Consider the following 57,671-nt stretch of genomic DNA (forward strand, 5'->3'; position numbering starts at 1 on the left):
ATGCCATGTTCGAGCAACAAACCGCGCATCTGGTTACCCATTGCGGTGTGCCGCCTCACGTACCCTTGCCGGGCTCGATGCAGGGCCTGCATAGCCAATTGCGCTGTGCTTTTGATCGGCACTGCCGCAATGTTTTGATCTCGGCCTGCGCGCAAGATCGCCAGTACATCGTTGCGATCATTCTTGGCGCCGCTGCGGTGGTCGGCCACGTGTTGCGCCGGCAGAATTCTCGCCAGCTTGCCTTGTGTCTGGAGCAATCGCGCCCAGGCCTGCGCACCAGGGCCTGTTTCCATCAGCACCGTCACGCCGGTCGGCAGCTTGTGGAGAAGCAGCAGAAAGGCTTCGCGTGACTTGATTCGGGCTTCGTAAATGACTTGGCCAAGGGCATCTTCCCCGGCCACCTGGAACACATTCTTGGCAAGATCTACCGCCACAGTCGAACACACAGACACATCGACTGGAGACGGATGAGTTTTGGTCGTATGCTTTTTCATGGGCTCGCCCTCGCTGTCGTTGGCTTCTTAAGAATGCCACCGTGGCGCTACAGACGCCTCGGCTTGGGCGAGTCCATCCAATTACAATGTTTCACTGATCAGCATGTCGCATAGACATGGAATAACCCCTCAATCAGCTAATTTTTGCCCCATGCCATCCGTTTTCTGAGGACTGGTCGAGCCCGTGGCTCCCACTCTTCTTTGGACGGATGCCTGCTGATGAATGCACAAGATTCCCTGAAACTCGCCCGCCGCTTCATCGAGTTGCCGTTGCAGAAACGTCAGCTGTTTCTCGATGGTTTGCGCCGCGAAGGGATCGATTTTTCGGTGTTTCCGATCCCTCGGGGAGTGGCGGCCGAAGACCGCGATGCGTTGTCTTACGCCCAGCAGCGCATGTGGTTTCTCTGGCAACTGGACCCGCAGGGCGCGGCGTATAACTTGCCGGGCGCGGTGCGGCTGACCGGTCCGCTGGATGAATCTGCCTGTGAGCAGGCGTTCGCCAGTTTGATCCAGCGTCACGAAACCCTGCGCACGGTGTTTGAACGCTACGCTGATGACAGTCTGCACCAGGTGCCGTGCGCCGCATCGCTGGTTATCGAACGTGAGGATTTCAGTGCACTGCCCGCTGCCGAGCGCGAAGCCAGCGTGCTGGAGCTGGCGCAGCAGCAAGCGACCAAACCCTTCGATCTGGCGCGCGGGCCTTTGCTGCGGGTCAAGCTGCTCAAGCTCGGCGCTCGGGAACATGTGCTGCTGTTGACCCTGCATCACATCGTCTCCGACGGCTGGTCGATGAACGTGTTGATCGACGAGTTCACCCATTTCTACGACGCCCATCAGCAGGTTCGCGCAGCGCAGATGGCCGAGTTGCCGATTCAGTACAGCGACTACGCCTTGTGGCAGCGGCGTTGGCTGGAAGCGGGCGAGCAAGCGCGGCAGCTGGACTATTGGCAGGCGCAACTGGGCGACGAACACCCGCTGCTGGAATTGCCCACCGATCATTCCCGACCTGCGGTTGCCAGCTATCGCGGTGTGCGTCACGAGTTTGCCGTGGACGGGCAACTGGTCGAACAGCTGCGCAGCCTGGCCCAGCAGCACAACGTCACGTTGTTCATGCTGTTGCTCGGTTCGTTCAATGTGCTGCTGCATCGCTACAGCGGCCAGCGCGATATTCGCGTCGGCGTGCCGATTGCCAACCGCAATCGCAGCGAAATCGAAGGCTTGATCGGCTTTTTCGTCAACACTCAGGTCCTGCGCTGCCAACTGGACGGCCAGACTCGGGTCAGCGATTTGCTGCAAGGCATCAAGGAAACCGCACTCAGCGCCCAGGCGCATCAGGACTTGCCGTTCGAGCGTCTGGTCGAAGCGCTCAAGCTGGAACGCAGCCTCAGCCACACGCCTTTATTTCAGGTGATGTACAACCATCAGCCGCACGTCGCCGACATCAGTTCGATCACCACGGTTTGCGGTCTGACCCTCGGGCTGGTGGAAAATCAGGGTCGCACCACTCAATTCGACCTGACCCTCGATACCTGGGAAAAGGCTGGCAAGCTGCAAGCGGCGCTGACCTATGCCAGCGATCTGTTCGAGCCCGCGACCATCGCGCGGATGGCTCGTCATTGGACCAACCTGTTGCGGGCCATCGTCAGCGATCCTCGGCAATGCGTCGGCGAGTTGTCGATGCTCGACCCGGCTGAATATCAAACCCTGATCCATGCCTGGAATCCCAAGGCTGATTTTCAACAACCGGACCGCTGCATCCACCAGTTGATCGCTGAGCAGGTCGCGGCGATGCCGGACAGCGTGGCGCTGATCCATGGCGAGCAGCGCCTGACGTATCGGCAACTCGACACTCGCGCCAACCAGCTGGCGCACAAACTGATCGAGCTTGGCGTTAGCCCGGAAGTGCGGGTTGGCGTGGCCATGGCGCGCAGTGATGGCTTGATCGTCGCCTTGCTGGCGGTGCTCAAAGCGGGTGGCACTTATGTGCCGCTGGACCCGGAATACCCCGCCGAGCGCGTCGCCTACATGTTGCACGACAGCCAGGCGCAGGTGCTGCTGACTGAAAGCGCGGTCATGGCGGGTTTGCCGCAGACGCAGGCGGCGGTGGTGTTGCTCGATCATGCCGGATGGCTGGCGGATTACCCCCAAGTCGCGCCGCAATCTCAGGTGTCGGCGCAGAATCTGGCCTATGTGATTTACACCTCGGGCTCGACCGGTAAACCCAAAGGCGTGGCGATTGCCCATGGCAACGTCGCGGCGCTGATCCACTGGTCGCAGCAGGCTTACGGTCGGGAGGATTTGCAGGGCGTACTGGCCTCGACGTCGGTGTGTTTCGATCTTTCGGTCTGGGAGATTTTCGTCACCCTGGCCAGCGGTGGTTTCATCGTGCTGGCGCGTAATGCGCTGGAATTGCCGCAACTGCCAGCGCGTAATCAGGTGCGATTGATCAACAGCGTGCCGTCGGCGGTCGCGGCGTTGCAACGCAACGGCGAGATTCCCGACAGCGTGCGCATCATCAATCTGGCTGGCGAGCCGCTCAAGCAATCGCTGGTCGAGGCGCTGTATCAACAGCAGACCATCGAGCACGTTTACGATCTGTACGGCCCGTCGGAAGACACCACGTATTCCACCTGGACCCGCCGCGAAGTCGGTGGCAGCGCCAATATCGGCCGACCGCTGAGCGGCACTCGCAGCTATATGCTCGACGTGGATCTGCAACCGGCACCCATAGGCGTTGCCGCCGAGCTGTACCTGGCGGGCGCCGGGATTACCCGAGGCTATCTTGGGCGTCCGGGGCTTACGGCAGAGCGTTTTGTGCCTGATCCATTCGCGGCGAACGGCGAGCGTCTGTATCGCACCGGCGACCTGACCCGCTATCGCCCGGATGGCGTGATCGAGTACGTCGGGCGCATCGATCATCAGGTGAAGCTGCGTGGTTTTCGTATCGAACTCGGCGAGATCGAAGCGCGCTTGCTCAGCCATGCGCGGATCAAGGACGCGGTGGTGCTGGTTCACGACGGCAAGACCTTGCTGGCGTACGTGGTGCCGGATGGCGTGCCCGAAGACCCGGCGGCGCTCAATCAACAGCTCAAGGATCACGTGCTGCTGACGCTGCCGGAATACATGGTGCCGAATCTGTTCGTGCAGCTCGACCAGTTGCCGACCACGCCCAATGGCAAGCTGGATCGTAAAGCGCTGCCACAACCGGATGCGGTTCAGGCGCAGCGCTTCACCGCGCCCGGCACCGGCAGGGAGCAGGCCTTGGCGGAAATCTGGCAGCAAGTGCTGGGCGTGAATCAGGTTGGGCTGGACGACAATTTCTTTGAGCTGGGCGGTGATTCCATCGTTTCGATTCAGGTGGTCAGTCGTGCGCGGCAGGCCGGTCTGACGCTGACGCCACGGGATCTGTTCCAGTATCAGACCTTGCGCAGCCTTGCCGAAGTCGCCCGGGAGGAAATGCCGCTGTTGCTCAATCAGCAACCGGTAATCGGTTCGGCATTGCTGACGCCGATTCAGCAGTGGTTTTTCGAACAGCCCATCCCGGAACGTCAGCACTGGAATCAGGCGGTTTTACTGACGCCCAAACAAGCGGTGGACAGCTCGGCATTGCAGCGCGCGCTGGACTGGCTCACTCAGCAGCACGATGTGCTGCGCCTGCGCTTCGCCCTCAACGCTGCACAGGACTGGCAGCAATGGCACGCCGAAGCGCAGCCCGTGGAACTCTGGCAGCGCACCGCAACGGGTGCCGAGTGTCTGCGTGAACTCTGCAACGACGCACAGGCCAGCCTGAACCTGAGCCAAGGCCCGTTATTGCGCGCGCTGTTGGTGGACATGGCCGATGGCAGCCAGCGCTTGCTGCTGGTGATCCACCATCTGGTGGTGGATGGGGTTTCCTGGCGCGTCTTGCTTGAGGATCTGCAACAGGCTTATGCCCAGGCGCAAGCCGGGCAGGAGTTACCTGCGGCGTACAAAACCAGCGCCTATCAACAGTGGGCGGCGCGGCTTGCTGAATACGCCTCAAGCCCGGCGCTTGAGGCGGAGCTGCCGTATTGGCAGGCACAGCTGCAACAGGCCGCGCCGGACCTGCCTTGCGACAATCCGCACGGCGGCCAAACCAATGCCGTGGCGCGGCGCATCAGCCTGCGTCTGGACCAGCAGCGCACCCGGCAATTGCTGCAACAGGCTCCTGCGGCGTATCGCACCCAGGTCAATGACTTGCTGTTGACCGTTTTGAGCCGGGTGATCTGTAACTGGACCGGTCACGCCTCGACCCTGATTCAACTGGAAGGCCATGGCCGGGAGCAACTGTTCGACGACATCGACCTGACCCGCAGCGTCGGTTGGTTCACCAGCCTGTATCCACTGCGTCTGTTGCCTGCGGTCGATCTCGGCGATTCGATCAAGGCCATCAAAGAGCAACTGCGTGGCGTGCCGAATAAGGGCGTCGGTTATGGCGTGCTGCGTTATCTGGCCCGTAATCAGTCTCTGGCAGATACGCCGCAACCGCGCATTACCTTCAACTATCTGGGCCAGTTCGATCAGCAGTTCGACGAGGGCGCGTCGTTCATGCCTGCCAGGGAAGGCAGCGGCTCCGGGCAAAGCGAACAAGCGCCGCTGGCCAATTGGCTCAGCATCGAAGGTCAAGTGTCCAGCGGGGAATTGCAGCTCGACTGGAATTTCAGTCACGAAATGTTCCATGACTCAACCATTCAGCGCCTGGTGGATGACTACACCCGGGAGCTGAAGACGCTGATTGAACACTGCACGGCCAGCGTCAATCAGGGGATGACGCCTTCGGATTTCCCGTTGGCGCGCCTGAGCCAAAAACAGCTGGATGGCCTGACACTGACGGTCAGTGGTGTTGAGGATATTTATCCACTGGCGCCCATGCAGCAGGGTATGTTGTTTCACAGCCTGCTGGAGCAGAGCGGCGGCGATTACATCAATCAGATTCAGCTATCGATTGGCGGGCTGGATACCCAGCGCTTCCGCGCGGCATGGCAGGCTGCGGTGGATTGTCACGATGTCCTGCGCAGCGGTTTCATTGTCGAAGCTCCCGGACAAGCCCGGATTTGTGCAAAACCCGGTAGGAGGGGACTTGTCCCCGAAGGCGTAAGTCCGGACAACCTTGAACTGGAGCAGCCGCTTCAGGTGGTCTTCAGGAATATCGAGGTGCCATTCAGCGTGCTGGACTGGCGTGATCAGGCCGAGCAACGCGCCGCCTTGCAAACCCTGGCCCAGGACGAGCGCGACCGGGGCTTCGATCTCACCCAAGCGCCTTTGCTGCGCCTGTTGCTGGTGCGCACCGCCGATGATCGCCACGAGCTGATTTACACCAGCCACCACATTCTCATGGACGGCTGGAGTAACTCGCAGCTGTTGGGCGAGGTCTTGCAGCGCTATCAAGGGCACGCACCGCAGCGGCAGGTCGGGCGTTATCGGGATTACATCGCCTGGCTGCAACGTCAGGATGCCGGGCTCAGCCAGGGATTCTGGACCGAGCAGCTTGCCGTGTTGCAGGCACCTACTTTGCTGGCGCCGGCCATAACCACTTCCACTGCTTTACAAATCAGGGGCTACGGCGACCTTTATCAGCGCTTCGACGTCGGCCAGAGCCAACGCTTGAGCGAGTTCGCCCGCCAGCAGAAAGTCACCGTCAACACGTTGATTCAGGCAGCGTGGCTACTGCTGTTGCAGCGTTATACCGGCCAGGACTGCGTTACTTTCGGCGCCACGGTGGCCGGACGTCCAGCGGACATCGACGGCATCGAGCAGCACATCGGTCTGTTCATCAACACCTTGCCGGTGATCGCCAGCCCGCGCAGCGAGCAGCCGGTCAGCCAATGGCTGCAAGCGGTGCAGGCGCAGAATCTGGCGTTGCGCGAGCACGAACATACGCCGTTGTTCGATATCCAGCGTTGGGCCGGGCAGGGCGGCGCGGCGTTGTTCGACACGATCATGGTCTTCGAAAACTATCCGGTCTCTGAAGTGCTGAAAAGCAGCGCGCCACAGGGTTTGCAGTTCGGCGAGCTGCTCAATCATGAACAAACCCATTACCCGTTGACCCTGGCTGTAGGTCTGGGCGAAACCCTGGATGTGCATTTCAGCTATGACCTGCGGCACTTCGCCCAGGCCAGCGTCGAACAGTTGAGTCGGCATTTGTCGGCGCTGTTGCTGGGCATGCTCGAGCAGCCACAACTGGCTGTCGGTGAACTGGCGATGCTGGCTGCGGACGAAGTGCGGACCATTCTCGCGCTCAATCCGCCATTCACCGATGTTGCGCGCACGCCGGTGCCGCAATTGATCGAGCAACAGGCGCAGCGCGCGCCCGACACTGTGGCGCTGGTGTTCGGCGCCCAGCAACTGAGTTATCAACAGCTCAACGCCCATGCCAATCAGCTGGCGCATACCTTGATTGCACGCGGTGTCGGGCCGGATGCGCGGGTGGGCATCGCGGTGGAGCGTGGTCTGGAAATGATCGTCGGGCTGTTGGCGATCCTCAAGGCGGGCGCGGCTTATGTGCCGTTGGACCCGGCTTATCCAGAGGATCGGCTGGCGTACATGGTGCAGGACAGTGGCTTGAAATTGCTGCTGACCCAGCGTCATTTGCTGGCGCAGCTGCCGATCCCGGTTGATGTGGAAACGCTGATCGTCGAATTGGCTGATAACCCACCCAATGCCGTCAATCCGCCGCAACGCTGCGCCCCGGACAACCTGGCTTACGCCATCTACACCTCGGGCTCCACCGGCAAGCCCAAGGGCGTAATGGTGCCCCACGGGGCGCTGAGCAATTTCCTGTGGAGCATGGCGAAAAAACCCGGCCTGACAGCCGAGGATCGCATGCTGTCCCTGACGACATTTTCCTTCGACATTTTCGGCCTGGAGATTTACCTGCCGCTGATCGTCGGTGCCCGCGTGGTGCTGGTGGATAAAGACACAACCATGGACGCGGAGCGCATCCTCGACCTCGTTGCCGATCAGAACGTCACTGCGCTGCAAGCCACGCCGTCGACGTGGCGCATGGTCCTGGACAGCCCGCAGGCCAGCACGTTGCGCGGCTGCAAATTGCTGTGTGGCGGCGAGGCCCTGGCCGATGAGCTGGCCTTGCGCATGGCCGGGTTGGGCGAGGTGTGGAATCTCTACGGGCCGACCGAAACCACCATCTGGTCGGCGCAACATCCGCTGCTCGGCGAAGATCCGCAACCCTGGCTGGGCACCGCCATCGACAACACCGCGTTGTATATCCTCGCTGCCAACGGCGAGCTGGCGCCGGTCGGTGTGGCGGGCGAGCTGTTGATTGCGGGCAGCGGGCTGGCGCGGGGGTATTTCCAGCGTCCGGGTTTGACTGCCGAGCGCTTTCTGCCTGATCCATTCGGCAAGGCGGGCGAGCGCTTGTATCGCACTGGCGACCTGGCACGTTATCGCCCGGACGGGGTGATCGAGTACCTGGGACGCATCGATCATCAGGTCAAGATTCGCGGTTTCCGTATTGAGCTGGGCGAAATCGAAGCGCAGCTCATGCAGCAGACCGGCGTGCGCGATGTGGCGGTGCTGGCGCGGGAGATCGCCGGCAGCCAGCAATTGGTGGCTTACGTGAGCGGAGTAAATGATCGCGAAGCGCTTAAAGCCAGTCTCAAGCAGACGCTGCCGGATTACATGGTGCCGACCCATTGGCTGTTCCTTGAGCGCTTACCGCTCACGCCCAACGGCAAACTGGACCGCAAGGCCTTGCCGATGCCCGACGCCAATGAAGCGGCGCAGCGTTTTGTCGCGCCGCAGACCGCGCTGGAAAAACACATCGCTTCGGTTTGGCAGGACGTATTGAAGCTGGAACGGGTCGGTTTGAGCGACAACTTCTTCGAGCTCGGCGGTCACTCGTTGCTGGCAACTCAGGTGGTCGCGCGACTCAAGCAGCAGCTGGCGTTGCCGGTTGGCCTGCGGGATCTGTTCGCCGAACCGCAGTTGCAGGCATTTGCCGCTCGGCTGGCCGGGCAAGCCGATGTCGATCCCGGCAACACGCTGGCGCTGGTCGCCGCAGGGGAGCAAGCCACTGCGCCGTTGTCGTTGGCGCAACGCCGTTTGTGGGTGGCCGAGCAGTTCGGCTCCGGCAGCGGCGCTTACGGCATGCCATTGGCGCTGCGTCTGCGCGGTGCGCTGAATATCGAATCGTTGCGCGCCAGTCTGGCAGCGGTGATCCAGCGCCACGAAATACTGCGCACGGCGTATCTGGCCGATGACGAAGGCGACCCGATTGCCTTGGTGTCGGCGCAGATCGCCCTGGATGTGCCGCTGTTGGACATTAGTCATCTGTCGCCCGTGGAGCAGCAAGCCCAAGTGGTGCTGGCGACTGCGAACAACACGCGCCAGCCCATCAGCCTGGAGCAGGCGCCGTTACTGCGTGCGCAAGTGTTGCGCGTGTCGGCAACCGAACATGTGCTGCTGTATTCGATGCACCACATCATCTCCGACGGCTGGTCCATGGCGGTGCTGGTCAATGAGCTGGTGCAGAACTACGCGGCGCTGGAGCAGGGTGCGGACTCAGCGTTGCAACCGTTGCCGGTGCAATATTCCGACTATGCGCGTTGGCAACTGGCGCTGGAGCGCAGCGGTGCTCTGCGCGAGCAGGCCGGTTACTGGCAGCAAGCGCTGGCGGGCAGTTCCGGTTTGTTGCCGTTGCACATGGATTTCCCGCGTCCAGCCAGTGCGTCGTATGCCGGTGCGAACCTGCAATTCAGCCTGCCGTCGGCGTTGAGCGATGCACTGAACCGGGTGGCGCAACGCGCCGGAGTGACGCTGTACAGCACGCTGCTCGCGGCATTTCAGGTCTTGCTGCATCAATGCACTGACGCCGACGACCTGCTGATCGGCGCGGATGTGGCCGGACGTCAGCAACCCGAGCTGGAAGGCTTGATCGGCTTCTTCGTCAACATCCTGCCATTGCGCTCGCGCTTCGCTGCCGATCAGCCATTTTCAGCCTTCCTCGCGACCACTCAGGAAACCGCGTTGAGTGCCTTCGAACATCAGGATCTGCCGCTGGACATGATCGTCGAAGCGGCGGGAACGTCGCGCCACAAAGGCGTCAATCCGCTGGTTCAGGTGTTGTTCGTGATGAACAACCTGCCGCTGCACAGCGCCGGCATCGAAGGCATCGCCGTGGAGGTGTTGCCTGATCCGGGCGGTTATTCGAAGTTCGACATGGCGCTGTTCATCGACCAGAGCGCCAGCCAGTTGCAAGGCACCTGGCAGTTTGCGAGCGACCTGTTCAAGCCCGAGCGTATCCAGCATTTGCTCGACAGCTGGCTGGAGATTCTCCAACTCATCGTGCGTGACCCAGACATCAGATTGAGGGATATCAACGTGCCCACCCACATTGCAGCCAAACCTGTTGCAACAGATGCAGTTTCACCGGCCCGATCCAAGGCTGACAAGCTGGGTTCTTTCCTGAAAAAGCCGAACAAGACCGCCAGCGCCGCGCCGTTGTTTCGCGAGTCGCTGGTCGTGCCCGGCCAGCCGTTTCCGTTGCTGGTGGAGCCCACCGACCCAGGACTGGACCTGATCGAGTGGGTCAAGGCCAATCGGCCGTTGATCGAACAGAAACTCGCCCATCACGCGGGCATTCTGTTTCGGGGTTTCCAGCTGCGCGACATTCAGGATTTCGAAGCCTTTGCCGAAGCGGTGCAGCCGGGTTTGTACGGGCAATACGGCGACTTGCCCAAGAAAGAAGGCGGCAAGAACACCTATCGCTCCACGCCGTACCCGGAAAAGAAAATGATCCTGTTCCACAACGAAAGCGCCCATCAGGATCGCTGGCCGCGCAAACAATTGTTTTTCTGCGAGCAACCGTCGCCGGTGGGCGGTGCCACGCCCGTGGTGGATTGCCGGTTGATGTATCGCTCGCTGCCCGTTGCGCTGCGCGAGAAGTTCGAAAGCAAGGGCTTGCTGTATGTGCGCACCTTCGCCGACAAACTCGATGTGTCGTGGCAGCACTTCTTCAAGACCGACAGCCACGCCGAGGTCGAGGCCCGGTGCCAGTTGGCGGGCATTCAATGGGAATGGCTGGACCACGACGAATTGCAGATTCGCACACCGTGCCCGGCGATCATCGAACACCCAATCACCGGCGAGAAAAGCTTCTTCAATCAGGTGCAGTTGCACCACATCTATTGCCTGGACCCGGACGTGCGCGACGATTTGCTGGGCCTGTTCGGCGCCCAGCGCATGCCGCGCCATGTCTATTACGGCGATGGCTCACCTATCGAAGACGACGTGATGCGTCAGTTGGGTGAGCTGTACGAGCAATGCGCGGTGCGCTTCGACTGGCGCAAGGGCGATGTAATCCTGCTCGACAACATGCTCGCCGCCCACGCCCGCGACCCGTTCGAAGGGCCGCGCAAGATCGTGGTGGCCATGGGCGAGATGGTCGAGCGCAGCGCACTGCAACACACGCCAAAACCGGTCATGGAAGCACAAGGGACTGACGCATGAATACGCACGACGAAGTGATCACCGACCTGGGCCTTGCCTTGCTGGCGCAACAGCTGACCGAGCTTGAGCCCGTGCAAAACGGCGCCAACTGGGGCGAGTCCGCGTATTTTCTGCGCATCGACATCGAGGGCCAACTGGACCCACAGCACGTGCAACGTGCGCTGGACGAATGTGTGAAGCGTCAGCCAGTGTTGGCCACGCAATTGCGATCGGTGCCGGGTTACCACGGCCTGCGCCAGTTCCCCGGCGCGGGTCGGCTGGATTTTGCCTTGATGGTGGATGAGCAGGCCCAGTCGGCGCAGGACCTCGAGCAACGCCTGGCGCAGTGGTATGCGCGGCCGTTGCAACTGGCGACAGGCCGGTTCGCCGAAGCCCTGTTGCTGCGCCGGGATGCGCAGGCCTGGCAACTGGTGCTGGGCGTAGGCAAGTTTCTCGTGGATCAGGAAAGCCTGAAGATCCTGTTCCGGGATTTGCTGGCGGCCTACAGCAATCAGGTTGCCGGTGAAGAAGAGCAGGCGCAGTTCGCGCAGTATCTGGAATGGCGCAGCGAAGTGGTGCTCGACGAAGACGCCGGGACTGCCAAAAGCTATTGGCAGGCGCAGCTGAATTCGCAGCAAACCACTGCCCCGGATCTGCCGGAGCGCCGCCGAGGAGCGGTAGCTCGTGCGACGATCCAGAGTCTTGAGGCTGCAATCGATCCTCAGTTATTGACCCGTCTCGATACCTTGGCCGCAACGCAGGCGCGTCCGCTGGAAACGATGTTGCAGGCCGCGTGGTGGCTGCTGTTGAGACGGATCAGCGGCCGCGAAGTGTTCGTCGGCACCTGGCGTCACGATGCGCGCCGGGATTATGAATTCTTCACTGACAGCATCGGCCTGTTCGAGAAGAACCTGCCGCTGACGTTCTCCCCTGACATGAATCAGCCGTTCAGCGTCTGGCTTGCCGGCATTGGCGCGCAGCTGGAAGATCACAGCACCTGGCAGGAATACCTGCCGGCTTCAGTGGTCTCGTCGGCCTATGGCTTTGCAGTGCGCGGATCGGCTCGAACGCAAACTGCTGCGGGCTTGAGCTGGACGCCCGGCGAGTTGCCGGAAACTGCGCCGCAGTTCGAGCTGGTGTTGAACGCGCTGCTTGATCAAAACCAGAAAGCCAGCCGCTTACGCCTGGACTTTCTGCCGGAGCGGCACGCGGAAAACACCGTGCAGCGTTTGCTGGGTCAGTATCAGGTGCTGTTGCAAAGCATTGCCGAGCCGCAAAACGCGGCGACGCCAATGGCCCAGCTCAATGTGTCGAGCGAGCAGGAACGGGAGGCATTGCTGGCGCTCAACCCTGCGCCGCTGAACCTGCCCGATCAGGGTTTGTTGCCCGCGATCATTGCCCGTTGGGCGCAGCAAACTCCGGACGCCGTCGCGCTTGAAGCCGATGGGCAACGCCTTACTTACGCCGAGCTTGAGGTTCAGGTTCGTCAGGTCGCCGCAGGTTTTGTCGCCCAAGGCATCACCCGCGGATCAATCGTTGCCCTGGCGCTGCCACGTTGCATGAATCAGGTGCTGGCGATTCTGGCTGCGTGGCGCGCAGGGGCTGCTTATCTGCCGCTTGATCCGGCCTGGCCGCTGGCGCGTCGCCAGTCGATTGTTGAGCAGGCGGGCGCGAGTCTGGTGATTGAAGATGCCGCTGACCTTATGACGGTTGAGTCGCCGGAGTTGACCGAACTTGAGCTGAGTGGCGCTGACGCGGCCTACGTGTTGTTCACCTCAGGCTCGACCGGAACGCCCAAGGGCGTGGTAATCGAGCATCGCCAATTGCTCAATTACACGGCTGGGGTAACGCGCCAGTTGGGTCTTGATGGCTGTAAGCATTTCGCCTTGGGCTCGACCGTGGCAGCTGATCTGGGTAATACCACCCTATACGGTGCGCTGTTCAACGGTGCCACCCTGCATATTTGCAGTGATCAGGTGATGCAGGATGCGCAGGGCTTTGCCGATTTCGTTCAGGCGCAGCGGATCGATTGCCTGAAAATCGTGCCATCGCATCTGAGCGCCTTGCTGGATGTCGAGCGACCCAGCCTGCCGGGGACGCTGGTGCTGGGCGGCGAGGCGATTGCGAGCAGTCTGGTCGAGCGGATTTTGCAGATTCGTCCCGATTGTCGGTTGTTCAATCATTACGGCCCGACCGAAACCACGGTCGGTGTCATGGTCCATCCAATCACCCGCGCCGATGCGCAGCAGCCCGGCATCCCGCTCAGCCAGGTGCTGCCCAATAATCAGGTGTACATCCTGGATGCCCGGCAACAGCTGGTGGCGGGCGGCGAACTGGGTGAGTTGTATATCGGTGGCCGGCAACTGGCGCGGGGCTATCTGAATACTGCTGCTGACGATCAGGCGTTTATCCCCAATCCGTTTGCGACGGGCGAGCGGCTGTACCGCAGCGGCGATCTGGCCCGCTATCGCGTCGATGGCAGCATCGAGCTTTATGGGCGCAAGGATCAGCAAGTGAAAGTGCGCGGCTTCCGTATCGAACTGGCGGAAATCGAAGCACAGCTGCTGCAACTCCCGGAAGTCAGCGAAGCCGTGGTGTTGCTGGACCCGTCATCCGCAGAGCCGGTGGCCTTTGTCGTGGCGGGGCGGGGCGTATCGGGCGAAGCGCTCAAGGCCGAACTGGCGCTGCGTTTACCCGCCGTAATGGTGCCGGGGCGTATGCAACTGCTGGAACGCATGCCGCGTCTGGGCAATGGCAAGGTGGATCGACAGGCGCTGTCGCGATGTGAAGCCAGCGAGCCAGCGCACGCGTATCTGGCACCGCGCGATGCCTTGGAACAGCTGCTGGCTTCGCGCATGGCGCAGTTGTTGGGGCAGGAAACCTTGAGCGTTGATCAGGACTTTTTCGCTGCCGGCGGCCATTCGTTGCTGGTGATCAAGCTGGTGGCCGGTATTCGCAAACTGCTGCAATGCGAAGTGCAGCCGGGCATCGTCTTCGACAATCCAACCCCGGCGGCGCTGGCCCTGGCGTTGCGCGAACGGGAGGCGAGTCCTGGCCAGCTGGAGAAAATTGCTCAGGCGCGCCTGACACTGGATGCCATGACCCCCGAAGAGAAAGCGCAGATGCTGGCGAGGGCGCGGCAAGGGGCTTGATTAGGCGCTCGGCTGTAGGACCGGCTTTAGCCGGGAGGGCAATTGACGCTTTCGCGACTAAAGTCGCTCCTACGGCTGATTCGCGGGCAAGTCGGAACGCCGCCCGCTCGCTCCAACGGGTTTGAGATACGTCCGGTTTTTGCCAACAACGGGAAATATTCGCAAATGGAGAAATTTTCCCCATTTCACTAAATTTTCACTTTCCCGTTCGTTCATTCAAAGCTCGATACCGTTTTCGCTGCCCGCTTTATTCCTGGGCGCGTGTCTTTGTGCAGTAAACACGGCGCCTTGACGCTAACGACGAGCAACTCATTCTTTACTGGCCAGCCATCCTCAGAGACGGCGGCCCGCCAACTTAACAATTCAATCGGGGTGATTCATCGCATGAAATCCAGGAACCAGACATTTGCCAGGCGTTTGTTGAAATCGCCGATGCCTTCATGGAGAACTTCTGCATCCGTAGTGGTATTGGGGTTGGCGCTGGGAACGTGCGAGGGCGTATTCGCCGAAGTCCGTCACGTGAATATTCCGGCCCAGCCGCTGGATACCGCGCTGAATGCGCTGGGCGCGCAAACCGGGCTGCAAGTGTTATATCGGCCGGAAATGGTCAGCGGCAAGAAATCCGTGGCGGTCAATGGCGACCTTGAGCCGGGTGCTGCGCTGGACAAGTTGCTCAATGGCGCCGGCCTGACGTATCGCATCGAAAACAACACGATTTTCCTTAGCGAAGAGTCGGTTGCGGGCGGCGCGATGGAACTGGGCGCGACGACGATTCAGGGCCAGGGCATGGGCCAGGCGACTGAGAACTCCAAGTCCTACACCACCGGTTTGACCAGCGTGGGCTCTAAAACCCCCACCAGCCTGCGCCAGACGCCGCAGTCGATTTCCATCATCAGCCAACAAATGATGGCTGATCAGCAGTTGACCGATATCAACGATGCACTGCGCATGACGCCGGGCATCACCGTGCAGAACAGCACCTATCGGACCTTCGACATTCTGTCCCGTGGTTTCAAGATCGAAAACTTCCAGCTCGATGGTGCCGCGCCGATGGCGTTGGGCAGCTCGCTGGGCAGCTTCTATTCGTCCAACGTCTACGATCTGGCCGAGTTCGACCACATTGAAGTGCTGCGTGGTTCGGCGGCATTGTTCGGCGGCACCGGTGATCCGGGCGGCATCGTCAACATGGTGCGCAAGCGCCCGATGGACACCTATCAGCTGAAACTCACCGCGTCGGCGGGCAGCTGGGACAACTATCGCCAGGAAGTGGACCTCACTGGCCCGATCGCCTTCGACGGCAAACTGCGCGGGCGTATGGTGGTTGCCAACACCGATCGGCAGTATTTCATCGATAACCGCAGCACGGAAAAACCGTTCGTCTATGGCGTCCTCGAAGCTGACGTCACCGATGACACCATGCTTACCGCCGGTATCCGCTATAACAAAGCCCATGAAAATGGCACGCAAAACTCTGTACCGCGCTACCTCGACGGTTCCGATATCGGTCTGCCGCGTCACACCAGCCTCGGTCAAAACTGGGGTTATACCGACACCACGGGGCGCGAGATTTTCGCCAAGATCGACCACAAGCTTTCCGATGACTGGAAACTCAACGTTTCCTATACCGATCTTTGGGATGTCGGTTACTTCAAGACCACTACCGTCAGCGGTGTAGGCGTCGATAAGGCGACCGGAGCCGGATTGTCCTGGAGCAGCACGACTGCCAAACAGGAAAACCAGCAGCGCATGTGGGACACCAACCTGTCGGGTACTTTCGATATGTTTGGCCTGAAACATGATCTGGTCGTCGGCGCTGACTATCAGGACGTGACCAGTCGCTGGCTCGGGGTTGCCCGAGTGGTCGGTGGCGCAATCAACCCTTACGACCCGGACAGCACGCCGTTCGCCGAGCCGGCAAACAACACCAACTACACACGTGATTACAGTCCCAACGACCAGAAGCAGTACGGTCTGTATGGCAGCTTGCGCATGCAGTTGGCCGAGCCGCTGCACTTGATCCTTGGCGCCCGTGTACAACGCTACAAATTCGATCAGACCTACAAGACGCTTACTGCGGGCACCTGGAAGACTTCATCGGAAATTTCCATGCGCGAACCGACCAAAGTCACGCCGTATGGCGGACTGGTCTATGACCTGAATGACGAGTGGTCGGTGTACGGCAGCTATTCGGAGATCTACAAGCCGCAGGTCAGTTTGCTGACCGGTTCGGGCTCCTCGCTCGAAGCCATGGAAGGCAAGACCTATGAAACCGGTCTTAAAGGCGAGTTGTTCGGCGGCAGCGTCAACACCAACTTCGCGCTGTATTACACCAAGCGTGACAATCAGGGCGTGCGCGATCCGGCTTATCCTGCCAACGACTATGACTTCTCCGGCAGCTGCTGCTGGATTGGTAGCGGCGAAGTGGTGAGCAAGGGCGTCGACATGGAAGTGTCGGGTGAAATCATGCCTGACTGGATGTTGATGGCCGGTTATACCTACAACCAGAACCATAACAAGAGCTCCAAGACGCTGCTGAGCACCCAGACGCCCAAGCACTTGTTCAAGCTGTTTTCCACCTATCAGCTGCCCGGCGTGTTGTCGGACTTTAAAGTGGGTGGCGGCGTGAACCTGCAAAGCTCCAACTACTACAGCGGCACGGTGACCAACAACGGCGCCACCAACACCTATGACTTCGAACAGGCGGGCTATGCGGTCTGGAATGCGTTGGCCGAATACAAGGTCGACGAACACTGGACCGTCACCTATAACGCCAACAACATTTTCGACAAGACGTATTACTCCACAGTGGGATCGACATCCGCCACCAACTGGTATGGCGAACCGCGCAACCACATGCTGACCTTGCGCGGCACCTTCTGGTAACAGAACGCGCTTGAATGAAAAGGGGGAGCCAGATCACTGGCTCCCCCTTTTTTTGTTGTCGATGTTGCGGTCCTGCAATCAGTCGACGACGGTAACAGGCGCCTTCGCCGGCTCATCGTCTTCTTTCATCTTGCGGAAGTACGTCGAAAGCAGTGCGCCGGAAATGTTGTGCCAGACACTGAACAACGCGCTGGGCACCGCCGCCAATGGCGAGAAGTGCGCGCTGGCCAGTGCCGCGCCAAGCCCGGAGTTCTGCATGCCGACTTCCAGCGCCAGGGATTTGCGTTGCGCCAATGGCAGCTTGAAGACCTTGCCGGTGAAGTAACCCAGCAGGAAACCGAAGCTGTTATGCAGGATCACCACGAGCATGATCAGCAGGCCGGATTCGGCGATCTTCGCCTGACTGGCGGCAACCACGGCGCAAACAATCATCACGATGCTCACCACCGAAACCAATGGCAACACGTCCACGGCATAGCTGACCCGCTTGCCGAGCAAGCGCTGCGCAAGTACGCCGAGCACGATGGGCAGCATGACCAGTTGCAGGATCGACCAGAACATATCCATGAAGGACACCGGCAACCAGGCCGAGGCCAGGAACCAGATCAGGGTCGGCGTCAGCAGCGGGGCGAGCAGGGTGGTGACCGCTGCGATGGCCACTGCCAGGGCCAGATCGCCCTTGGCCAGCCAGGCCATGACATTGGAAGACGTGCCGCTCGGGCAGCAACCCACCAGAATCACCCCGACGGCGATTTCCGGCGGCAGATGAAACACCTGGCAGAGCAACCACGCCACGCCGGGCATGATCACAAAATGCGCGACCACACCCAGGGCCACGCGCCACGGATGGCGGGCAACTTCGGAAAAGTCATCGAGCTTGAGGGTCAGGCCCATCCCGAACATCACCAGCCCCAGCAGCGGGACGATCAGTGTTTTCAGACCGATGAACCATTGTGGGAACAGGAACGCCAATACGGCGAACAGCAGCACCCAGTACGCAAAGGTATTACCGACAAAACGACTCAAGGCTGCCAATGCACGCATGGCGGGCTCCTTTTTTATTGGGTTCATATTCCGTGGGAGCGAGGCTTGCCCGCGAAAGAACGATAACGCGGTGGGTCTGACGCCATCGCGTTGCCTCATTCGCGGGCAAGTCGGAACGCCGCCCGCTCGCTCCAACAGGTTTTGCTTTAAATCCCCTGCGGCAACTCTTCACCGCCCAGGGCTTCGACCAGCTCCGGGAGGAACTCGCCGAAGGTCAGCATCATCAGGGTAAAGCTGGCATCGAGCTGGCCCAGGGCTTCGTCGCCGCCGTCCTGTTCCGCCTGATCCTGCAGCAGGTCTTCGAACTTAAGGCGCTTGACCACCATCTTGTCGTCCAGCACGAAGGACAGCTTGTCCTGCCACGCCAGGGACAGTTGGGTAACGACTTTGCCGGTGCTCAAGTGCAGCTGGATTTCATCGCTGGTCAGGTCCTGACGCTTGCAACGCACGATCCCGCCATCTTCATGGGTGTCGCGCAGTTCGCATTCGTCGAGCACAAAGAAGTTGTCCGCAGCTTTCTGCGTGGTGACCCATTCGGTCATCACCGCAGTCGGTGCGGTCTTGACGGTCAGCGGACGCACCGGCAGCGAGCCGATCACTTCACGCAGCGTCGACAGCAAGTCTTCGGCGCGCTTCGGGCTGGCCGAGTTGACCAGGATCAGGCCCTGTTTCGGCGCGATGGCGGCGAAAGTGGCGGAACGACGAATAAAGGCCCGCGGCAGGAAGGCCTGGATGATTTCATCCTTGATCTGGTCGCGTTCCTTCTTATAGACCTTGCGCATTTGCTCGGCCTCGATCTCTTCGACCTTCTCCTTGACCGCGTCGCGCACGACGCTGCCCGGCAGGATGCGTTCTTCCTTGCGTGCCGCGATCAGCAGGAAGTCGCCGCTGATGTGTACCAGTGGAGCGTCTTCACCTTTGCCAAAAGGGGCGACGAAACCGTAAGTGGTCAACTCCTGGCTGGCACAGGCGCGGGCCGGTTTGGTCGCCAGTGCAGTTTCCAGCGCCTCGGCGTCAAAAGGCAGATCCTGGGTCAGGCGATAGATAAGCAGGTTTTTGAACCACATGAGGTGAATCTCTCCTTCTATACAAAGGGGGGCATTATTCGCTCCTCGGACCCTGCGGCCAACCCTGCGCTAAGCCTTTGGAAGGATTATAAAAATTATTTAAAAAAGTGCTTGCCAGAGGTAGGGTCGCTACGTAGAATGCGCGCCACACGATGAGTGAAGGGTGATTAGCTCAGCTGGGAGAGCAGCTGCCTTACAAGCAGCGGGTCGGCGGTTCGATCCCGTCATCACCCACCAATCATTCAAAGTGTTACGCGCAGCGGTAGTTCAGTCGGTTAGAATACCGGCCTGTCACGCCGGGGGTCGCGGGTTCGAGTCCCGTCCGCTGCGCCATATTCCGCTTCAAGGCCCTTGAACTCCTTGAAGCAAAAGAAAGCCCGCCTAGTGCGGGCTTTTCTTTGTCTGCGTTTTTTCATTCCAGCCTTTATATAGCGGTCACGCACCGCGGATAAGTATTCATCGCCTCTGCATCGTCCAATTCGATCGACTTGATGTGTCAGATGAATCTAGTAGATTTGTACGATTTTGCGCAAAGTCCCTGAACCCGAACTGAACAAGCGGCCCTCCATCTCAAGAAAACCTTTGGATACCTGAACTTATCTGGCTTTTCTGCCTCTCATGCCGGTAGCCATTGATCGCGGCGGCCTGATAAGCTCGCGGCTTTACTCGTTTGCCCTATTGGCGCATGAACAAGGAATTAGCATGAAACAGCATCGGTTGGCAGCGGCGATTGCCCTGGTCGGTCTGGTACTCGCAGGTTGTGATAAGCAAGCCAGCACTGTTGAGCTGAAAACCCCGGCACAGAAAGCGTCTTATGGTATTGGCCTGAACATGGGCAAAAGCCTGGCTCAGGAAGGCATGGATGATCTGGATTCCAAGGCAGTTGCCTTGGGTATCGAAGATGCCGTCGGCAAGAAAGACCAGAAGCTCAAGGATGATGAATTGGTAGAAGCTTTCGCCGCGCTGCAAAAGCGTGCCGAAGAGCGTCTGGCCAAGATGAGCGAAGAGTCGGCCTCGGCTGGCAAGAAATTCCTTGAAGAAAACGGCAAGAAAGCTGGTGTAGTTACCACCGCGTCCGGCCTGCAATATGAAATCGTCAAGAAAGCCGATGGCGCTCAGCCTAAAGCTACCGACGTGGTGACTGTTCACTACGAAGGCAAGTTGACTGACGGCAAGGTGTTCGACAGTTCTGTTGAGCGCGGCAGCCCGATTGATCTGCCGGTCAGCGGCGTGATTCCGGGTTGGGTTGAAGGCCTGCAACTGATGCACGTCGGCGAGAAGATCAAGCTCTACATCCCGAGCGATCTGGCTTACGGCGCACAGAGCCCTAGCCCGATGATCCCTGCCAACTCGGTATTGGTCTTCGACCTGGAACTGCTCGGCATCAAGGATCCAGCTTCGATGCCGGCTCCTGGCGCTGATGCTGAAGAGGAAGAAGAGACTGCACCTGCTACTAAAAAATAAGTAGCGGTTCAGGCTTGAGCAAAACGCCCCGTTTCGACGGGGCGTTTTCGTTTCTGTGTAATTTGTCGAACGGATGCAATTGGGTGCAGTCCCAACTACATCAAGCGGGAGATGGTTCTGTCGATTGTCAGACGATCCAACATTAATCCACAGGCTCGGCTGTGGGTAACTTCCACAGGCCTGCAAGTCAACGAATTTTGTGGCTTTTTTCAGGTGAGTAAAAAACGCCCGATTTGAGTCAGGTGCCTATAGAACGGGCCTCTGCGGCCTGAAAAGTAGCTCTGTTCACAAGGTTATCCACAAGTTGTGTGGATAACCTTTTTGATGACCAGACGCCGACGATTGTAGGATCGACGTTTATTCACAGAAAAAGTCGCTCAACAGGAGTGGACATGAAAGCACCGTGGAATTTTCTTCGCTATTTACCCATGGCTCGCCGATTGATGGCGGCAGGGCGTTTACCAGGCTTGCTGTTTGCTGTTGCGCGCAAGGGCTCTGCGGAAGGCAGTCGCCTGGGCAAGATCAAGGACGATCTGCGGCTTCTGCAGTCGTTGTGCCTGGCGTACTGGCGCGGTGAGTATCGCGCGATCAGTCCGACGGCGATTCTGTCCATCGTTGCCGGGCTGATGTACTTCCTCAGCCCGCTGGACGCTATTCCCGACTGGATCCCTGGCTTGGGCATGCTCGATGACATCGCAGTGCTGGCGTGGGTCATGAAGCATCTGGAGGGCGAGTTGTCGGCGTTTCGCCAATGGCGGGAGCGACAGGCGCCAGAAAAGCTGCTGGTAGTGGAGCGTTTGCCGGCTACACCAGCGTTGCTCGAACAGGAAAAAGCCAAGGATTGACTCCTATTCAGTAATTCGCCGCTATATAGGGCGCAGTTATAGATTCAGGACAGGCATATGGCCTTCATCCACTGTTAAGATGCAGCAACATGGAAAACGCCTACTCGCATGTGTAGTTGTCCTACAGGGGGTTGTATGGATCTTCAGGTCATTTCTCGTGATGGAGAGCCAGAATACGCAGTGTTGCCGTGGGCTCAGTACCAGGCATTGCTACGCGCCGCAGGTCTAGCGTCCAAAGAGAGCCCTGCGTCGAGCACTCAGCCGGTCGAGCCGGGTGAGGTGAATGCTGATTTGCCGGGGCTGGATCAGTTGGCGACGCTTCGAGCTGCCAAGGGGCTGGAAGTCGCGCAATTGGCGCGCACGGTAGGCATCAGCCCTTCGTATCTGGAGTTGATTGAAAGTGCGGTGCGCCAGCCCGACGCCGCTATCCGCCGCAGCCTGGCCTGGGAATTGGGTGTCGCTGGCTGGCGAGGTGAGGCATGAGCGTACGCATCAGTCGCCAGCACTGGGAAGGGCTATTGGCTGAACTGGATCAGGCGCGTCGCCAGCGCCACTTGCTGACCTATCGCGCGCTGCTGGAGCGTCTGCAACTGCCCAGCCCCGCGATGCAAACCCTCACTGCCGCGCTTGAGCATCTGGCTGCGCTGGATGCTCGCGCCGAGCAGCCGTTGCGCAGTGCGCTGGTTATCAGCCAGGGCGCGAGTCGTTTGCCACGCACCGGTTTTTTCGAATGTGTTGAACGCCTGGGGCGTTTCTCCGGGCCATCCGACGGGATCGCGGCGGCGTCCTGGCATGCTTCGGAAGTGGTGCGGGTGTTTGAGTTCGTGTATCCGGAATCGGAATGACGGAATGAAAGTCGCGTTCGCGCGATTACCTCATTGCCAACAAATCCAGCTCTCGCGTGTCGATTACATGCAGGCTCGCCCCGGCGACTTCCTTGGCGTAGTGCTTGGCTTGTGATGCCAGTTCGGCCAGGCGACTGGCGTCCAGTTCGGCGCAGGATTCGGGATGCAGATGGATGACGCCGATGGACAGCGACAGCAGCGCGAACTCCTGGCGTTGGCCGTGGCGATTCAGGGCGATGAAGCAGCCGGCTTCCAGATGTTCGGCCCGATAGAAGCGTCGGCACTGATTCTGGAAGTCTTCCAGCAGGGCATTCAGGCGCTTGTTCCAGTCTTCCGAGCCCAGCACCATCAGAAAGTCATCGCCGCCAATGTGCCCGACAAAATCGCGGCTGGGGTCAATCCGGTCGTTAAGGCATTGGGCGAGACACAGCAGAACCTCGTCGCCGCGCCCGTAGCCGTAGATATCGTTGAAGGGTTTGAAACTGTCGATATCCACGTAGCAGATCATCGATTCCCGGCCCTGTTGCAACAAACGGGTCAGGCATTGCTGGATCGGCACGTTGCCGGGCAGCAGGGTCAGCGGGTTGGCATAGCGAGCCTGCTGGATTTTCAGCTCGGTAATCAGTTTGAGCACATCGATCACCCGGCCCAGACCCAGATAGCGGCCGTTCTGGGTGATGATGAAGTCTTCTTCGATGCGCTGCCGGGCGCGACTGGTCAGCAGGCGGCTGACCTGCGCCAGGGACTGGCTCAGTTCCACGGCGAGAAAGTCATCGCTCATCAGGCGGCTGATCGGCTTGCGGGCGAACAGCTCGGTGGCAAATGGCTTGAGGAGGATTTCCGATAACGAATGCCGGTGAACAATCCCGCACGGCTGGCCGTTTTCATCCAGCACGGCGAGGGAATTGAGATTGGCCTGTTTGCGAAATGCCTCAAGCACCGAAGCAGTCGGCATGTTGTGCACCACCGCCGCTTGCTCGTTGAGCAGGGCACTCAAATCGCTGCCTTCCTCGGTCAGCACCAGTGTTGAGCTGGTTTCCAGCTTGGGCAGCATCGCTTGCGCGTCTCGTGGTGGGTGTTCTTGCGGGCGACAGAGCAGATAGCCCTGTACCAGCTCCACGCCCATTTCCCTGAGCACCGCCAGCTCCTCGGGCAGCTCAATGCCCTCGGCGATGACCAGCGCCCGGGAAGCTCTGGCCATTTGCAGCATGGAACCGACAAACTCGCGCTTGACCGCGTCCTGATGGATACCGTCGATGAAGTGCCGGTCGATCTTGACGTACTCCGGACGCAGTTCCGACCACAGGCGCAGGCTGGAATAGCCCGCGCCCAGATCGTCCATCGCGATGGAGAAGCCCATGTCGCGATAGTGGTGCAGCGCGGTGTACAGCAGCTCGAAATCTTCGGTGGGAGTCTGCTCGGTCAGCTCGATCACCACATTGCTGGGTGCGATGCCGTAGCGTTGCAACAGCTGCAAGGTTCGGCCTGGCGGATGCGCAGGTTCCAGCAAGGATTCCGGGGAAATATTGAGGAACAGCTTGCCAGGCAGCTTCTGCTGGCTGAACCGACGACACGCGCTTTCCCGACACTGCAACTCCAGCTCGCTGAGGCGACCGGACTGGCGGGCAATGGCGAACAGGTTGATCGGTGAATGCAGCGAGCTGTTCGATGGGCCTCGGGTCAGGGCTTCATAACCCAGGATGCGGCGTTCGGACAGTGACACGATGGGCTGGAACAGACTGTGTAAATCGCCATGAGCCAGAATTGAACTCAATGCGTTCAGCTGTTCAGTTGCGGTCATGGCGATCTCAAGGCAAGAAAAAGGGGCTAAGCATTGTGCGCTCAGCCCCTGTATTTCACGACAGATTCATGACTGTTTGATGACCGTTGCCATTAAACAGCCATTATCCATGTGGTTTTTACTTCTTGGCCACAGCCGCGTTCAGCCCCAGATAGTCGATCAGGATTCGTCCGGTTTCCGACAAGTAAGCGTCGTCTTCAGGTTTGGTCTTGTCGTCTTCAACCGGCAGCGCGTCTTCGTCCTCTTTCTTCAACTCCTTGAGCGGCTCTTCACCTTTGGCCTTGCGGCGGGTGTTTTCCAGAGTCAGCTGCTTGGCTTCGATAGAGGCATGTTCGGCGCGACGGTCAACTTCATTGAGGCTGACGGATTTCTCGCTCATCAATTTCTTGGCCAGCGCCAGACGGTCTTCGATGAAGACGAACTCGGCATCTTTTGCCGAACGGGCTTCATGTCGGGTCTGCAACTGCGCCAGGAATGGCTTGAACGGATCGACCGCCGGCTTGATCGCCGGTTTGATGCTGTCCCAAGGCATGGCTTCAGGCAGCGCGCTTTCGCCGATTTCCTTGGTATCGATGATCGACGGGTAGGCAATGTCCGGCACGACGCCCTGATGCTGGGTGCTCTGCCCGGAAACCCGGTAGAACTTGGCCAGAGTCAGTTTCAGCTCGCCATGATTAAGCGGCTGAATGGTCTGTACGGTGCCTTTGCCGAAGGTCTGGCCGCCGATGATCAATGCGCGGTGGTAGTCCTGCATGGCGCCGGCGAAGATCTCCGAAGCCGAGGCGGACAAGCGGTTGACCAGCAACGCCATCGGGCCTTTGTAGAAGGCACCGGTGTCTTCATCTTCCAGCACGTCGACCTTGCCGTCAGCGTTGCGCACCAATACGGTCGGGCCTTTGTCGATGAACAGACTGGTCAGCTCGGTGGCTTCCTGCAACGAGCCGCCGCCGTTGTTACGCAAGTCCAGAACCACACCGTCGACCTTGTCGGCTTGCAGTTCGGTCAGCAGTTTCTTCACGTCGCGGGTGGTGCTCTTGTATTCCGGATCGCCAGCACGGTAGGCCTTGAAGTCCAGATAGAACGCCGGAATGTCGATGACGCCCAGTTTGTAGTCGCGACCGTCCTGATTCAGGTGCAGGATCGATTTTTTCGCAGCCTGTTCTTCGAGCTTCACCGCTTCGCGAGTGATGGCGACGATTTTGGTGGTCTGGTCATTCGGCGCATTGCTGGCCGGAATCACTTCCAGGCGCACGATCGAGCCTTTAGGACCACGGATCAGCTTGACCACTTCGTCCAGACGCCAGCCGATCACGTCGACCATCTCTTTGTCGCCCTGAGCGACGCCAACGATTTTGTCAGCCGGAGCGACCTGCTTGGTCTTGGCCGCAGGACCTGCCGGCACCAGACGCACGATCTTCACGTTGTCATTGTCGCTCTGCAACACGGCGCCGATGCCTTCCAGCGACAGGCTCATGTTGATGTCGAAGTTTTCCGCGCTGTCCGGGGACAGGTAGTTGGTGTGCGGATCGTAGGACATGGCGAAGGTGTTGATGTAAGCCTGGAACACGTCTTCGCTGCGGGTCTGGGCCAGGCGCGACAGTTGATTCTTGTAGCGCTTGGTCAGGGTTTCCTGAATCTTCGCCGGGTCTTTGCCGGCGATCTTCAGGCGCAGGACTTCGTCCTTGACGCGTTTGCGCCACAGATCGTCCAGTTCAGCCTGGTTTTTCGCCCATGGGGCGTCTTTGCGATCAACCAGCAAGCTTTCCTTGGTGGTGAAATCAAGTTTGTCGACGCCCTTGTTCAGCTCTGCCAAGGCGAAATCCAGACGCGACTTGATGCGGTCCAGGTAGCGCTTGTAGATAGTGAACCCGGCGTTCAGGTCGCCGCTCTTGAGGAAATCGTCGAACTGGGTCTGCCACTTGTCGAATTCGGCGATATCGCTGGCCAGAAAATAGCTGCGTGCCGGGTCGAGCAGCTTGAGGTAGCTCTCGTAGATGATCACCGAGCGCTTGTCGTCAAGCGGCGGCTTGCTGTAATGGTGCCGTTTCAGCAGCTCAACCACGTTGAGGCTGGCAATCACTTCGTCGCGATCAGGCTGGAGGTTATCCCAGCTGTTGGCGGCGAAAGAGCTGGCAGACATTGGCAGAATACTGAGGCCAACGAGCAGGGCGAGGGCGGTGCCTGGGAAAAAATGCTTCATGCTGATTCGACGCGGGGACAATTGATAACGCATATTAGGCCGTCTTTGAAGTCGCCGGTCCCGTCGGATCCGGTCGCATAATGCAAAAAGCCCGGGCGTCTATAGCTTCGGGCTCAGTCCAGACTCACTATGGAGGCACCGTGAAAGCATTGCAAGGCGTTGAAGGTCGAGTGGAATGGGTCGAGGCACCGAGTCCGGCCCTTGATGCAGGTCAAGTCCGGATCAAAGTGGCCGCCGCAGGTTTGAATCGCGCTGATTTATTGCAGCGCGCGGGCCTGTATCCGCCGCCGCCGGGGGCCAGTGAATTTCTCGGCATGGAATGTTCCGGGGTGATTGCCGAAGTCGGTCCGGGTTCTGCGTGGCAGGTTGGCGACCGGGTTTGCGCGCTGTTGGCCGGTGGTGCCATGGCTGAAGAAGTGGTTGCCGATGCGCGTCACGTGTTGCCTGTACCCGAAGGCATATCGCTGCACGAGGCTGCGGGAATCCCCGAGGTTTACGCCACTGCCTGGCTGAATCTGTTCCAGCTGGCGGCACTCAAACCGGGCGAAAAAGTTTTGCTGCACGCCGGGGCAAGTGGAGTTGGTTCAGCGGGCATTCAGCTTTGCAAGGCGTTCGGCAACCCGGTCTGGGTCAGCGTCGGATCGGCCGAGCGTCTGGCGTACTGCATCGAATTGGGCGCCCAGGGCGGTGTCGTGCGCAGCGAAAGCATCGACAGCCTGAAAGACTTCGCACCGTTCGACGTGATTCTCGATCCGGTCGGCGCCAACTATGCGGCGCTGAATGTGAAGCTGCTGAACGTCGATGGTCGCTGGGTGTTGATCGGCTTGATGGGCGGCCGCGAAGCGCAGCTGGATCTGGCTCAGGTATTGGGCAAGCGCATCCAGTTGCTGGGTTCGACCCTGCGCAGTCGCGACGACCAGTTCAAGGCCGACTTGCTGCTCGACCTGGCGCACAATGTCTGGCCGCTGTTCACCGAAGGCCGCCTCAAACCGCAGCTGGCCCGCAGCTTCCCGATCAACGACGCCGAAGCGGCGTTCGCCGAACTGGCTACCAATCAGGTTTCCGGGAAAGTGGTGTTGGTGATTGATGAAAGTTTGGTGTGACCTGACCTGTTGGAGCGAGGCTTGCCCGCGAAAGCGGAGTGTCAGCAAACAATCATTTGACTGACAGACTGCATTCGCGGGCAAGCCTCGCTCCAACGGTTCTCACTTCCAGTGATGCACCGGCCAACCGGCCTTCTGAGCATGTTCCAGCAAGGTCGGGTCCGGGTTGACCACATGCGGATGATCGACCTTGAGCAGCAGGGCCAGATCATTGCGTGAGTCGGAATAGAAGCTCGCGCCTTCGAGGTTTTCGCCTTCGGTGTCCAGCCATTCCATGAGCCGGGTCACCTTGCCTTCGCGATACGTCAGAGTGCCAACGGTCCTGCCGCTGTAAACCCCGTGCTGCACCTCCAGTTCAATCGCCAGCACTTCGTCGATACCGATGCGCTCGGCAATCGGCTTGACCAGATGCACGCCCGACGCCGAGATCACCAGAATTCGGTCGCCGGCCGCACGGTGTTCGGCGATGCATTTGGTGGCGTCACTGAAAATGATCGGCTCGATAAAGTCCTCGACCCACGGGCCGACCAGATGATCGACTTCTTCCGGGGACCGGCCAAGCATCGGCTCCAGGCTGAACGCCATGTAGTCTTCCATCGCCAGCTTGCCTTCGCTGTAGGCGTGCATCAGCTCGTGATCGCGCTTGAGGAACGACTCGGGATCGACCCAGCCGAGGCGGCCCATCTGCTCGCTCCATAAACTGGCGCAGTCGCCGGCGATCAAGGTTTCGTCCAGGTCAAAAATTGCTAAAGCCATTACCCACGGTCCTCAAAATTACTCGATCTCGTTGGAGCGAAGCTTGCTCGCGAAGACAATCTCCAGGTTCGAAAATTGCTTCGGTTGTACCGACCCCTTCGCGGGCAAGCCTCGCTCCAACAGTTTTGCGTCGGCGATCATGCGACTTCACAGAGCGCCGACGCATCGATGCTTAACGTCACACGTCGGCCATTGGGATGCAAATCGTCCGCCGAGCGGTTGAGTACGTCTACCACCAATTCCACGCCGCGCGCTTCGACCCGATAACGAATCACGTTGCCCAGCAAGCTGTGGCTGCGCACTTCGCCTTCCAGGGAACCGGTCAGGCTCAGCTGAATGGCTTCCGGGCGAATGGCAATGCGGCTGTTGATCGGGCGCTGCATCAGGCGGCTGGCTTCATCGGCTTCGAGCAGGTTGTAGTTGCCGATGAAACCTGCGGCAAACGCATCGACCGGCGCAGTGTAAAGGGTTTCGGCGTCGCCGCTTTGCACGATGCGGCCCTGGTTCATCAGGAAGATGCGGTCCGACATGGTCAGCGCTTCTTCCTGATCGTGAGTCACAAAAATCGTCGTCAGGCCCAATTCTCGCTGAATCGCGCGGATCTGTTCGCGCAGGTGTTTACGAATCCGAGCATCCAGCGCCGAAAGCGGTTCGTCGAGCAGCAACAGGCGCGGACGGGTGACCAGCGAACGCGCCAGGGCCACACGCTGGCACTGACCGCCGGACATCTGATGCGGATAGCGGCTGGCCAGCTCGGTCAGCTCCACCAGTTTCAGCACTTCGGCGACGCGCTTGTGGGTGTCGTCGGCGTTGACCTTCTGCATGCGCAGGCCAAACGCGACGTTTTGCTCCACGGTCATGTTCGGGAACAGCGCATAGCTCTGGAACACCATGCCGATATTGCGCTTCGGCGGCGTGACGGGTACCAGGTCGACACCATCGAGCAGGATTTGCCCTTTGTTGACCGAGGTCAGGCCGGCGATGCAGCGCAGCAAGGTCGATTTGCCACATCCGGACGGGCCGAGCAGGGTGACAAACTCACCGCGTTCGATCGTGCAATTGATGTCGCTGAAGACCGCTGTGCTGCCATAGGTTTTTTGCAGATTTTCGACACTGACAAAACTCATATCAGTTCTTGTCCTTATTCAGTCGGTTGGCAGCCCAGGTCAGCAGCAGCACGAAGAGGAAGTAGGAAACCACCAGCGCACTGTTGAAGTGCCCGCTGCTGTTGCGCATGTTGTTCAGGTACACCTGCAAGGTTTCGTAGCGGGTGCCGACCAGCAGGTTGGCGAACACGAATTCGCCGAACAGGAAGGAAAACGACAGCAGCAGCGCGACCATCAAGCCTTTGCGCAAATTGGGCAGCACCACCAGAAACGCTGCCTGCCAGGTATTGGCGCCCAGCAGCTGGGCGGCATCCATCAGGTCGGTCAGGTTGATGGCCTGCAGGTTGTTGGTGATGGCGCGGTACATGAACGGCAGTGCGACGGTGAAGTAGCAGCCGATCAGAATCCACGGCGTGCCGACCATCGCCATCGGCCCCGAGCCGTACAGCTGCAGCAAACCCACCGATGACACCACTGGCGGCACGGCGAAGGGCAGCAGGATCAGGATGTTCATCAGGCTGTCCAGGCGCGGAAAGTGGTAATGCACCACAAACAGCAGCGGCAGGATCAGCACCACGGACAGGATCAGCGCGCCGACACAGACCAATAGCGACTGGCCGAAAGCGGTGAGGAAGCGCGGGTCACTCCACAGCGCGATGTACCACTTGAAGGTCAGGCCGCTGGGCAGAATAGTCGCCGACCAACTGGTCGCCACCGAATACAGCAGCGTGCCAGCCAACGGCAGCAGCAGGATGAAGAACAGCGCATAGACCACGAACCGGTGGTAAAGCCTGGCGGGACCTCGTTCAACGCGAGACATGGTAGCTCCTCTTCAGCAACCACTGATGGACGACCGTGACCAGCGTCATCAGGCCGACCAGAATCATCGCCAGCGCGCTGGCCATGTTCGGATCAAGGGTGATGTCGCCGGCCACCATGGCTGCGATACGAATCGGCAGCACGTTGAAGTTGCCGGTGGTCAGCGCGTAAACGGTGGCGTAAGCCCCTAGCGCATTGGCCAGCAGAATCACGAAGGTGCCCAGCAGCGCAGGCGTCAGCACGGGCAAGCCGATGTAGCGCCAGAACTGAAAGCTGCTGGCGCCGAGCAGCGACGCCGACTCGCGCCAGTCTTCGCGCAAGGCATCGAACGCCGGGTAGAGCAGCAGCACGCCCAGGGGAATCTGGAAGTAGGTGTAGAGAATGATCAGCCCGGTCTTCGAATACAGATTGAAGTCGTCGATGATCCCGGCCTGTTTGAGGATCAACGTCAGCGCGCCGTTGAAGCCCAACAGAATGATGAAGGCGAACGCCAGCGGCACCCCGGAAAAGTTGCTGGTCATGTTGGCGAAGGCGTTGACGAAGTCCCGCAGCCGCGAGTCCACCTTGCGCAGCGAATAACTGCCAAGCACCGCAATCACGATGCCGAACAGGCTCGACCAGAAGCTGATCTCCAGGCTGTACTGCATCGCTTGCCGATAGAACCGCGAGTTGAACGCCGTGATGAAGTTCTCGATTCCCCAACCGGCATCGGAATGCAGGCTGTTGATCGCTACCCACACCAGCGGCGCGATCTGAAAGATGATGAAGAAGATGGCGAAGGGCACCAGACACAGCAGCCCCAACCATTTGCCTCGGGTGAGTGTGCTCAATTGAATATCTCCCGGCAGACCGGTTTGTCGTGGGGCACGCCGAGCAGCTCGCAGACAATGCCGCACAGGTCGGTTTGCTTGGGCGCGGCATTGGCATCGAGGCTGAAGGCATCGCCGAGCACGAACAGCGGCACTTCGCGCTCTTCCGGCAGCAGGCCGTTGTGCGAGCGGTCGTTGTTCATGCCGTGGTCGGCGGTCACCAGCACTTGATAACCCGCGTCGAGCCAACGTTGCAGGTAATCGGCCAGCACGATATCGGCGCTGCGTGCGCTGTTGCGGTACTGCGCGGAGTCGAGGCCGTGCTTGTGCCCGGCGTCGTCGATGTTCATGGGGTGAATCAACAGAAAGTTCGGCGCATGTCTGACGCGCAGGCTTTCCGCGTCGGCGAACAGGTGCGAATCCGGGTAATGGTCTGCGTAATAAAAGTGCCCGTGCTGGATCGGCAGTTCCAGGTCATCGGTATGCCGGTCGCGGGCGGCGTCGAACGGGGTCCGGTTATACAACTCGCTGACCCAGTGATAGGCCGCGGCCGCCGTGGTCAAGCCAGCGGCTGTCGCGTAATGAAACACACTGCGCTGGTTGGACAGACGTGAAACCTGGTTATGCACGATGCCGCTGTCGATGGGCGCGACGCCGGTCAGGATGCATTCGTACAGCGGACGGGAAAGTGCCGGCAGCTCGCATTCCAGTTTGTACAGGGCGGCCCGGCCAGCATTGCTGTAGGCCTGCAAATGCCCCATCGCATGCCGGGCCACCGCGTAGTTCAAGCCATCAAGCACGATCAGGATGACGTTGTGTTTCATGAGCCAGCGCTCCGGCGGAATTCATACAAGACAGGCGAGACAGTGAGCCTGTCTCGCCTTCTGTTGCGTGTGTTGCAAACGTTGCGTGAGCGGCGTGGCTTCATCCCTGAAGCCGATTGCGGATTACTGCATTTCGACGATGACTTGCTCGTTCCACAGTTGCGGCAGCTTCTTGGAAGTCGCTTCCCATGCGGCAGCGCTCTTGATCGGCGTTACGCCCTTGTACTGCTCGTTCGGCAGCAGTTGCTTCTGCACGTCTTCCGGCAGTTTCAGGTGCTCGGCACGAATCGGACGCGCGTTACCACGGGCCAGGTTGGTCTGGCCGGCGTCGCTGAAGATGTATTCACGGGCCAGTTTGGCCGCGTTCGGGTGCTTGGCGTATTTGTTGATGATGGTGGTATAGCCGGAAATCACCGATCCGTCAGATGGAATCAGCACAACGTAGTCGTCCGGGTTGGTCATTTTGGCTTTATAGCTCAGGCCGTTGAAGTCCCAAACGATACCGACTTCGACTTCGCCTTTTTCCATGCTCTGGATAGTCGGGTTATTGATGCCCAAGCGTTTTTGCTTGGCCAGCTCGGTGAACAGTTGCAGGCCCGGAGTGATGTTGCTTTCGTCGCCTTTCATGGAGATCGCGGCTGCCAGCACGCCGTTGGCAGCCTGGGCTGCGGTGCTGACGTCGCCGATGGTGACTTTGTATTTACCGTCTTTCAGATCAGCCCACTTGGTTGGGACTTCGGAACCGTGCAGCAGCTTTTTGTTGACGATAAATGCGATGGTGCCGGTGTAGGCCAGCGCCCAGTGACCCTCTTTATCCTTGGCCCAGTCCGGGACCTGATCCCAGGTGCTTGGCTTGTAGGGTTGCGTAACACCCTTGGCAGTGGCGATGGGGCCAAAGGCCGCGCCGACGTCACCGATGTCGGCACTGGCGTTGTCTTTTTCCGCGTCGAACTTGGCCACTTCCTGGGCCGAGCTCATGTCGGTGTCCATGTGCTTCAGGCCGTATTTGGTTTGCAGGTCTGCCCAGGTGCCTTTCCAGTTCGCCCAGTCATCAGGCATGCCGACGCTGTTCACTGCACCTTCCGCCTTGGCGGCGGCTTCGAGGGTCTTGAGGTCAACGTCCGCAGCCATGGCGGCGGAGCTAAAAGCAATAGCGGAACCGAGGAGTGATGCCAGCAAAAGGTGTTTCATTCGAAGCTCCTTGTGCACTTCTTCAAGATTTTTAGAAGTGATCGTTGCGGGTGGGTTGGTCTAGGTCAGCAATACCTGAGCCAAGTTAGGCTCGTTCAATGACATTTTCATGTCGGCATGGCTTTTTGGTGGCTTCGTCCCGAGGCGAGACGCAGGCCGTCGCGTAAGCGTAGACCATGGGCAAATGGTTGATCTGCAAGGGCTAAGCGTTTTTAGAAAGCTGGCTTGGCATGGTTTGTGATGCGCCTTGTCACTCAATAGTCATCTACGCTCCATAGGCTGTTCGCACGCATCGTGCGGTGCGCCCCGAGCAGCCGGTGCCCCGAAATGGCGCTGGTCTAGTCCAGATAGGTAACTTGATGCGCGAAGACGTACCACGTGCGGTGACGACGATTTGCAATGCGCTGCAAGAGCAGATCGAACATGGCTTGCTGCCGCCCGGCAGCAAGTTGCCCGCCGAACGCAAACTCAGCGAAGTGTTCGATACCACCCGCATTACCTTGCGCGAAGCGCTGGTGCAGCTCGAAGCACTGGGTTTGATTTATCGCGAGGAGCGCCGTGGCTGGTTCATTTCGCCGCCGCGTCTGGCCTATGACCTGATGCGGCGCAGTCACTTTCACGCGATGGTCAGCGCCCAGGGCAGGATTGCCGAGACGCAGGTGATCAGCGCGCGCTTGCAGCCGGCTTCAGCAAAAATCTGCGAGCTGCTCCAGTTGCCAGCGCTGTCCAGCGTGATCCAGATCTGCCGCGCACGACGTATTGATCAACGGCTGGTGCTGTACGTGGAGCATTACCTGAACCCGGAATACTTCCCCGGAATTCTCGATTACGACCTCAATCAGTCACTGACCGAGCTGTACGCCAGCCAGTACAACCTGCGCTACGGCCAGGTCCAGTTCGAAATGGTGCCCACCGCGCTGCACGCCGAAGCCTCGGCAGCCTTGAAGGTTTCTCTGGGTAGCCCGGGATTGCGCATCGCCAGGGTCAATTTCGATCAGCAAGGGCGGCTGATCGACTGCGACCTCGAATACTGGCGCCATGATGCGATTCATGTGAGTGCGGTGGTGAAGGATATTTGAGCCCGCGACCCGTTGGAGCGAGGCTTGCCCGCGAATCAGACGCCTCGGTAGACCAGGCCCTCCACGTTATCGTTCTTCGCGGGCAAGCCTCGCTCCAACAGGCCCTAGTTTCCCGACTTCAGCTCCTTGCGCTCCGCACTTCCGGCCGTCATCACCTGCACGCTCAATCTTGGCATCGCCAGGTCCATCCCGGCCTCATCCAGATGGCGTTTCAGCGACAGGTTGAAGGCCCGGGACACTTCCCATTGCTTGATCGGCGCGGTCTTGAAGCGGGCGCGCAGGATCGCGTTACCCGACTCGAAGCTTTCCACGCCCTGAATCTCCAGCGGCGACCAGATGTTGCGGCGCTGCAACGGGTCGGTGCGCATCTTCTGACCCACATCGCGGATCATCTTCAGCGCATCGTCGATGTTCATGCTTGAAGGGATGGCGATGCGGAAAATCGCATAGCCGAATTCCCGGGAGTAATTCTGGATGCTTTTGATTTCGCTGAACGGGATCGTATGCACGATGCCGTCGATATCCCGCAGGCGAACGGTGCGAATGGTGAGGCCTTCGACAGTGCCGAGATGCCCGCCGACATCCACATAGTCATCGATGGCCAGCGAATCCTCGATGATGATGAACAGCCCGGTGATCAAGTCCGCCACCAATGACTGGGCGCCGAAACCGATGGCCAGGCCGATCACACCGGCACCCGCCAGCAGCGGCGTGACGTTCATACCCATGTTCGCCAGGGCGACGATCAGCGCAATGATGAAAATCGCCACGAACAGCACGTTGCGAATCAGCGGCATCATGGTCTGCGCCCGGGCATTGGCCAGCCCTTTGCGCGAGCGCGTCAAGGCGTGATGCACGGCGGTGTCGCTGAGAATCCACACCAGCCAGGCGAACATCAGCGTGGCGGACAGATTGATCAGTTTCATGCTGATGTCGTGGCCATCACCCTCGGCGAAACGAATCAGCGACAGGCCCCAGACCCGCAGGCCTAGCTCGATAAACACCAGCCAGACCAGCAGATGCATCAGGGTGTAGAAAAAATTGTGCAGGCGCTCGGAATACAAGGCGTGACGTTTGTGGCCATGACGCGGCCTCATGGCATGACGGCGCACCAGGCCATTGATGACCATGCCGACCACCAGCAACACCGTGGATAACAAGGCCTGGCGCAATGCGGTGCTGGTATCGCCCGCGGAAAAGAACGTGGCAAACAGCGACACACCCACCAGCATCAAGGCGGGCACGTACCAGAAGCTGCCGATGATCTCGATGGAATCGGTCAGGGCGCGGCGGGTCAGGCGTCGGGACAGCGGCTGGTTGCGGATCAGATGCGCGATGGGCCGCCGGAACCGCAGGATGAACAAGCCGGTGGACAGCGCCGCCATGACATTGGCGAAGGTCGCGGCCGTGTGGGCCAGATGCACGCCAAGGCTGGCGATCAGGCGCGGGTCGCTCAGTGCCTCACCGAATGCCGCGAAACTGCCGATCAGCCACAACGGACGGAAGGCCCGGTGACGCAGGATGTACAAGGCCCGGTGGCGATGCGGTCCGTCGAGTACCGAAAAAGCGATGACGCAGATTGCCGAAAACAGCGTGCCGACCACCAGCGCATAGGCCAGCACCATCGCCAGATCCTTGCCCAGGGAAGAGGGCAGGGAATAGCTCAGATAAACCGTGATCACCAGTGCGATCAGCCATGGCCCTAATTTGCGCAAGGCAAAGCGCAGCATGTCGAGGGTGCCGGGATTTTGCGGCAGATCTTCAGACAAGCCGAAACGCACCCGCACCCAGTGGCCGAGCCAGATCAGCGCGGCGGCCAACAGACTCCAGAGCAACAGCACCAGGGCGAAACCGAAGATGATTGGCAGCCACTCCCTGGCCGGCAAGGCCAGCGCCAGCAGTTCATCCTGAGCCAGATCGATTTCTTCGGACCAGCGCCTGATCGGACTGTCTTCACCGGCGAATTTTTTCTCGAAGTCGCTCAAGGTGCTGCCGATCAACCCCAGCACGCCCTGATCGGTGCCGGGCTGGGCTTTTTGCGTGGCGTCGCGAAGTTTTTTCAGGTCGGCCAGCAACTGGCTGCGTTGCTGGTCGTTTTCCAGGGTCTTGATCACTTCATCGAGGGACTGCCCCAGCGGTTCCTGCGCCTGCGGCTGGGTTTTCTGCCCGCCGCCCAGCACGCCCGGCAGAGCGACCGCCTGAGCTGCGGCGATGGGAAACAAGGCCAGCAGGCAGACAAAAAGCAGGCGGGTCAGCAAACAACAGCGGGGGAAAGCAGTCACCGGGCGGTAAACCTCAAGTCGACATCGAGTTGCCTGATACTGAGCTGCGTCAGCGGTCATCCCAGGCATGAGTGAGCGATGAGTTTACGAGTGGTCTGCGGGCTTGGCGAGCAGCTTTTCTCCCCTGCGGACCGCGCATTGCCTGAGGTTGACGTTCAGGCAAGCTTTTCCAGAATCTTGAAGCCGATCGTGCCCAGCATCAGCATCATCCCCAGCCAGATCATGAACACACCGCCACCGCGCTCCTGGTAACTGAAGCCGATGCACAACAGCAACATCCCGATCATGATCGGCAGCAGCATTGCATAAAAGGCGTTCATGGCATCGACCCTCCGGAGTCAGATGCCTTAAGTCTAGGTCGGGTTTCGGAGAGCGACCGTTGAAGCGAGGCTTGCTGTAGGACCGGCTTTAGTCGGGAGGGCAATTGACGCCTTCGCGACTAAAGTCGCTCCTACAGTCGCTTCTACAGCCGATTAGCGGGCAAGCCTCGCTCCAACGCACTCATGAGATATCAAGGCAACTCATGACTCGCATAAAACGCGTCGAGTACTTTCACCAGATGCGCCAGGTCGTGGCTGCCCGCCAGTTCACGAATCGAGTGCATGGCGAAGGTCGGCAGGCCGATATCCACCGTGCGTACGCCCAGATGGCTGGCCGTGATCGGGCCGATGGTCGAGCCGCAGGCCATGTCGCTGCGCACTACGAAGCTTTGCACCGGCACTTCTTCAGCCATGCACAGATGACGGAAGAATCCGGCGGTTTCGCTGTTGGTGGCGTAACGCTGGTTGCTGTTGACCTTGATCACCGGGCCGGCGTTGAGTTTCGGGCCATGGTTGGCGTCGTGCTTTTCGGCGTAGTTGGGGTGCACGCCATGCGCGTTGTCGGCAGACACCAGCAACGATTTCTGAATGGTGCGCACGTAATCTTCGCCATCGGGCAGCAGGCGCTGGATGATCTGTTCCAGCATCGCACCATCAGCACCGCAGGTTGAGGACGAACCGACTTCTTCGTGATCGGTGCAGACCAGCAGACAGGTTTCGTCGCTATCGGTGTTGAGCAGCGCTTGCAGTCCGGCGTAACAGGACAGCAGGTTGTCCAGGCGCGCGCCAGCGATGAAGTCAGCATTGAGCCCGATCACCGCAGCGCTCTGGGTGTCGTAGAAGCTCAGCTCGTAGTCGAGCACGACGTCGGCATTCAGGCCATGTTCACGGGCCAATTGGTCAGTGAGCAGGGCGCGGAAGTCCGCACGTTCGTCACCGGCCACCTGAGCCAGAATCGGCGGCAATTCGAGTTGCGGATTGATCGGCCAGCCTTCGTTGGCGGTGCGATTGAGGTGGATCGCCAGGTTCGGGATCACGGCAATCGGCAGCTTGAAGTCGATCAGCTGGCTTTCGACCTTGCCGTCGCGGCGGAACGTGACGCGTCCGGCCAGCGACAGGTCGCGGTCAAACCACGGGGCGAGCAGGGCGCCGCCATAGACTTCGACGCCCAGCTGCCAGAAACCCTGGCGCTGTAACTCAGGCTGCGGCTTGACCCGCAGGCACGGGCTGTCGGTGTGCGCGCCTACCATGCGGATACCGCCGGTCAGCGGTGACTGGCGACCCAGGCGGAACGCGACAATCGAAGAATCGTTGCGGGTGACGTAGTAACGCCCGCTGGTTTCGGTGGACCAGGTTTCCCGCTCGTCCAGACGCTGAAAACCGGAGGCTTCCAGGTGTTGAACGATAGTGGCAGTGGCATGGAACGGTGTAGGAGAGGCCTTGAGGAAATCGATCAGACCTTGGTTCAGCTCTTCGCGCATAAGTTACTCCAGACAGCAATGGCGCGAGTTTACCGTATTGGGGTGGGGCGTGTGGTTGTGGGTTTGTTTTGGTCTCTTCAATCGCGAACATATCCATTATCGCGTCTGCTGAAATTATGGTTCCGCTCTTACAGCGGGTCACTTTTGGCAAACGCCCCAAAAGTAACCAAAAGGTCTCGCTCCTTTGCCCGGGTCTTCGCCAAGGCTCAGACTTCCCTCGCTCCGGCATTGCTCCGTGGGTCGCCGCAAAGGGCCATCCCTGGCCCAGTGCGGCTAATTCGGCATCCATGCCGAATCACCCACTACGCAATACCTGCGCTCGGCCGTCCACAAGTCGCAATTGTGTCGCCCATGCGTTCTGCGCATATTCACCGGCCCGAGATTGCGGTGAGACAGGCAGAAAAATCCGCAACGCGGATTTGCTTTTGATTTTCCGTGCCGCGATCTGGCAGACACCGCCAAACGCGCGTCGGGAGGCTGAGCGCAGGTGTCGTGGGGTGGGGCGACCGGCATGGATGCCGGTCGAGCGCCGTTGCGCCAGGGATGGCGCGTCGGTGCGTACCCACCCCACGGCACCGGAGTCGAAGGAACCGCTGCGAAGCAGGGGCCGGACGTCAGCGCAGATGGTTTCGTCCTTTTGCCGAAACAAAAGGACTCGACCGTCAGGGCGAAACCGGACTAAGCCGCACCGCGAATGCTATTGATGCGACCCGATTCGAAGCGCGGCGCCAGAATAAGTAACGCCTGATCGAGTCCGCTGACAACATACAAGGAACGAACTTGTTCGCGAGGCGTGAATCCTGATAACGCAGGACTCGCCAACAAGTTGGCTCCTACAGGATTGCCGGGACACCATCAAAACGGCGCCGGACACTCAAACCGCAACCGCTCGCCAGTTTGCGGATGGGTAAACGCCAGCATACTGGCGTGCAGACACAGGCGTGGAAAAGCGGCCAGCGCCTCGGCATGCGCATACAACCCGTCACCCAGCAGCGGATGGCCAATTGAAAGCATGTGTACCCGCAATTGATGGGAGCGGCCGGTAATCGGTGTCAACTCGACACGGCAGTAATCGCCGCAACGTTCCAGAACCTTCCAGAAGGTCTGCGCGTGTTTGCCGACTTCGTGATCCACCACATGCCGAGGCTTGGTCGGCGGATCGTAGCGCAGCGGCAGATCAATGCGCCCGCTGTCCAGCGTCGGTTGGCCCCAGCACAGGGCGGTGTAGGCTTTTTCGGTTTCCCGGTCATGAAACTGCCGGGACAGTTCGCGATGGGTGTCCGGGTCGCGGGCGAGCAGGATGATTCCGGAAGTTTCCCAGTCCAGGCGATGGACAATTCGGGCTTCGGGGTAACCGTTTTCCTGCAGGCGGGTAATCAGGCAATCCTTGTTGTCCTCGGCACGGCCGGGAACGGAAAGCAGCAGGGTCGGCTTATCGACCACCAGGACGGCAGCGTCCTGATGAATGATGCGGATGTTCGACAACGGCATGTGTAACGGCCTCGAAACGCGAGAAACGCCAACGGCGGCATAGACGATGCTCTTTGCAGAACACCGCGTATACCGCCGCGGGCACCCGCCGGATCAACGATCTGGCAGGGTGATATTGAGTTCCAGGATCGAACAGCTGCCCTGGTTTTCCAGAGCAACCTGCACGTCATCGGAGCCGATGTTGACGTATTTACGGATCACTTCCACCAGTTCTTTCTGCAAGGCTGGGAGATAGTCCGGGGTCGTACGCTGGCCGCGTTCGTGCGCCACGATGATCTGTAGACGCTCTTTCGCCACCGACGCGGTGCTGACCTTTTTGCTGGCACGAAAGAAGTCGAAAATGTTCATTATTTGCCTCCGAACAACCGCTCTATCCAGCCCTTTTTACGCACATCGAGGAACCGGTGCGCCACTTCCTTGCCCAGCAAGCGATCCACAGCATCGCTGTAGGCCTGACCGGCGTCGCTCTGGTCGTCGAGGATGACCGGAACACCCTGGTTGGAAGCCTTCAAGACTGCCTGGGATTCCGGGATTACGCCCAGCAAACGGATCGCGAGGATTTCTTCAACGTCTTCAACGCCGAGCATTTCACCATTGACCACGCGCTCAGGGTTATAGCGGGTCAGCAGCAAATGTTCCTTGATCGGATCTTCGCCACGCTCGGCGCGCCGGGATTTGCTGGCCAGCAGGCCCAGCATGCGGTCCGAGTCACGTACCGAGGACACTTCCGGGTTGGTCACGACAATCGCTTCATCGGCGAAGTACATGGCCAGGTGAGCGCCTTTCTCGATACCGGCAGGAGAATCGCAGACGACGTATTCGAACGTCTCCTTGAGCTCCATGAGGATTTTTTCGACGCCTTCGACTGTCAGGGCGTCCTTGTCGCGGGTCTGGCTGGCGGCCAGCACGTAAAGATTTTCCAGGCGTTTGTCTTTGATCAGCGCCTGGGTCAGCGTTGCTTCGCCATTGACCACGTTGACGAAGTCATACACCACGCGTCGCTCGCAGCCCATGATCAGGTCGAGGTTACGCAGGCCGACGTCGAAGTCGACGATAACTGTTTTGTGGCCGCGCAATGCGAGGCCGGTACCGATCGCGGCGCTGGTGGTGGTCTTGCCCACACCGCCCTTGCCGGATGTAACTACGAGAATCTTGGCCAAGGTGTTTCACCCCTAGAGGAAAAGGACAGTTAGTCCCTGAAGAGCGTCTCTTGAAGCGGCGGCAGTCGAACAATGATGGAAATTACTCAACCCTGACTTCTGAATCGAAGGGAGATGTGCCGGAAAAGTGAAGATCCCCGGATTTCCTACAACCTTTGCTACGTTTTCGCGACGAATCAGAGATGCTTTAAAAATGGCGCAGTATCCGTTAAAGCCGGATGATGTTCAACACGTCACCGGACAGGCTGACCTGTACGGCGGATCCCCACAGCGGGTCCCTGCGCAAGTCTTCGGATACCTTGTATTGCCCGGCAATCGAGATCAGTTCGGCGCCTAATTGCTGGCAGAAAATCCGCGCCTTGGTGTCGCCCTTGATGCCTGCCAATGCTCTACCGCGCATAGGGCCGTAAACATGGATGTTGCCATCGGCAAGAAGTTCCGCACCGGGACTCACCGGACCAATCACGATCAGGTCGCTGCCTTGAGCATAGATCTGTTGTCCACCGCGCACGGGCAAGGTTACGACCCGGGTAGGCTTGATCGTCGGCTCGGGCGGTTTTTCGATTTTTGGCTTGGCCGCTTCACCTTCGGCCGGGTCCAGTGGACGCTCCCGGGCGCCAGACGGCGGCAATACTGGCAGATCGATGGCGATGGCGGCGGCGATGTCTTCAATGCGATTGGCACGAATCGCCAGGGTGCGCAGGCCGTGTTGGCGGCAGATGCGCATCAGGCCGGGCAGATCCACCGGGCCACCATCGGCTGGAAGCTTGTCCAGCGCCAGCACCAACGGGGTGTTGCTGAAGAAATTCGGCGCCTGCGCCACCTTCGCCGCCAATTGACGGTCGAGCGCTTCAAGATTGTTCCGGGCCAGCTCCAGCACCGTGATGGCCAGCATGCTGCCCTTCAGTTGGAAGACGGGATCCTGGTCTTGCGATTCGATTTGGCTCATGGTCGAAATACAACAGCTTGTCGCTAAAAGTGCCGAGACTTATAACGAGAACGCCCGCTAGCCGCAAGCCGGGTCGAACCGATGTAGAATGCGCGGCCATTCTTCTGACGGAAGCCTTGATGGATCGCCCGCGTTTTAGAGCCTCTTTTCTTCACCCCCGATTCTGGCCATTGTGGCTTGGGCTGGGGCTGCTATGGCTGGTTGTCCAGCTGCCATTTCGCGTGCTGCTGATCATTGGCCGTGTCCTGGGTGCGGTCATGTATCGATTTGCCACTGATCGAAAATACATTGCCTCGCGCAATCTGGAGCTGTGTTTCCCCCATTTGACCAAGGTTGAACGCAAGCGCCTGCTCAAGGAAAACTTCGCTTCCACCGGCATCGCCTTCTTTGAAATGGCCATGAGTTGGTGGTGGTCAAAAGAGCGTCTGGCCAAACTCGCCCATATCGAAGGGCTGGAGCACCTGCAAACCGCCCAGCAACAAGGCCAGGGCGTGATTCTCATGGCGTTGCATTTCACCACGCTGGAAGTGGGGGCGGCGTTGTTGGGGCAGCAACACACCATTGACGGCATGTACCGCGAGCACAAAAACGCGCTGTTTGACTTCATTCAGCGTCGCGGCCGCGAGCGGCACAATCTGGATTCCCTGGCCGTGGAACGCGAAGACGTGCGCGGCATGCTCAAGCTGCTGCGTGCCGGCCGCGCTATCTGGTACGCGCCGGATCAGGATTACGGCGCGAAGCAGAGCGTCTTTGTGCCGCTGTTCGGTATTCAGGCGGCAACGGTGACGGCGACCAGCAAGTTCGCCAAGCTGGGCCGCGCCCAGGTCGTGCCCTTCACTCAGCAGCGTCTGGCCGATGGCAGCGGTTATCGGTTGGTGATTCATCCGCCGCTGCAGGATTTTCCCGGTGAAAGCGACGAGGCGGATTGCCTGCGTATCAATCAATGGGTAGAAAGTGCCATCACTGAATGCCCGGCGCAGTATCTTTGGGCGCATCGACGCTTTAAAAGCCGACCGGTGGGCGAAGCGAAGCTGTATAAGAAGCGTAAATGACCCGAGGCTGCCGCCCACATGCTCGAAAACGCCATTGCGATGGACGCTGTGAATGACGTCGAACCCGTCACTGGGTTGATTCTGTCCGGGGGCGGCGCCCGAGCGGCTTATCAGGTGGGCGTGTTGGCGGGAATTGCCGACTTGCTGCCAGTTGGCGCACCTAATCCGTTCCCGGTCATCGTCGGCACCTCGGCCGGGGCGATCAATGCTGTGAAACTGGCCAGTGGCGCCTTGCATTTTCGCACCGCGATCCATCAACTCACCGAGTTCTGGCAAGGCTTTCGCAGCCATCAGGTACTGCGCAGTGACTGGCCGGGGGTCAGCCGACAGGCCGCACGTTTCCTCGGTAAAAGCTTGCTCGGTTTGGGCTCGCAGATCCCGGTCGCGCTTCTCGACAGCTCACCGCTGCGAGACCTGCTGACTGAACGGCTGGATCTGGACGGTATCGACGCGGCTATCCAGGCGCGGCATTTGCGCGCGGTGGCAGTGACGGCGTTCGGTTACGAATCCGGGCACGCGGTGACGTTCTATCAGGGCAAAGGCACTATCGATCCATGGCTGCGTCACCGTCGCGTGGGTGTTCCGACCCAGCTGACCATCGAGCATCTGCTGGCCAGTTCAGCAATTCCGCTGCTGTTCGCTCCAGTGAAAATCGATCAGGAATATTTCGGTGACGGTGCCGTGCGCCAGTCAGCGCCGATCAGCCCGGCCTTGCATCTGGGCGCAAATCGAGTGCTGGTGGTCGGTGTCAGCGGTAACCCGCGTGGTGCCGACGCCAATCGTGACGTGCGCCGGGTAACCACGGGCGGGCAACCGAGTCTGGCGCAGATCAGCGGGCACTTGCTCAACAGCACCTTCATCGACAGCCTCGAAAGCGACATCGAAGTGCTGGAGCGCATGAATCTGCTTAGCCACTTGCTGCCCAGTGAGCAGCGCATACGCCAGCAAGGTCTGGCACCGGTGGAGGTGTTGGTGATCGCCCCCAGCCAGCCAATCGACCAGATAGCCGCCCGCCACCGCCGCGAATTACCGCCGGCACTGCGCACTTTTCTACGCGGACCCGGTGCAACCAAAACCAGCGGCGCCAGCGTGCTGAGCTATCTGCTGTTCGAAGCGGGATATTGCAGCGAACTGATCGAACTGGGCCGCTACGACGCGATTGCCCAGGGTGAGCAGTTGAAGCGGTTTTTGCGGTTGTAACGTTAGTCGGGCCTTGTGGGAGCGAGCTCGCTCCCACAAAAGCTCACCAAAACAGCCAGACTCAAGCCGTCAACCGATCATCGCGAAAATCCCGCAGTGCCTGTTCGATCTCTTCCCGCGTATTCATCACGAATGGGCCGTACTGCACGATGGGTTCGCCCAGCGGCTTACCGGCAATCAACAACACCCGAGCCCCGACGGCGCTGCTCAGTTGCAGTTCGCCCTCATTGGACAAACGCACCAGACGGCTGGCGCTGACCGCTTGCGGCTGACCGGCAACCTCCAGAGCGCCTTCATAGACATACAGCAGCGCGCGGTGACCTTCAGGAAGGCGCGGGCTGATGCTGCTGCCGGCCGGCATATGAAAGTCGAAATACTGCGGCTCGGTATCCGGACGCTGCACGGCGCCAGCTTGTTGCACCACGCCATCGTCGAACTGACCGGCAATCACCACCACCTCAACACCGGCCTCGGTGGTCAGGCGCGGGATGTTTTCCGGCTGGATGTCCTGGTAACTGGCATCGCTCAGCTTGGTTTTGCCTGGCAAGTTCAGCCACAGCTGGAAGCCGCGCATCACGCCTTCTTCCTGCTCCGGCATCTCACTGTGAATAATGCCCCGCGCCGCCGTCATCCACTGCACGCCGCCGCCCTGAAGCAAGCCGACGTTGCCCATGTGATCCTCGTGACGCATGCGGCCTTCGAGCATGTAAGTCACTGTCTCGAAACCCCGATGCGGATGCGGCGGAAAGCCCGCGATGTATTCGTCCGGCTTGTCCGAACCGAACTCATCAAGCATCAGAAATGGATCAAACTGCTCGACACCCGGCCCACCGAACACACGGGTCAGGCTGACGCCGGCACCGTCCGAAGTGGGTTGGCCGACCTGGATCGACAGCACTTTGCGAAAATGAGTCATGAACCTGCTCCTCGAGTGGGAATGCTGGCTATGTTATGCCTGTCGGGTTGATGAATGGGTGCTGATTTTGCATGCCATTAATCGTTTATTTAGATTGGTCGCAGCCTTGTGGGAGCTCACGAGCAACGTGAGGCAGCGATATAAATCTGCCTGACACACCGCTTCGCGGACGTCGTGACCACCGAACGCTCCCACAAAAAAACGCGGTCAGCCTAGACTCCCCCCCAACAAGTCGGTCGCCACGGGGTTTGGTTCTCCCCCATAAAAAAACGGCCAACCCGATCACTCCGGTTGGCCGTTCCTGTGAAGCCTTTCAGTTATTCGGCAATCTGCAACTTGCGGGCTTCGGTGTAGACGTAGCGCACTTTCTCGTACTCAAACGGCGAGTTCATCTGGCCGTAGCGGAAGCTGGTGGTGTAGCGGCGGTCGACGATGCGCAGGGCGTAGATTTCCGGATGGTCCTGGCTGACTTGCGAGACGTTCAGGAAATTGATCTGGGATTCGGCAGCGAAGTCGAATACCAGGCCGCCGGTGTCACGCAGGTTCGACGGGCCGAGAAACGGCAAGACCAGGTAGGGGCCGCCAGGTACGCCGTAGAAGCCCAGGGTCTGACCGAAGTCTTCGCTCTGGCGCGGCAGGCCCATCATGGTTGCCGGGTCCCACAGGCCGGCGATGCCGATGGTGGTGTTGACCAGCAGGCGACCGGTGGTGTCCAGCGAGCGCTTGCCCTTGAACTGCAGCAGGCTGTTCAGCAGGTTAGGCACATCGCCCAGGTTGGCGAAGAAGTTGCTGACGCCAGTACGCAGGAAGCTTGGCGTGACATATTTGTAGCCGTTGACTACTGGCAGGAACACCCATTCGTCAAAGCGATAGTTGAAGTGGTAGACCCGACGGTTCATCGACTCCAGCGGGTCGTAGACTTCCAGCGCGTTGAGGGTGGCGCGTTCGAACTCCCGCTGGTCCAGGCCCGGATTGAACTTCAATGCGTTCAGCGGATGCGTGAAGCCGTCTGCATCGTCCTCGCGGGCGACGGTTGCGGGGTGGGCCGCAAGGTTGCTGTTGGTCGCGTCAGCGGCATAGGTCGCGCCCGAGCAGAGCAGGGCGGCGATGAGTAAAAGACGTTTAGCCACGGAAAAACTCCAGCATGGCGTCGCTGTTGACGCGGTAATTAAGGTTGCCGCAATGTCCGCCGTAAGGATAAACGGTCAGACGATCACCGAAAGTCTTGCGTAGGAAGCCCAGGTCGCCGGCGCCCAGGATCACGTCGTCAGCGTTGTGCATGACGGAGATCTTGGTGCTGGTGTGCAGGTAATCCTTGAGCGCATACAGGCTTACTTGATCGACCAGTTGCAGCAGGCTGCCGCCGTCGGTACGCGCGCGCCACATCGGGATGACTTGTTCGGTCAGGTAGCAATCGAAGTCGCATTGCAGCGCGCGCTTGAGGAACGGCGACAGGCTGGTGCCTTCGGTGATCGGAAACTTCGGTGGCGTGATCAGACCGCGACGGTTGATCAAATCGGAAGTGAACGCGATATCAGCCGAGGAAAAACGGAATGACGTGCCGATCAGCATGGCCATTTGTTCGTTGGTCAAATGCTGCTTGGACTGCTGGAAGTCATAGAGCAGTGCGTCGTTGAGATCGATATAGCCTTTCTGACGGAAGTAACGGGTCAGCTTTTCCAGAACCAGTTCATAGAACGTGGTGCTGTTGTCGATGCCCTTGACGTTGGTCTGCACCAGTTTGTCGAGGTTGGTGATGGACGTGTAAAGGTTCACCGGCGGGTTGATCAGCAAGACTTTCTTGAAGTTGAAGCTGCGACGGGTTTCATCCAGGTGGGCGACGAATGCAGCATCCAGTGCGCCCAGGCTGTAACCGGTCAGGTAATAGTCGGTAACTTGCAGTTTGCTCTGCTGCGCGCGAACGCCCTGCATGACGCGGTACAGGTCTTCGGCATCTTCCTTGGAGACACCTGGCGTTGCGAAACGCGAGGCCGAGCTCATGAAGTCATAGCTGGTCGGCGAAGACAGTTGCACCACGTTATAGCCGGCGCCGTAATAAAGCTTCTTCAGAAACTCGTTCAAAGTGCTGTTATAGGGTGCGCCGGTGCCCGCGATCAGGAAGATCAGCGGTGCCGGGTGATCCTGCTTGGCCAGGCGATAACGCAATTTCTTCACCGCCCAGAAGTTATCCGGCAGAGTGAACTCGCGCTCAGGGTGCAGGTTGAGGGTGTAATCGTCTTGGTCGATATCCTCATCAGCCGGCAGATCCGGGCGTAGATCCGGAGGTGTCGTGGCGATGGTCGCTTCGAACGGGTTGGTCAGAGGGAAGCCATAAGTGGCGGGGTCGACATTGACCGCCATAGCGGACGCACTCAAACAGAGGCCGCCAATGACGGCAGCAAAGCGCAGAAAACGGAGCATGACTAAATCCCTTGGGAACGAAGTGCTGATGAGGTACGCGGGCTATGACCGCTGATCGAGTGCCAAAGTGCCGCACTGACAGGCTAAGTTTCGTAAAATCTTCGAGACAATACACGTTCTGTTGCATCAATTGCGCAGCACTGTGCTTTTAATATCGCCTACAGCCCTTGCATGGCGAGGCGGGAAGGCTATTCTGGGCGCCATTTCGCGCCAGGGTTTTTGCCCCGAATGGAGTCCTTGATGCCTCGCCGTTTGCCCTTGATTCTGCTGCTGATCCTGCTGCCACTTTGGTTCGGTGCCAGTTATGGCGTGCGTTACCTGTTGATGGAAGACGCGCAATGGGTTGGCATCTGTGCCAGTGAAGCCTTGCAATGGGAATGCCAGTTGCGTTCAGGGTTGGGCTGGATGATCCATTTCGGGGTCATCGCCTGGTCGGCAGTGGCAGTTTCACTGGTGGCGTTCTGTTTGCCGGGCATCGCGGGATGGCGACTGGCAGTGCTGGCGCTGCTGCTGGGGATTCCAGCGTTGGTCCTTTATAGCGCAAGCATCGGGGTTTTTGCGGTGGTGATTGCGGGGCTGCGACTGGTTCGGGCACCGAAGCAAATGGGCTGATCCAGTTTTTTGGAAGTGCAATACGTTTCGTGGGAGCGAGGCTTGCCGCGAAAGGGTCGTTACAGGCGATAAATAGGTCGACTAAAAATCTGGTTCGCGGGCAAGCCTCGCTCCAACGAATCTAGAAAACCCAAAACCCAAAACCCAGACAGCATAAAGGGGAGCCGAAGCTCCCCTTTTAAATCGTTTTGCATGCTCTATTTTTATTATTTTAGGGTGGTCTGTTCTTGTTTTTGGCGACCGGTCCCTTTACTGCGTTCTTGTGCGATCCCCATGCGGGATCAAGAGCAAACGTATTTTTTTGAGCGCTGACTCGCTTTGATCAATGCATCTGATCCAACCAGTTCGGGAGCTACCTGAGGGTAGTTTTATTGTTCTCTGCCCGGTTGCGAAGCTCCTTACGGCGCTTCTGTAAAGCTGATCCACTCCAAAAAAATCTGTTAGCTGCGTCTCTGTGCCGTTGTTTTTGTTATGTCAGAGCCGTTACGTCTTGTTCTTATTAGGTATGCCGCTTTTTATTCTTGTTATGTCAGAGATATAGCAGGAGCTGTGCCAACTTTTGAGAATGCTTTAAAAACAAGGGCTTAGGCTGTAGTTACCGAAGCGGGTCAGGCAAAAAACCATACCGTTTGTTTCCGTGTTACCCGCTTGCAGCGTTCGCTGTACCGAAGAGGTAACACAATATGTTTCCGTCAGCGTTGGTCGGGTTACACCGACGGCGCGGTTCGCATTGCCGTAACGGATTGCTGCTGCCGCACCCGCAAGCAGCGCCACAATGCCGCGGTCATCAGCACGCTGACCAGCGCCCAGCCGAGCGCTTGCTGATTGGCAAGGCCTTCGCGGAACAGTTGTGGCGCGATGCCTGCACCGACGATAAACGTCAATAGCGCAACTTCACGACGGGGGACCGCCACGGGGCGCGCCAGATAGAAGAGCGCGGGCACAATCAATGTCGGCGTCGCAAAGCTGCGGTAGCGCGGATCAAACACCAGCGCCAGCATCATGATCGCCGTAGCGAATCCCGACGCTGCCACCAGCCAGCCGGCCCGCGCCTCGAACCACAACAGCGCTTTGCTGCGCCATCCGTCACTCGCTGAAAGCACCAGTGCCGCATGGGCCATCACCAACAGATTCAAGCCCACCAGCAAGGCGGCCCAGAGGTATTCGCCGTAAAAGCGACTGGTGATGCGCGCCAGTTCACCCCAGGTGCCGATACAACAAGCGCCCAGCGCGGCCAGCAACGGCAGAATCAGCGCGTTGCTGCGATTGTCGACACGCCCGGCAAACGCCAGGGCCAGCAGGAAAATGCCCCCGCTGACGCTCAGCCAGAACGGCCACCAACCCAGATTGGATACCGGCCCTGCCAGCACGCCTTTTTCCTGTCGATCAGCGTCGAACAATCCCCAGTAGCCGCCAACCGCACCTTCGGCGGCGCGCTTCCAGGGTTGGTCGAACGCTTCGATCAGGTTGTAGTGCCAGCCATTCTGTTCGGCCATGGCAACGAAACCACGGATAAACTTCGCTTCGTTGACCCGGCTCGGTAGCGCGGTTTCCCGCTGGCGGCCTTCGCTGGGCCAGCCGGTTTCGCCAATCACGATGTCCTTGGGCGCGAATTTGCTGCCGAATATTTGCCGGATCTGCGCCACGTGTGCCAGTGCGTCGTCGATACCTTTGGGGTCGTCTTCCCAGTAAGGCAGCAAGTGGATGGTCAGGAAGTCCACGGCCGGTGCGACTTCCGGGTATTGCAGCCAGAACTCCCAGACGTCGGCATAGGTCACCGGTTGTTTTACCTGGCTTTTGACTTGACCAATCAGCTTCGCCAACTGCGCGCCGGTGACTTCCTTGCGCAGCAAGGCTTCGTTGCCGACGATTACTGCCGTTACAACATCTGGATTGGCATTAGCCGAAGCAATCAGCGCGTCGACTTCCTTGGCCGTGTCCTGTGGATTGCTGTTGATCCAGGCGCCCAGCATCAGCTTCAACCCATGTTTGCGGGCCAATGCGGGGATCGCTTCCAGGCCTGTCATCGAGTAAGTGCGAATGCATTCGAAGCGCGTGGCGAGCAGGGCCAGGTCGGCATCCATGCGCTCGGGCCGCAGCTTGAAGGGCTGGTCGAACGGTGACTGATCCTTGTCGAACGGCGTGTACGACGCACATTGCAGCTTATGGGTCGGGGTGGCAGCGTCCGGGAGAATCACCGGCTTGCCCATCGCGTACCAGTAGCTGCACATGGCAATCACGCCAAGCAGGCAAGCGAACAGATAGGGCACAAGGAATGAGCGGGAAGTGGCGGGCATGATCGGGCCGAAATGGGGCGAAGGCCGCATCTTAGCATCGCCCCAATCGTCGGCGGCGAGGTCAGTCGATTGCGCATTTTTCAACGGGTGTTCGCTGCGATGCTTTTGGCATGCAATTTCCGGACGGATCAAAGCGCGTTTTACGACATGGATGTCGTTGATGGCCGTGTGATGTCGTTTCCCGATGCATTGACGTCGCTGACAGAGCATGTCCCAACATCGGCACGGTTGATTATCAAGGCGTCGACACGGTGCTGGTCATCGTTCGCAACAGTGGTTGAAGCGTGAAAGGTGCGCGGTGCTCCAAAGTTGGGCGCGGCCTGCGACCTTAATAACAACGTCAACGATGCCCGACCGCCGTCGGGCGCAGGACTACCGGGGAAGTAACGATGAAGATGCGAAAAATCCTGGGCGTGAGTGCCGCTCTGGCCCTTGCTGTCAGTTCCACGCTGGCCTCGGCCAAAGAAGTGAGCATTGGCTATGTCGACGGTTGGTCCGATAGCGTTGCCACAACGAACGTTGCAGCGGAAGTGATCAGGCAGAAGCTCGGTTATGACGTAAAACTGCAAGCCGTTGCGGCCGGGATCATGTGGCAAGGCGTGGCTACCGGCAAACTGGACATGATGCTGTCGGCCTGGCTGCCGGTCACTCATGGCGAGTACATGACCAAGAACAAAGACAACGTGGTGAACTACGGTTCCAACTTCAAGGACGCCAAGATCGGCTTGATCGTGCCTGAGTACGTGAAAGCCACGAGCATCGAAGATCTCAAGACCGATACGACATTCAAGAATAAAATTGTCGGGATCGATGCCGGTTCGGGCGTCATGCTCAAGACCGATCAGGCCATCAAGGACTACGGTCTGGATGGCTACAAACTGCAGGCCAGTTCCGGCGCCGGCATGATTGCCGAGCTGACCCGTGCCGAGAATAAGAAAGAATCCATCGCGGTGACTGGCTGGGTGCCACACTGGATGTTCGCCAAGTGGAAGTTGAAGTTTCTCGAAGATCCAAAGGGTGTCTACGGTGCAGCTGAAACCGTGGATAGCATCGGCAGCAAAGAACTGGCCGCCAAGGCTCCGGAAGTTGTCGACTTCCTGAAGAAGTTCCAATGGACTTCCAAGGATGAGATCGGTGAAGTGATGCTGGCCATTCAGGACGGCGCCAAACCTGAAGCCGCCGCCAAGGACTGGGTCGCCAAGCACCCGGACCGCGTCAAAGAGTGGACCGGCAAATAAGCCTCCGCATCTGACGTCACACCAAAGCCGCCCGGTTCAACGACCGGGCGGCTTTTTTGTGGGTGGTCAATTGACTTCCTCCCGGCTAAAGCCGGTCCTACAGTGTCGTTCTAATACTAAGGTCGTCTGGAGCGCGCGCCAGACCTGACTAAAGTGAATGTGTGACATCTCATCTGTGCTGCGAGGACAAAAACAATGAACGACAGCATTTACCTCTCGATTCAAAACAGCCCCCGTTTCAAGGAGCTGGTATCAAAAAGAGAGCGCTTCGCCTGGATTCTCTCGGCGATCATGCTTGGCCTGTATGCGGCCTTTATTCTTTTGATTGCTTATGGACCCCACATTCTGGGGGCCAAGTTAAGCCCGACATCAACGATTACCTGGGGAATGCCTATCGGGGTCGGTTTGATCCTGTCTGCGTTCATTCTCACAGCGATCTATGTTCACCGCGCAAACGGTGAATTCGATGACCTGAACAACGCGATCCTGAAGGAGGCTCAGCAATGATCCGGCGCCTCTTGGCAGTATTCGGCCTGGCCGCCTTCGCGCCGTCCCTCTGGGCGGCAGAAGCGTTGACTGGCGCTGTGCAGAAACAACCGCTGAACGTTTCGGCGATCATCATGTTCGTCATTTTCGTCGGCTTTACCCTGTACATCACTTATTGGGCATCGAAGAAGAACAAGACAGCAGCAGACTACTATTCGGCGGGTGGCAAGATCACCGGCTTCCAGAATGGTCTGGCGATTGCGGGTGACTATATGTCCGCCGCTTCTTTCCTGGGTATCTCCGCGCTGGTTTATACCTCCGGCTACGACGGCCTGATCTACTCGATCGGCTTCCTGGTGGGCTGGCCGATCATTCTGTTCCTGATCGCCGAACGCTTGCGTAACCTGGGTAAGTACACTTTCGCTGACGTGGCGTCCTATCGCCTCAAGCAGAAAGAGATCCGTACCCTGTCCGCCTGCGGTTCGCTGGTGGTGGTTGCGTTCTACCTGATCGCGCAGATGGTTGGCGCCGGCAAGCTGATCCAGCTGCTGTTCGGGCTGGACTACGCGGTTGCGGTGGTGTTGGTCGGTATCCTGATGTGCCTGTATGTGCTGTTCGGCGGCATGCTCGCAACCACCTGGGTGCAGATCATCAAGGCCGTGATGCTGTTGTCCGGTGCGTCGTTCATGGCCCTGATGGTCATGAAACACGTCAACTTCGACTTCAACGTGCTGTTCTCCGAAGCGGTCAAGGTTCACCCTAAAGGTGAAGCGATCATGAGCCCGGGCGGTCTGGTCAAGGATCCGGTCTCGGCGTTCTCCCTGGGTCTGGCACTGATGTTCGGTACCGCTGGCCTGCCGCACATCCTGATGCGCTTCTTCACCGTAAGCGATGCGAAAGAAGCCCGTAAGTCGGTGCTGTATGCCACCGGTTTCATCGGCTACTTCTACATCCTGACCTTCATCATCGGCTTCGGCGCGATCCTGCTGGTCAGCACCAATCCGGCGTTCAAGGACGCAGCGGGTGCGCTGTTGGGCGGTAACAACATGGCAGCGGTTCACCTGGCCGATGCGGTCGGTGGCAGTCTGTTCCTGGGCTTCATCTCGGCAGTTGCCTTCGCCACCATCCTGGCAGTGGTTGCCGGTTTGACCCTGGCGGGTGCTTCGGCGGTTTCTCATGACTTGTATGCCAGCGTGATCAAGGCCGGCAAAGCCAACGAGAAAGACGAGATCCGCGTTTCGAAGATCACCACCATTGCCCTGGCAATCGTGGCCATCCTTCTGGGCATCGCCTTCGAAAGCCAGAACATCGCGTTCATGGTTGGCCTGGCGTTCTCCATCGCGGCGAGCTGTAACTTCCCGATCTTGCTGCTTTCCATGTACTGGAAAAACCTGACCACCCGTGGCGCCATGATCGGCGGCTGGATGGGCTTGATCAGCGCCGTGGTGCTGATGGTCCTTGGTCCGACCATCTGGGTGTCGATCCTGCACCATGAGAAAGCCATCTTCCCGTACGAATACCCGGCGCTGTTCTCTATCGCCATCGCCTTCGTCGGTATCTGGTTCTTCTCCATCACCGACAAGTCTAAAGCGGCGGAGGGCGAGCGCGCCTTGTTCTACCCGCAGTTCGTACGCTCGCAGACTGGCCTGGGTGCCAGCGGCGCGGTGTCGCACTGATTTGGCTGATGTGACGTAACCGCAAGACAAGACGCCCCGAATGATTCGGGGCGTTTTTGTTTGTATCGGTTGCTGGTGTTGTGTCTGTAATTGTGCACGAAAAGGCAAAAGTCAAAAGCAGAGCGACTTCCGTTGGAGCGAGGCTTGCCCGCGAATCGTTTGGTCGGCTAAAACTACAAACTAAGAGTTTATCCAACGAAATAAAAAACCCCGCCGAATTGGCGGGGTTTTTTTGGCTAAAGCCGGGAAGTTATATTTTTCCGAGCAATACCAATATCAACAGAATAACCAGGATGGTGCCGATGATGCCCGACGGCCCGTAACCCCAGCTGCGGGAGTGCGGGAATACCGGCAGACCGCCAACCAGCAGCAAGATCAGAATAATGATAAGAATTGTGCCGATGCCCATGACGAGTTCCTTCTGGTGTTCGTGGAGTGGCTTTAACAGTTCAAGCTTTTGCCGAACCGGCGTAAAGTTTGTGCTGCTTAACTACTCCGACTATCGTGTTTCGGAAAAAGTCCATGTCAGGTTCAAGAAAGCCTGAAAATAATAAAATATTTATATTTATCAGTGGATTATTGAACTTTAACCCGAGTTGAAAGATCTCGCTTTTATAACCGCACCGCAGCAGGATTTACCCCATGTTTTTTCGCCTGGCAGCCGACGCCGTCGTCGTGGTGCATGTGTTGTTCATTTTGTTCGTATTATTTGGCGGGCTGCTGGTGCTGCGTTGGCGCTGGCTGGTGATCCTGCATATTCCGGCGTTGGTGTGGGGCGCAGTGGTGGAGTTTTTCCATTTCTATTGCCCGTTGACCCCGCTGGAGAACGCGTTGCGCAGCCGGGCCGGCACTGAGGGCTACGACGGTGGTTTTATCGAACATTACCTGATCCCGCTGATCTATCCCGCAGGCCTGACTCCGCAGATTCAACTGTGGCTGGGCGGGATTGTCGTGCTCTGCAACCTGGTGGTTTACAGCTGGCTGGCCAGTCGTCGATGGTCGCGCCGCAAATCCTTGTAACGCAGGGTTTGCCTCAGTCATTCAGCGCCTTGATGGTGGGTTGGATTGGCATTTTCAGTGGTTACACTGCGGCTTATCTTCTTCGCAAAGACAAGGCGTTCCCCTATGCAAAATCGCATCATGATCACTGGCGCCGGGTCAGGCCTGGGTCGCGAAATCGCGTTGCGCTGGGCCCGTGAAGGCTGGCGTCTGGCATTGTCCGATGTCAACGATGCAGGCCTGCAGGAGACGCTCAAACTTGTCCGCGAGGCCGGCAGTGATGGTTTCGTTCAGCGCTGCGATGTGCGCGACTACAGTCAGCTGACCGCTTTCGCCCAGGCCTGTGAAGAAAAATTCGGCGGCATCGACACCATCGTCAATAACGCTGGAGTTGCCTCTGGTGGCTTCTTCAGCGAGCTGTCCCTGGAAGACTGGGACTGGCAAATCGCGATCAACCTCATGGGTGTGGTCAAGGGCTGCAAGGCGTTTCTGCCGTTGCTGGAAGTCAGCAAGGGAAAAATCATCAACATTGCGTCCATGGCGGCCTTGATGCAGGGCCCGGCCATGAGCAACTACAACGTCGCCAAGGCCGGTGTGGTGGCCTTGTCAGAGAGCCTGTTGATTGAATTGCGCCAACAGGAGATTGGCGTGCATGTGGTCTGCCCATCGTTTTTCCAGACCAACCTGCTGGACTCTTTCCGTGGGCCGACGCCAGCCATGAAAGCGCAGGTCGGCAAGTTATTGGAGAGCTCGCCGATCACTGCCAGCGAAATCGCCGACTACATCTTCGAGCAGGTCGCCCAAGGTGAATTCATGATCCTGCCCCACGAGCAAGGGCGCATTGCCTGGCAACTCAAGTGCAAGAATCCGCAGTTGCTGTATGACGAGATGGCGGCGATGTCGGAGAAGATGCGTCGCCGTTAGCGCAGATGCCGCGCTGTCGACCCTCAAACAGGGAAACCATTGTAGGAGGGGACTTGTGTAGGAGGGGACTTGTCCCCGAAGACGATTTTCAGGGCAAACGGATAATTCAGATTTCAACGTCGCCGGGTCGAATTTTCGGGAACAAGTCCCTCCTGCCGGATTATGCATCCTGATTTCTAGCCTTCTGCGCTTTCTGATAGGGTTGCCGCCATTCACCGGCAACTTTTGACGAGAACTCTCCTTGCTCAACTACCTATGGTTTTTCCTTGCCGCCTTGTTCGAAATTGCCGGCTGTTATGCCTTCTGGATGTGGCTGCGTCTGGGTAAAAGTGCGCTCTGGATTATTCCCGGGCTGATCAGCCTGACCCTGTTCGCGCTGTTGCTCACTCGAGTGGAGGCGACTTATGCCGGGCGCGCCTACGCGGCGTATGGCGGTATCTACATCATTGCGTCCATCACCTGGCTGGGTGTCATCGAGCGGGTCAGACCCTTGAATTCCGATTGGCTCGGTGCCGCGCTGTGTGTAATCGGCGCGACGATTATCCTGTTCGGTCCGCGCTGGTCCACCCCATAATCCCGCGCTGCATAGGCGTTCTTCTATTGAATGTAGGACGTTTCCTTCGGGCTTATCCGGTGGGCGTGAAGGACGCTACTGATTTTCCGTCTGTGCATTGATGGGCACAAACCGCCGATGCAATCTGACTCTCTTTAACAATAATGAGAGTAGGAAAATGCTGATACTAACGCGGGAAATAGGCGAAACATTCTCTATTGGCGATGACATTTCCGTGCAGATTCTGGCCATCCAGGGCAATCAGGTACGGTTTGGCATCACTGCCCCCAGCCATATCAAAGTGCATCGGGCCGAGGTGTACCGGCGCATCGCCCAGCGCCTGTCACAGCAGCATGCAGAGAGCGAACCACAGCATCGGCCCTGAGTGGACGCTCAGTCGAAGAATTCCTTGGGCACTTCATGCTTGAGCATCAACTGGCACTGCTGGCTTTCCAGATCGAAGAAGATCACCGCCTGGCCTTTGTTCAATGCATGCCGAACGCGTAATACGCGGGTTTCCAGAGGCGTGTCATCGCCGTTGTCGGTGCCTTCGCGGGTAACGAAATCTTCGATCAGGCGGGTGAGGGTGTCAGCTTCGAGTTGGTCGTAGGGGATCAGCATAAGAGTTCTCGCATCAATTCCCGGCGATGATAGTGCACGGGGCTTGTTGGAGCGAGGCTTGCCCGCGAAGGCGGTAGGTCAGCCAAGCCATGTGTCGCCTGAACCAATCGCGGGCAAGCCTCGCTCCAACAGACTTGCGGACTACTCCACCTCTTCCCGATTCTGCCCGATCAGGCTGTCCACCGCTGGTACACGGGTGTCCGATTCCATCTGCGCGTCATGTTCAATCTGATGACTGAATTTCTCAAGGGACGCCGTCGCCGGTTTTGCGTCGCTGGCGAAGACTGGCGGGCTGAGCATGTAGGCGCCCAGCAACCGGCTCAGACCGGCGAGGCTGTCAATATGCGTGCGTTCGTAGCCGTGGGTCGCGTCGCAGCCGAAGGCCAGCAGGGCAGTGCGAATGTCATGCCCGGCGGTGACCGCCGAATGGGCATCGCTGAAGTAATAGCGAAACATGTCACGGCGCACCGGCAGTTCGTTTTCAGCACCCAGGCGCAACAAATGCCGGGACAGATGGTAATCGTAAGGCCCGCCCGAATCCTGCATCGCGACACTGACTGCGTGCTCGCTGGAATGCTGGCCCGGCGCAACTGGCGCGATATCAATGCCGACGAACTCACTGACGTCCCACGGCAATACGCCCGCCGCGCCGGTGCCGGTTTCTTCGGTGATGGTGAACAGCGGGTGGCAATCGATCAGCGGTTCAGCGCCGCTGTCGACGATGGCTTTGAGCGCCGCGAGCAATGCTGCCACGCCTGCCTTGTCGTCCAGATGGCGAGCGCTGATATGCCCACTCTCGGTAAATTCCGGCAGCGGATCAAAGGCCACGAAGTCGCCAATGCCAATGCCCAGGGATTCGCAATCGGCCTTGGTCGTGGCGTAAGCGTCGAGGCGCAGTTCGACGTGGTCCCAGCTGATCGGCATCTCATCGACCGCAGTGTTGAACGCATGCCCGGACGCCATCAGCGGCAGCACGCTGCCACGAATCACGCCGTTGTCGGTGAACACGCTGACCCGGCTGCCTTCGGCAAAACGGCTCGACCAGCA

44 protein-coding genes and 2 tRNA genes (1 of these 46 running past the window's edge) are annotated in these 57,671 nt (G+C 59.1%); 21 read left to right on the forward strand and 25 right to left on the reverse strand.

All coding sequences use genetic code 11. The annotated features are described in order from the left end of the window. Positions 1-494, reverse strand: a 494-nt coding sequence (locus AFK24_RS00005) for an IS110 family transposase (protein WP_430962140.1), incomplete at its 3' end; no start/stop codon positions are given. A gap of 219 nt (positions 495-713) precedes the next feature. On the opposite strand from AFK24_RS00005, the gene AFK24_RS00010 reads away from it, so the two are divergent. The 3 genes from AFK24_RS00010 to AFK24_RS00020 all read left to right on the forward strand — a co-directional run bounded on the left by AFK24_RS00010 (position 714) and on the right by AFK24_RS00020 (position 16,993). Further along, complete coding sequence (locus AFK24_RS00010; protein WP_065831294.1) at positions 714-10,979, forward strand: non-ribosomal peptide synthetase; 10,266 nt, start codon at positions 714-716, stop codon at positions 10,977-10,979. Continuing rightward, positions 10,976-14,110, forward strand: coding sequence for a non-ribosomal peptide synthetase (locus AFK24_RS00015; protein WP_065831295.1), 3,135 nt, complete (start codon positions 10,976-10,978; stop codon positions 14,108-14,110). The genes AFK24_RS00010 and AFK24_RS00015 overlap by 4 nt, the downstream gene beginning before the upstream one ends. A 432-nt stretch (positions 14,111-14,542) precedes the next feature. Then, on the forward strand, positions 14,543-16,993 hold the full coding sequence (locus tag AFK24_RS00020; RefSeq protein ID WP_065831296.1) for a TonB-dependent siderophore receptor: 2,451 nt from the start codon (positions 14,543-14,545) through the stop codon (positions 16,991-16,993). A gap of 78 nt (positions 16,994-17,071) precedes the next feature. On the opposite strand, the gene AFK24_RS00025 is transcribed toward AFK24_RS00020, so the two are convergent. Next, positions 17,072-18,037, reverse strand: a complete 966-nt coding sequence (locus tag AFK24_RS00025) for a bile acid:sodium symporter family protein (protein ID WP_065831297.1) — start codon at positions 18,035-18,037, stop codon at positions 17,072-17,074. A gap of 146 nt (positions 18,038-18,183) precedes the next feature. Then, the gene (gene rdgC / locus AFK24_RS00030; protein ID WP_020289237.1) at positions 18,184-19,104 is read right to left on the reverse strand and encodes a recombination-associated protein RdgC; all 921 of its coding nucleotides are present in this window, start codon (positions 19,102-19,104) and stop codon (positions 18,184-18,186) included. 161 nt (positions 19,105-19,265) lie between these two features. Here rdgC and AFK24_RS00035 point away from each other — a divergent pair. The 6 genes from AFK24_RS00035 to AFK24_RS00060 all read left to right on the forward strand — a co-directional run bounded on the left by AFK24_RS00035 (position 19,266) and on the right by AFK24_RS00060 (position 22,258). After that, a tRNA-Val gene (locus AFK24_RS00035) sits at positions 19,266-19,341 on the forward strand. 19 nt (positions 19,342-19,360) lie between these two features. Continuing rightward, positions 19,361-19,437 (forward strand) — tRNA-Asp (locus AFK24_RS00040). 369 nt (positions 19,438-19,806) lie between these two features. Beyond that, entirely contained in the window at positions 19,807-20,568 is a 762-nt protein-coding gene (locus AFK24_RS00045; protein ID WP_065831298.1) for an FKBP-type peptidyl-prolyl cis-trans isomerase, read from the forward strand. A gap of 392 nt (positions 20,569-20,960) precedes the next feature. After that, the gene (locus tag AFK24_RS00050; RefSeq protein WP_065831299.1) at positions 20,961-21,413 is read left to right on the forward strand and encodes a YkvA family protein; all 453 of its coding nucleotides are present in this window, start codon (positions 20,961-20,963) and stop codon (positions 21,411-21,413) included. A 135-nt stretch (positions 21,414-21,548) separates the two neighbouring features. Continuing rightward, positions 21,549-21,896, forward strand: coding sequence for a helix-turn-helix domain-containing protein (locus AFK24_RS00055; protein WP_065831300.1), 348 nt, complete (start codon positions 21,549-21,551; stop codon positions 21,894-21,896). Continuing rightward, a complete protein-coding gene (locus AFK24_RS00060; RefSeq protein ID WP_065831301.1) occupies positions 21,893-22,258 on the forward strand; it encodes a hypothetical protein in 366 nt (121 codons plus the stop codon). The genes AFK24_RS00055 and AFK24_RS00060 overlap by 4 nt, the downstream gene beginning before the upstream one ends. Before the next feature lie 25 nt (positions 22,259-22,283). Here AFK24_RS00060 and AFK24_RS00065 read toward each other — a convergent pair whose 3' ends face one another. Both AFK24_RS00065 and AFK24_RS00070 read right to left on the reverse strand, forming a co-directional pair. Further along, complete coding sequence (locus tag AFK24_RS00065; RefSeq protein ID WP_065831302.1) at positions 22,284-24,059, reverse strand: bifunctional diguanylate cyclase/phosphodiesterase; 1,776 nt, start codon at positions 24,057-24,059, stop codon at positions 22,284-22,286. Between the two features lie 118 nt (positions 24,060-24,177). Then, entirely contained in the window at positions 24,178-26,259 is a 2,082-nt protein-coding gene (locus AFK24_RS00070; protein ID WP_170826269.1) for a carboxy terminal-processing peptidase, read from the reverse strand. Between the two features lie 140 nt (positions 26,260-26,399). Here AFK24_RS00070 and AFK24_RS00075 point away from each other — a divergent pair, with 140 nt between their 5' ends. Beyond that, complete coding sequence (locus AFK24_RS00075; protein ID WP_065831304.1) at positions 26,400-27,362, forward strand: NAD(P)H-quinone oxidoreductase; 963 nt, start codon at positions 26,400-26,402, stop codon at positions 27,360-27,362. 102 nt (positions 27,363-27,464) lie between these two features. Here the strand turns inward: AFK24_RS00075 and AFK24_RS00080 are convergent, their stop codons facing one another. The 6 genes from AFK24_RS00080 to AFK24_RS00105 form a co-directional block, all read right to left on the reverse strand. Then, on the reverse strand, positions 27,465-28,118 hold the full coding sequence (locus tag AFK24_RS00080) for an HAD family hydrolase (protein WP_065831305.1): 654 nt from the start codon (positions 28,116-28,118) through the stop codon (positions 27,465-27,467). Positions 28,119-28,255: 137 nt separating this feature from the next. After that, a complete protein-coding gene (locus AFK24_RS00085) occupies positions 28,256-29,245 on the reverse strand; it encodes an ABC transporter ATP-binding protein (RefSeq protein WP_065831306.1) in 990 nt (329 codons plus the stop codon). Position 29,246: 1 nt separating this feature from the next. Further along, positions 29,247-30,044 carry an ABC transporter permease gene (locus tag AFK24_RS00090; RefSeq protein ID WP_065831307.1) on the reverse strand — a complete coding sequence of 266 codons (798 nt, stop codon included), beginning with the start codon at positions 30,042-30,044 and terminating at the stop codon, positions 29,247-29,249. Beyond that, positions 30,031-30,873, reverse strand: a complete 843-nt coding sequence (locus tag AFK24_RS00095) for an ABC transporter permease (protein WP_020289248.1) — start codon at positions 30,871-30,873, stop codon at positions 30,031-30,033. The genes AFK24_RS00090 and AFK24_RS00095 overlap by 14 nt, the downstream gene beginning before the upstream one ends. Beyond that, complete coding sequence (locus AFK24_RS00100) at positions 30,870-31,676, reverse strand: alkaline phosphatase family protein (protein WP_065831308.1); 807 nt, start codon at positions 31,674-31,676, stop codon at positions 30,870-30,872. The genes AFK24_RS00095 and AFK24_RS00100 overlap by 4 nt, the downstream gene beginning before the upstream one ends. A 123-nt stretch (positions 31,677-31,799) precedes the next feature. After that, entirely contained in the window at positions 31,800-32,867 is a 1,068-nt protein-coding gene (locus AFK24_RS00105; protein ID WP_065831309.1) for an ABC transporter substrate-binding protein, read from the reverse strand. A 359-nt stretch (positions 32,868-33,226) separates the two neighbouring features. On the opposite strand from AFK24_RS00105, the gene AFK24_RS00110 reads away from it, so the two are divergent. Further along, positions 33,227-33,946, forward strand: a complete 720-nt coding sequence (locus AFK24_RS00110; RefSeq protein WP_065831310.1) for a UTRA domain-containing protein — start codon at positions 33,227-33,229, stop codon at positions 33,944-33,946. A 104-nt stretch (positions 33,947-34,050) separates the two neighbouring features. Here the strand turns inward: AFK24_RS00110 and AFK24_RS00115 are convergent, their stop codons facing one another. The 7 genes from AFK24_RS00115 to minC form a co-directional block, all read right to left on the reverse strand. Continuing rightward, positions 34,051-36,228, reverse strand: coding sequence for a mechanosensitive ion channel domain-containing protein (locus tag AFK24_RS00115; RefSeq protein ID WP_240500318.1), 2,178 nt, complete (start codon positions 36,226-36,228; stop codon positions 34,051-34,053). A 155-nt stretch (positions 36,229-36,383) separates the two neighbouring features. Next, on the reverse strand, positions 36,384-36,548 hold the full coding sequence (locus tag AFK24_RS31105) for a hypothetical protein (protein WP_170826270.1): 165 nt from the start codon (positions 36,546-36,548) through the stop codon (positions 36,384-36,386). Between the two features lie 191 nt (positions 36,549-36,739). Continuing rightward, positions 36,740-38,029 carry a M18 family aminopeptidase gene (locus AFK24_RS00120; protein WP_065831312.1) on the reverse strand — a complete coding sequence of 430 codons (1,290 nt, stop codon included), beginning with the start codon at positions 38,027-38,029 and terminating at the stop codon, positions 36,740-36,742. 855 nt (positions 38,030-38,884) lie between these two features. Then, positions 38,885-39,520, reverse strand: coding sequence for an RluA family pseudouridine synthase (locus tag AFK24_RS00125; protein ID WP_065831313.1), 636 nt, complete (start codon positions 39,518-39,520; stop codon positions 38,885-38,887). Positions 39,521-39,613: 93 nt separating this feature from the next. Beyond that, entirely contained in the window at positions 39,614-39,868 is a 255-nt protein-coding gene (gene minE / locus AFK24_RS00130; RefSeq protein WP_020290796.1) for a cell division topological specificity factor MinE, read from the reverse strand. Beyond that, positions 39,868-40,680 (reverse strand): septum site-determining protein MinD, encoded by an 813-nt coding sequence (gene minD, locus AFK24_RS00135; RefSeq protein ID WP_020290795.1) that lies wholly within the window; start codon positions 40,678-40,680, stop codon positions 39,868-39,870. The genes minE and minD overlap by 1 nt, the downstream gene beginning before the upstream one ends. Before the next feature lie 208 nt (positions 40,681-40,888). Beyond that, the gene (gene minC, locus AFK24_RS00140; RefSeq protein WP_065831314.1) at positions 40,889-41,629 is read right to left on the reverse strand and encodes a septum site-determining protein MinC; all 741 of its coding nucleotides are present in this window, start codon (positions 41,627-41,629) and stop codon (positions 40,889-40,891) included. A 119-nt stretch (positions 41,630-41,748) separates the two neighbouring features. Between minC and AFK24_RS00145 the strand changes: the two genes are divergently transcribed. Together AFK24_RS00145 and AFK24_RS00150 are read left to right on the forward strand one after the other, a co-directional pair. Beyond that, a complete protein-coding gene (locus tag AFK24_RS00145) occupies positions 41,749-42,681 on the forward strand; it encodes a lipid A biosynthesis lauroyl acyltransferase (RefSeq protein ID WP_065831315.1) in 933 nt (310 codons plus the stop codon). Between the two features lie 18 nt (positions 42,682-42,699). Further along, on the forward strand, positions 42,700-43,881 hold the full coding sequence (locus tag AFK24_RS00150) for a patatin-like phospholipase family protein (protein WP_065831316.1): 1,182 nt from the start codon (positions 42,700-42,702) through the stop codon (positions 43,879-43,881). 61 nt (positions 43,882-43,942) lie between these two features. On the opposite strand, the gene AFK24_RS00155 is transcribed toward AFK24_RS00150, so the two are convergent. From AFK24_RS00155 to AFK24_RS00165, 3 genes are all read right to left on the reverse strand, one after another. Beyond that, complete coding sequence (locus AFK24_RS00155; RefSeq protein WP_065831317.1) at positions 43,943-44,797, reverse strand: pirin family protein; 855 nt, start codon at positions 44,795-44,797, stop codon at positions 43,943-43,945. 317 nt (positions 44,798-45,114) lie between these two features. Continuing rightward, on the reverse strand, positions 45,115-45,927 hold the full coding sequence (locus AFK24_RS00160; protein WP_065831318.1) for an MlaA family lipoprotein: 813 nt from the start codon (positions 45,925-45,927) through the stop codon (positions 45,115-45,117). After that, a complete protein-coding gene (locus AFK24_RS00165) occupies positions 45,920-47,218 on the reverse strand; it encodes a serine/threonine protein kinase (protein WP_065831319.1) in 1,299 nt (432 codons plus the stop codon). The genes AFK24_RS00160 and AFK24_RS00165 overlap by 8 nt, the downstream gene beginning before the upstream one ends. A gap of 240 nt (positions 47,219-47,458) precedes the next feature. On the opposite strand from AFK24_RS00165, the gene AFK24_RS00170 reads away from it, so the two are divergent. Continuing rightward, positions 47,459-47,830, forward strand: a complete 372-nt coding sequence (locus AFK24_RS00170; RefSeq protein WP_065831320.1) for a hypothetical protein — start codon at positions 47,459-47,461, stop codon at positions 47,828-47,830. A gap of 707 nt (positions 47,831-48,537) precedes the next feature. Here the strand turns inward: AFK24_RS00170 and AFK24_RS00175 are convergent. Then, positions 48,538-50,157: a glycosyl hydrolase family 17 protein gene (locus AFK24_RS00175; protein ID WP_065831334.1), complete on the reverse strand. Its 1,620-nt coding sequence runs from the start codon at positions 50,155-50,157 to the stop codon at positions 48,538-48,540. Between the two features lie 359 nt (positions 50,158-50,516). On the opposite strand from AFK24_RS00175, the gene AFK24_RS00180 reads away from it, so the two are divergent. The 3 genes from AFK24_RS00180 to AFK24_RS00190 all read left to right on the forward strand — a co-directional run bounded on the left by AFK24_RS00180 (position 50,517) and on the right by AFK24_RS00190 (position 53,527). Beyond that, a complete protein-coding gene (locus AFK24_RS00180) occupies positions 50,517-51,365 on the forward strand; it encodes a glycine betaine ABC transporter substrate-binding protein (RefSeq protein ID WP_065831321.1) in 849 nt (282 codons plus the stop codon). A gap of 195 nt (positions 51,366-51,560) precedes the next feature. Beyond that, the gene (locus AFK24_RS00185; RefSeq protein ID WP_065831322.1) at positions 51,561-51,872 is read left to right on the forward strand and encodes a DUF485 domain-containing protein; all 312 of its coding nucleotides are present in this window, start codon (positions 51,561-51,563) and stop codon (positions 51,870-51,872) included. Next, complete coding sequence (locus AFK24_RS00190) at positions 51,869-53,527, forward strand: cation acetate symporter (protein WP_065831323.1); 1,659 nt, start codon at positions 51,869-51,871, stop codon at positions 53,525-53,527. The genes AFK24_RS00185 and AFK24_RS00190 overlap by 4 nt, the downstream gene beginning before the upstream one ends. 250 nt (positions 53,528-53,777) lie before the next feature. On the opposite strand, the gene AFK24_RS00195 is transcribed toward AFK24_RS00190, so the two are convergent. Further along, complete coding sequence (locus tag AFK24_RS00195) at positions 53,778-53,936, reverse strand: DUF3309 family protein (RefSeq protein WP_080481998.1); 159 nt, start codon at positions 53,934-53,936, stop codon at positions 53,778-53,780. Positions 53,937-54,169: 233 nt separating this feature from the next. Between AFK24_RS00195 and AFK24_RS00200 the strand changes: the two genes are divergently transcribed. The 4 genes from AFK24_RS00200 (at position 54,170) to csrA (ending at position 56,388) form a co-directional block, all read left to right on the forward strand. Beyond that, the gene (locus AFK24_RS00200; RefSeq protein WP_065831324.1) at positions 54,170-54,547 is read left to right on the forward strand and encodes a DUF2784 domain-containing protein; all 378 of its coding nucleotides are present in this window, start codon (positions 54,170-54,172) and stop codon (positions 54,545-54,547) included. A gap of 105 nt (positions 54,548-54,652) precedes the next feature. Beyond that, positions 54,653-55,450 (forward strand): SDR family oxidoreductase, encoded by a 798-nt coding sequence (locus AFK24_RS00205; protein ID WP_065831325.1) that lies wholly within the window; start codon positions 54,653-54,655, stop codon positions 55,448-55,450. Between the two features lie 241 nt (positions 55,451-55,691). Then, complete coding sequence (locus AFK24_RS00210) at positions 55,692-56,024, forward strand: YnfA family protein (protein WP_065831326.1); 333 nt, start codon at positions 55,692-55,694, stop codon at positions 56,022-56,024. Positions 56,025-56,181: 157 nt separating this feature from the next. After that, the gene (gene csrA / locus AFK24_RS00215) at positions 56,182-56,388 is read left to right on the forward strand and encodes a carbon storage regulator CsrA (RefSeq protein ID WP_065831327.1); all 207 of its coding nucleotides are present in this window, start codon (positions 56,182-56,184) and stop codon (positions 56,386-56,388) included. A gap of 8 nt (positions 56,389-56,396) precedes the next feature. Here the strand turns inward: csrA and AFK24_RS00220 are convergent, their stop codons facing one another. Further along, on the reverse strand, positions 56,397-56,624 hold the full coding sequence (locus tag AFK24_RS00220; RefSeq protein ID WP_020290434.1) for a YheU family protein: 228 nt from the start codon (positions 56,622-56,624) through the stop codon (positions 56,397-56,399). Between the two features lie 141 nt (positions 56,625-56,765). Then, positions 56,766-57,671: the 3' portion of an osmoprotectant NAGGN system M42 family peptidase gene (locus AFK24_RS00225; RefSeq protein WP_065831328.1), read on the reverse strand. Its footprint extends 297 nt past the window's final position; 906 of the gene's 1,203 nt are visible here — the last part of the coding sequence; its start codon lies beyond the right edge, outside the window — the gene reads right to left on this strand; it ends in the stop codon at positions 56,766-56,768.

It is taken from the genome of Pseudomonas syringae (genome assembly GCF_001698815.1).
Classification (GTDB): domain Bacteria; phylum Pseudomonadota; class Gammaproteobacteria; order Pseudomonadales; family Pseudomonadaceae; genus Aquipseudomonas; species Aquipseudomonas syringae_A.

Coding starts and splice junctions, on each gene's coding strand:
- AFK24_RS00055 (WP_065831300.1), top strand. CDS start 21,549: ATGGATCTTCAGGTCATTTCTCGTGATGGAGAGCCAGAATACGCAGTG.
- AFK24_RS00190 (WP_065831323.1), top strand. CDS start 51,869: ATGATCCGGCGCCTCTTGGCAGTATTCGGCCTGGCCGCCTTCGCGCCG.
- AFK24_RS00060 (WP_065831301.1), top strand. CDS start 21,893: ATGAGCGTACGCATCAGTCGCCAGCACTGGGAAGGGCTATTGGCTGAA.
- AFK24_RS00080 (WP_065831305.1), bottom strand. CDS start 28,118: ATGGCTTTAGCAATTTTTGACCTGGACGAAACCTTGATCGCCGGCGAC.
- AFK24_RS00185 (WP_065831322.1), top strand. CDS start 51,561: ATGAACGACAGCATTTACCTCTCGATTCAAAACAGCCCCCGTTTCAAG.
- AFK24_RS00110 (WP_065831310.1), top strand. CDS start 33,227: ATGCGCGAAGACGTACCACGTGCGGTGACGACGATTTGCAATGCGCTG.
- AFK24_RS00175 (WP_065831334.1), bottom strand. CDS start 50,157: ATGCGGCCTTCGCCCCATTTCGGCCCGATCATGCCCGCCACTTCCCGC.
- AFK24_RS00155 (WP_065831317.1), bottom strand. CDS start 44,797: ATGACTCATTTTCGCAAAGTGCTGTCGATCCAGGTCGGCCAACCCACT.
- AFK24_RS00010 (WP_065831294.1), top strand. CDS start 714: ATGAATGCACAAGATTCCCTGAAACTCGCCCGCCGCTTCATCGAGTTG.
- AFK24_RS00195 (WP_080481998.1), bottom strand. CDS start 53,936: ATGGGCATCGGCACAATTCTTATCATTATTCTGATCTTGCTGCTGGTT.
- AFK24_RS00070 (WP_170826269.1), bottom strand. CDS start 26,259: ATGAAGCATTTTTTCCCAGGCACCGCCCTCGCCCTGCTCGTTGGCCTC.
- AFK24_RS00220 (WP_020290434.1), bottom strand. CDS start 56,624: ATGCTGATCCCCTACGACCAACTCGAAGCTGACACCCTCACCCGCCTG.
- AFK24_RS00150 (WP_065831316.1), top strand. CDS start 42,700: ATGCTCGAAAACGCCATTGCGATGGACGCTGTGAATGACGTCGAACCC.
- AFK24_RS00025 (WP_065831297.1), bottom strand. CDS start 18,037: ATGCGTGCATTGGCAGCCTTGAGTCGTTTTGTCGGTAATACCTTTGCG.
- minC (WP_065831314.1), bottom strand. CDS start 41,629: ATGAGCCAAATCGAATCGCAAGACCAGGATCCCGTCTTCCAACTGAAG.
- AFK24_RS00085 (WP_065831306.1), bottom strand. CDS start 29,245: ATGAGTTTTGTCAGTGTCGAAAATCTGCAAAAAACCTATGGCAGCACA.
- AFK24_RS00200 (WP_065831324.1), top strand. CDS start 54,170: ATGTTTTTTCGCCTGGCAGCCGACGCCGTCGTCGTGGTGCATGTGTTG.
- AFK24_RS00120 (WP_065831312.1), bottom strand. CDS start 38,029: ATGCGCGAAGAGCTGAACCAAGGTCTGATCGATTTCCTCAAGGCCTCT.
- AFK24_RS00170 (WP_065831320.1), top strand. CDS start 47,459: ATGCCTCGCCGTTTGCCCTTGATTCTGCTGCTGATCCTGCTGCCACTT.
- AFK24_RS00205 (WP_065831325.1), top strand. CDS start 54,653: ATGCAAAATCGCATCATGATCACTGGCGCCGGGTCAGGCCTGGGTCGC.
- AFK24_RS00015 (WP_065831295.1), top strand. CDS start 10,976: ATGAATACGCACGACGAAGTGATCACCGACCTGGGCCTTGCCTTGCTG.
- AFK24_RS00165 (WP_065831319.1), bottom strand. CDS start 47,218: ATGCTCCGTTTTCTGCGCTTTGCTGCCGTCATTGGCGGCCTCTGTTTG.
- rdgC (WP_020289237.1), bottom strand. CDS start 19,104: ATGTGGTTCAAAAACCTGCTTATCTATCGCCTGACCCAGGATCTGCCT.
- AFK24_RS00090 (WP_065831307.1), bottom strand. CDS start 30,044: ATGTCTCGCGTTGAACGAGGTCCCGCCAGGCTTTACCACCGGTTCGTG.
- AFK24_RS00105 (WP_065831309.1), bottom strand. CDS start 32,867: ATGAAACACCTTTTGCTGGCATCACTCCTCGGTTCCGCTATTGCTTTT.
- AFK24_RS00065 (WP_065831302.1), bottom strand. CDS start 24,059: ATGACCGCAACTGAACAGCTGAACGCATTGAGTTCAATTCTGGCTCAT.
- minE (WP_020290796.1), bottom strand. CDS start 39,868: ATGAACATTTTCGACTTCTTTCGTGCCAGCAAAAAGGTCAGCACCGCG.
- AFK24_RS00145 (WP_065831315.1), top strand. CDS start 41,749: ATGGATCGCCCGCGTTTTAGAGCCTCTTTTCTTCACCCCCGATTCTGG.
- AFK24_RS00125 (WP_065831313.1), bottom strand. CDS start 39,520: ATGCCGTTGTCGAACATCCGCATCATTCATCAGGACGCTGCCGTCCTG.
- AFK24_RS31105 (WP_170826270.1), bottom strand. CDS start 36,548: ATGAACGCCTTTTATGCAATGCTGCTGCCGATCATGATCGGGATGTTG.
- AFK24_RS00020 (WP_065831296.1), top strand. CDS start 14,543: ATGCCTTCATGGAGAACTTCTGCATCCGTAGTGGTATTGGGGTTGGCG.
- AFK24_RS00050 (WP_065831299.1), top strand. CDS start 20,961: ATGAAAGCACCGTGGAATTTTCTTCGCTATTTACCCATGGCTCGCCGA.
- AFK24_RS00180 (WP_065831321.1), top strand. CDS start 50,517: ATGAAGATGCGAAAAATCCTGGGCGTGAGTGCCGCTCTGGCCCTTGCT.
- csrA (WP_065831327.1), top strand. CDS start 56,182: ATGCTGATACTAACGCGGGAAATAGGCGAAACATTCTCTATTGGCGAT.
- AFK24_RS00045 (WP_065831298.1), top strand. CDS start 19,807: ATGAAACAGCATCGGTTGGCAGCGGCGATTGCCCTGGTCGGTCTGGTA.
- AFK24_RS00100 (WP_065831308.1), bottom strand. CDS start 31,676: ATGAAACACAACGTCATCCTGATCGTGCTTGATGGCTTGAACTACGCG.